Source organism: Dietzia sp. IBK-p2-15D, assembly GCF_057773105.1.
In genome coordinates this window covers 112044-169131 of the sequence record NZ_JBYMTK010000008.1, presented here as the reverse complement: position 1 = coordinate 169131, position 57088 = coordinate 112044, and the positions used below count along the sequence as shown (strand labels likewise).

Sequence of the window (57088 nt, the reverse complement as noted above, 5' to 3'; positions counted from 1 at the left end):
ACCTGCGCACTCGCCGGAACCTCCGGGGTCGCCGCGAACTCCCACCTGACCGCCGGAGAACTCGAGTACCTCTTCAGCGACGCCGGGGTGGACGTGGTCCTCTGCGACGCCGTTCACGCGCGAACCGCATACGCCGCCGCGGCAGCCGCCGGGGTGGGCACCGTCGTCGCATGGGGCGAGCGGGCGGCTGACGTTCCCGACGCCGTCGTCGACTGGTCCGACTGGTGCGCCCGGGCCGGCGACACCGAGCCCCGCACAGATCTGCCCCCACGGCGCACCCTCGTCTACACCTCGGGCACCACGGGTCGCCCCAAGGGCGTCGAGCTCCCGTTCACCTCGTGGGTGGGCGGCGAGGATATCGAGGAGCACCTGCGCCTGCTGCGGAACAATCGGCTCGCAGCCATGGGCCGCCACCTCGTCGTGGGTCCCATGTACCACTCGGGACCTCTGACCAGCACGCGGCTGTTCCTCGCCGGCGTCCCGGTGACGATCGTCGGGAAGTTCGACGCCGAGGCCGTCCTCCATGCGATCCACCGAGACCGTATCGGTTCCTCGATCATGGTGCCCACTCACTTCCAACGATTGCTCGAGCTGCCGGGCGAGGTACGCGAGCGGTATGACCACAGCTCGTTGGAATACGTCCTGCAGGTCGGGTCGAAGTGCCCGGAAGCCGTCAAGCGGGCGATGATCGACTGGTGGGGCCCAGTGCTGTGGGAGAGCTACGGCGCCAGTGAGGTCGGGACCACGTGCATGATCAGCTCCGAGGAGTGGCTGAAGCGCCCCGGGTCTGTGGGCAGGGCTGTACCCCCGTTCACCGCGTTCATCCTGGACCACGATGACGAGGTGGCCCCACCCGACACCGAGGGACCTCTGTGGTTCCGTGACGACACCGGTCACGGCATCACCTACCTGTCGGAAGACGATGACAGCACGCGCGGGGACGGCAGCTTCACGCTCGGCGAGATCGGCCGGATGGACGCCGACGGATACGTCTGGATCACGGACCGCGCTTCCGACATGGTCGTGTCGGGAGGCGTCAACATCTACCCCGCCGAGACGGAGCAGGTACTCATGCGCCACCCGTCCGTCCTCGACGTGGCCTGCTACGGGGTGTCCGACGACGCCATGGGCGAGAAGTTGGTCGCTCTGGTGATGCCTGGTCCGGATGTTCCGTACCCCACCGCTGACGAACTCGCCGCCCACTGCCGGTTGCACCTCGCCGGCTACAAGTGCCCCAGGGAATTCCGGTTCATCGACCAGATGCCGCGGACCGCCGTCGGCAAGCTCGACAAGCGGTCGATCCGGGCGCTTCACACCGACCGGATCTCGACCACGGATCTCCGGAAGCAGGAAACATCATGACCGGGACCCAGACCGCTCTCGTCACCGGCGCAGGACGAGGGATCGGGCGCGCGATCGCGCGGCGCCTGTGTTCCGAGGGTTACTCGATCATCGCCGTCGACATGGACGGGGACGCGGCCGCCAGCACTGCCGAGGCGGTCTCCGGGCGAGCGGTGACGTGCGATGTCACCGACGCCGCTGCCGTGCGTGAGTTGGCCGAGAGCGTCCCGTCGCTGGACGCACTGGTCAACAACGCCGGCATTTTCCCTCCGGCCCCGATCGCGGACGTGGAGATCGATCGGTTCCGCGCCGTGATGGAGGTGAACGTCCTGGGGCCCCTCAACTTCATCCAGGCGTTCCTCCCCCAGTTGACCGCTACCCGGGGATCGGTGGTCAATATCGTCTCGATGGCCGCCAAGCTCCCGGTTCCGGGCACGGCGGCGTATTCACCATCCAAGGCTGCGCTCCTGTCCCTGACGAAGCTGTGCGCGGTCGAACTGGGGTCGACGGGAGTGCGGTTCAACGCCGTCGGGCCGGGCGGCGTCGCGACCGAGGGAACCGCGCACCGCGCCGACGAGCACCGGGACGCCCGCTTCAACGACCTCGTGCCCCTGGGACGCCGGGCCACGCCGGAGGACATCGCGGACGTCGTCCAGTTCCTGGTGGGTCAGGACTCCCGCTACGTCACCGGGCAGGTCATCTACGTCGACGGCGGTCTCACCGAATCGACCGTTCCATTCCTCCAGGCCGCGCAGAACGGCTGAGCACACACCTACCGGAGCGAACAATGTCCCACTGCCCTGTTGCCCGCGACACCATCACACCGGACTCCCCGATGACCGCGCTCCTCAACCTCGAGGAGGAGAGCGTCCGTTGCCCGTTCCCCGCCTACTCCCACCTGCGCGACGAGCATCCGGTGGTGTGGAGCGACAAGCTCAACGCATGGCTGGTCAGCCGCTACGACGACATCCGGACAGTCCTCAAGGACCCTGTCCTCTTCTCGAGCCGCTTCGCCAGCGGCCGGACGTCCGTGACCGGTCTGGCGGAGAAGATCATCCGGGACGACACCTACCCGGAGGACACGCGACGCCAGGCGATGCGGCGCGTCGAAATCTCGAAATCGACCGTGCTCCTCAACGCCGATCCGCCGCTCCACAAGCGCCAGCGGGGCCTGGTGGCCATGGCGTTCACGCCTCGCCGGGTCAAGGAGATGGAGCCGGAGTTCCACGCGATCGTCGACACCCTCATCGACGGTTTCGCCGACGACGGACAGGTCGAGTTGATGAGCCAGTTCGCGATGCAGCTCCCGATGCGAGTGATCGCCCGGATCATGGGGGTCCCCCACGAGATGATGAGCACGTTCAAGCAGTGGACGGTCGCCTTCACCAAGGGTGTCGGAGCCCCCGACCTCTCCCGGGAGGAGCAAATCGACCTCTTCGCGAACGTCGACGCGTTCTACGACTACTTCACCGAGGAGCTGGCCAAGCGCCGGGAGAACCCGACCGACGACCTGCTGACCGACCTCCTCAACGCACGGATGGGCGGTGAGGACCCGCTCACCGAGGACGAGATCCTCCAGATGCTCGTGCAATTCCTCATCGCGGGCAACGAGACCACCACCAACCTTATCGGCAGCACGGTCAAGATGTTGATCGAGGATCCGGAGCTCATGCGTCAGGTCCGCGAGGACCTCGACCGGATCCCGGCCGTGGTCGAGGAGGCACTGCGCCTCGAGTCACCGGCACAGGGGCTCTTCCGCCACGCCACCGAGGCCACCACGGTGGGCGGAGCGGAGATCGCCGAAGGCGACATGCTCTACCTGATCTACGCCTCCGGAAACCGTGATGAGTCCGCCTTCCCCGATGCGGAGGACGTCGTCCTCGACGGGACGCGGGGACACCATCTCGCGTTCGGCCGCGGCGAGCATGTGTGCCTGGGCTCGAACCTGGCGCGACGCGAGGCCGCCATCGCGATCACGTCTCTCCTCGAGCGACTCGACGACCTCGCCTTCGCCGATCCCGAGGCGGTGACGCCGTACTTCCCGAGCTTCGCCCTGCGTGGGCCGCTCGAACTACCGTTGACCTTCGTCCGCAGCTGACCGCGGAGACGAGTAGTGGGTCGGCCCCGAATCGGGACCGACCCACTACTCGTGCCCGGATCAGGCGAGTTGTCCCGCGAGCGTCTCCCGGATCAGCTGCTCGGCGTCTTCGATGATCGAGTCGACGACGTCCCGGCAACTCAACACCTCGTGGATCAGCCCCTGGGCCTGACCGGCCCACCACATGCCGCCTTCGACATCGCCCTTCGCCAGCACCTCCGAGCGACCGCGGGCTCCTGACGCCAGATGGGCCACGTCCTCGAACGTCGTCCCCTCCTCCGCGGCGATCGCGAGAATCTCCTCGGAGACCGAGTTACGGGCGACCCTGGCGGTGTTACGGAACTTCCGGAAGACCAGCACGGTGTCGCGCTCGGTGTTGGCGACGATCTGGTCCTTGACCGCCTGATGGACCGGCGCCTCTGTGGTCGCCACGAACCGGGTCCCCATGTTGATGGCGTCGGCTCCCAGGGCCAGGGCGGCCACGAGACCGGCGCCGTCGGCGAAGCCGCCCGAGGCGATGATCGGTATGGTCAGTTGTCGCGCCGCCGCCGGGATAAGGACCAGACCCGGGACGTCGTCCTCACCGGGATGGCCCGCGCACTCGAATCCATCGATACTGACGGCGTCGACACCCAGTGACTGGGCCTTGACCGCGTGCCTCACCGCCACAGCCTTGTGGATCACCTTCACCCCGGCCGCTCTGAACGCAGGGAGGTGTGGAGCGGGATTCGCCCCGGCGGTCTCGACGATCTTCACACCGCCGGCGATGATCGCGTCGCGATACTCGTCGTACGGCACCGGGTCGATGGTCGGGAGGATGGTCAGGTTGACCCCGAACGGTTTGTCAGTCAACTCGCGGACCCGGGCGATCTCCTTGGTCAGTGCCTCGGGACTGGGCTGGGTCAGAGCGGTCAGAAATCCCAGCGCCCCGGCCTCTGCCACGGCTCCGATGAGCTCTGCCGTGCCGACCGCCGTCATTCCACCGCAGACAACGGGGTGCTCGATCCCGAAGGTCTCGGTAAAGCGGTTCTTGAACATGTCACTCCTCTGTGGACGGGTGCGGCTTCTGCCGCTCTGCAGGGTTGAATCGTGGTCCCGCCCAGTTGCTCGGCGAGTGCGGGCTCAGGTAGCCCTCCTGGCTCACGGTGGCGACGAGCAACCCGTCCTCGGTGGCGAACCGGCCTCCGCACAGGCCCCGACGGGGCGCTTCTCCGAGGACCTCGGCTTCGTAGAGAAGCCATTCCTCCATATCGGGGGTCCGATGGAACCACATCGCATGGTCCAGGGACGCGACTGAACCCGGGCCGAGAGTCGTACGACGGTGCGCGATCAAGACCGGTTCGAGCAGGGTGAGATCACTCGCGTACGCCAGGAGGCACCGCTGAAGCAACGCATTCCGGGGCACCCGCCCCGCGGCACGCAACCACATCTGGCTGCTGCCCGGGAGCGCGCCAGCGGGTTCGTCGAGCGCCGCCCTCGGGGGTGGCCCCACCGGGCGGACGTCGAAGGGTCTCTCGCGGACCCACCACCCGTCCATCTCATCGGCATAGCCAGCGAGTCGCTCCTGCACCGTGGGAAGTTCGTTCGGTCCCGGTGCCCGGATCTCCACCCGCGACTCCGGTGGAGGTCCGAAGTTTGTGATGAAGGACGCCGTCATCTCGAAGATGGTCTCGTCGCCCTGCGTCGCCGATACCCGCCGGACCGAGAGGCTTCCTCCGTCCCTGATTCGGCCGACCCGGAAGAAGGTCGGGAGGGTGGTGCGTCCACCCCGGATGAAGTAGCAGTGCAGACTGTGCGGAAGCCGATCAGAGGAGACCGTTGCGCCGGCAGCCATGAGCGCCTGTGCCATTACTTGTCCACCGAAGGCGCGGGGCGGCCTGGCCTGCGGATGTCGGCCGACGAACAGGTCTCGTTCCACTTCATCGAGGTCGAGCAAGCCGACCACTTCCGCGATGTCGGTCACGCTACCGTGCCTGTTTCCGAATCACCCGTGTTACCTGGCTGCGGAGCGACACGGCGGCGGAGGTGCATGGCGCCGATACTACCCACTTACTCCATCATTCGATAGTTTATTGCTAGATTAGTAGTCTAGCGATAGCCGGCGGCAACGGTACGGCGACCATCTAAGCCTCTGCTGTCCATTGCTAGACTAAAAGTGTTCGCATCTCGAACACCGACACAGGATCGAAAAGAGGCAGACATGGCAGCCGAGACCACGAGTCCACCAGTTGTTCCCGACATCACCGACCCGGTCGACTGGGCTGCCCACTACTGGGCCGCTCAGAAACTCGAAGGCAAGCCCGACCAGTTCCTCGCCCTCACGTCGTTGTTGAGGTTCGAGCGAATCGTCGCAGATCAGGTCGAGACCGAACTGAAGAAGCACGGCCTCAACATGACCGACTACCTGATGCTGATGACGTTGCAGCTCTCCGAGTCGGGAACGCGACTCATCTCGAGCCTCGCGCGCAACCTTCTCGTCCACGCGACCACCGCCACCCTGGCCACCGACCGACTGGAGAAGCGAGAGTTACTCGCGCGCACCCCGCACCCGACCGACCGTCGGGCTACTTGCGTGACGATTACCGACGCCGGCCGGGAGAAGGTGAAGAACGCAACCGCGAGCCTTTCAGAGTGCGGATTCGGCATCCCTCAGGCCACCCCTGAGATGACCGCAGACCTCCTCGATGTCCTTACCGCCATGCGCGATGCCGCCGGTGACACCCAGCCCAAGGCCAAGTAACCGAGGCGTCAGACCGCCCGGCACGACTCCCCTGCCATCACAGCGCCCCCCGCCGCCCACGACCGCAGGATCGCCGCGAGCTGCGTCTCGAAGTACTGCTCGGCGCTGGGCGAGGACCGCCACACACTCAGCTCCAGCGACACGACCCCGTGCAGCGACGCCCAGATCGTGGTGGCGGTCTCGTGCACGTCGGCCGACCGGAACACGCCCTCGTCGACGGCCGCGTCGACCACCTCGAGCAGCGGTTCCCGCCACAGCGAGTCGGCGGCACTGTCCCCACCCCTGCCGTCTCCACCCCTGCCGTCCCCGCCCCCGGCGATCCCGGCTCGCGGCGACCGGACGGGCTCGCCCACGACCAGCCCGTACAGGCCCTGGTTCTCCAGCGCCCACCGCCGGTACGCGCGGCACAGCGACCGCATGTCGCCCTCGACGCTGTCGTGACGCAGCGACTCGCGCAGGGCGACCGCGAGTTGCCGGTCGGCCTCGTGCGCGACGGCCGCGAGCAGCCCGGACTTGCCGCCGAACATCGTGTAGATCGCCGTGGTGGAGGTGCCCTGGGAGGCGGCGAGCGGCCGCAGTCCCAGCGTCTCCGGCGCCGCGTCCCGGAGCCGTCGCGTGGCCTCGTCGAGGATCCCCCGGCGCAGCGCCTCGTCGTACTGGGCGTGGTGTGGGGCGCGGGTCGCGGCCTGGGTCGAGGCGCGGGTGGCCGCGCGCGGCGAGGAAGGGGTCACCCCGGCAGGGTACGACGACGACGACGACATCGGCGTCATAGCGGCGTGGCGTGTCGCCGCAGACGCCGTGACAACAGTGTCCCACCTGCCGTGACGGCGTTCCTGGAGAGCTGCGCCCGCCCGCCTCGCGGAAGTGCGACGAGAAAGGCCCGCAGCCCCTCGCGGGGACTGCGGGCCCTACCTTCGTGCGCGATTCCGGTTCGCCGCCTCGTCGGGTGTCGACAGGGTTAGTCGGCGTCCGTGTTCAGTTCGTACCGCCCGGTATCCGTATCAGTTGGCCGCCGCGTAGGCGTCCATGATGTCGGACGGAATTCGACCGCGGTTGGAAACCTCGTATCCGTTGTTCCGCGCCCATTCGCGAACCGCCTTGGTATCACCCGAGGGCGACGAGGACTTGGTGGCCGCCCGGCGTGCGGGCTTTGCCTTGCCGCTCGACGAGACGCGATGTCCGTTCTCCACGTACGGCGCCATGGCCTCGCGGAACTTCTCAGCATTCTCATCACTGAGATCGATCGTGTATTCCTTACCGTCGAACGCGAACGAAATCGTATTGGCTTCGCTGCCGAGATCCGTTCCGTCGAGGTCGTCGATGTACTGCACCTGGAACTGCTGTGCCATGCTTTCTTCCCCCTGGGCCGGTCCTGTTCTTTCTATATGGGGACATTATGCACAGAGAAGTCGCAATACGCACAAGTATGTTTTGGATAACGCTTCTCGACTATGTTCTCAGTACTGAACTTTCCGGGGATATCCGTCAGCTGCTCAGTGGCCGATTGTCGCGGAATTCTCCCGATATCTCCGGACAATCAGATCAATGATCTCCGGGTGTGCGCCGAGTGGCGGAGAGACGATATCCCCGCCTGCCGCGGCCATTCGATCGGCGAAGAAACCGGGGGCGAGAAGGTGGGTCGCGACCGCCACCCGTCGTCGCCCCCCGGTGCGGAACTGCTCGACCGCCTCGGCGACGGTCGGGACCGCCGCGGAAGCGAAACCCGAGGTCACCGGCACGCCCATAAGGTCGGAGAGCCTGTCGGCGAGCGCCCTCGTCTCCGCGATCGACGACGCGTTCTTACTCCCCGCCGCGCCCAGGACCACGGCGTCCGCGCCGAACGCGCCCACCGCGCCGGCCTCGGCGAGCCGCTGCATCAGCGCCCGCACGACCTCCGGTTCCGCACCGAGGTGCGGCGTCTGGACGACCGGGCCGGGGGCGTCGCGGCAGGCCTGCCCGACGTCGTGGGTGACGTGGTAACCGCGGGCAAGGAAGGCCGGGACCACGACCGTCGGTGCGCCGTCGGTGAGGATCCGGCCCGGGCCGGGTGACTGGACGTCCACCCAGGAGAGTCGGCAGTCCACGCCGGCCAGCTGCTTACGCGCTTCCAGCAGGACCCGACCCAGCACGCGGCGGCCGGCCGCCGCCCGGGTGCCGTGGGCGACCAGCAGGAGGCGGGGGCTCATGACGTCATCCCGGGAGCGTTCACCCTTCGAGCATGCCGCAATCCGGGTGCGGGGCGGCAGCTGCTCGGCGACACTGGGGGGATGAACGCAGGCAGCAGGCGGGGTGCGCGGCCAGAGGTGACCGTGGCCAACTGGGAGGCCGTGTACGACTTCTACGGCCCCGGTCGGCGGCGCGACGGCTTCACCCACCCGCTGCTGGCCCTCGTCGGGGCCGTTTATGCCCCCGAGCTGCGGATCGCGCCGGAGACCGTGTCCGAGCTGGACCGTCTCCACGACGCCGGGGTGGGGATCGTCGTCGCCGCCAACCACCCGTCCAAGCACGACCCGTTCGTCCTGGCCTCGGGCGTGTTCGACAAGCGGGTCCGGTTCCTGTCGAGCGGCACCGGCCTGACCAAGGACCCGCTCTTCCGGGGCCCGCTGCGCCCGGTCTTCGAGTACACGGGGACGGTCCCGGTGTTCCGGGCCAAGAACTACCAGGGCACGGCTCGCGAGGTGCACGACGCGGCGGCGGCCCGGCTCATCGGTCTCTGCGTGGATCGTCTCACCTCGGGCGGCGTGGTCCTGACATTCGTCGAGGGGACCAACTCCTCGGCCGACGACCTGCACACGCTCCGTCTCGACTCGGTCAAGAAGGGGGTGGGCCAGATGGTCCGCGGGGTCCGCGTGGAGGGCGGCCGGGTGGCGGTCCTACCGGTCGGGATCGTCTACCACGGGCGGGAGCACGCCAGGACACCTCCGCGACGCCCGGTGCTGGCCGCGGGCCGGCCCATCGTGTGGGAGGACCCGGGGGCCCCGCCGGCGATCGACGAGGTGCGAAGCGCGGTGCGCGACGGGATCGACGACGCCCTCACCGCCGCCTGGGAGTAGGCGGCCGCCCTGCCCGGACTGCCCTGCTCAGACCACGCCGGGGACGACCTCGAACTCCACCCCGACGGCGTCGAGTTCGCGGGCCCGCGCGGCCAGGGTGGCCGCCGCCGCGATCCGCACGACCCCGTGTCCCGCGGCGAACCGCGTCGCCACCAGTTCGGCGACGCGGGCGGCGGGCAGGTCGGGTCCGGTCTCGAGCACCTCGACGTCGTCGTCGAGCTCCGTCAGTAGCGCGGCGTCGGCCGCGCCGTCGGTGACCAGGACATCCGCGGCGTGGACGAGGCGCCGGGCGCGCACGGTGAGCAGGTCACCGTCGCCGGAGCCACCCACGAGCGCGACCCACCCGGTGGCCGGGCGGCGACGCGCGCGCAGTCCGGCCGGCGCGGTGGCCAGCGAGCGCGCCACGTGGCGTCCCACGCGCACCGACCGCCGGGGGTCGCCGGAGTCGACCGCGATGCGCACGAGGCCGGCGGGCGTCGCGACGGCCGTCCGCGCGGGCACCCGCGCCGAGCCGAGCCCGGCGTCCCCCGCGGTGACACACCAGATGCGGCGCTGCTCGCACAGGGCGGCGATCTCCGCGTCGACCAGGGGGTCGCCGGTGGCGACGTGCACCATCCAGGGACTATCCAGGTCGGATGGGGTGAACGCCCTGGTGACGACGACGAGGTGGTCGGACGCCCGCTCCGCGAGGTCGGCCATGGCCGGGTCGACGCGCGGGGCCACCACGCGCAGGACCGCGCCGGCCTCGAGGAAGGTCTCCGCCCGGCGGGCCGAGACGGGCCCGGCCCCGACGAGCAGCACCTCGCGACCGGCGAGGCCGACGGTGAGCGGGAGCCCGTCCAGCGCCGGCGTCGGTGCCGGGCCGGCGGGCGGCGCCGAGAGCGCGCTGGTCACAGGTGGATGCCGCACTCGGTCTTGGACGACCCCGCCCAGCGGCCCGAGCGGGGATCCGCTCCGGCCTCGACGCGGCGCGTGCACGGCTCGCAGCCGATCGACGGGTAGCCGTCGTCGAGCAGCGGGTTGAGCAGGCAGCCGTGCTCGGCCGCGTAGTCGTGGACGCGCTCGAGGGTCCACGCGACCAGCGGGTTGATCTTGACCATGGAGTGCTTCTCGTCCCACTCCACCATCGCCGCGCCGGCCCGGTGGTCGGTGTCCACGCGGCGCAGGCCGGTGATCCAGGCCTCGTAGCCGGACAGGGCGGCGTCCAGCGGCTCCACCTTGCGCAGGCGGCAGCACAGCTCGGGGTCGGTCTCGAAGGGGCGCGGGCCGAGGGCGGCCTCGTGCTCCTCGCGGGTCGCCGGGCTGCGCACGTCCACCACGTTGAGGCCGGGCGTCGCCGCGAGCGCGTCGCGGACGCCGACGGTCTCGGAGAAGTGGTAGCTCGTGTCGAGGAACAGCACGTCCACGCCGGGGGCGTGGGGTGCGGTCATCTCCGGCACGACCGTGTTGGCCATGGAGCAGGCCACCGCGAGCGCGTCACCGAAGGTCTCGCCCGCCCAGGCCAGGACCTCGGCGGGGTCGATCTCGGAGTGGTTGCCGTAGAGGCCGCGGTCGTCGAAGCGACGGCCGGCCTCCTCGGCGATCGCCTTGAGCTCGGAGGTGGTGCGCTTCCGGCCGGGGCCGGGGGTGAGGACCGTGCTGCGGGGCAGCAGGTCCAGAGCTACAGCCGTCATACGAGGGCCTCCTCGTCCACCCGGTGCGCCCACTCGGCGAAGGTCTCGCCGCCGGCACCGGTGTCCATGTACTTGCGGATCACGCGCTCGACGTAGTTGGGCAGCTCCGCCGACGGCACGCGGAGGCCGCGGACGGTGCGCCCGAGCCCACCCGACTCCTGGTCCTGGGAGGCCAGCCCGCCACCCAGGTGGACCTGGAATCCGGGGGTGTCACCGTCGAGCAGCTGTCCCTTGAGCCCGATGTCGGCGGTCTGGATCCGGGCGCAGCTGTTGGGGCAGCCGTTGAGGTGGATCGACAGCGGCGTGCGCAGGGGCGCGTCGTCGGCGAAGCGCCGCTCCAGCTCGTCGACCAGCGCGGTCGCCGTGTCCTTGGTGTCGACGAAGGCGAGCTTGCAGAACTCGATGCCGGTGCACGCCATGGTGGCGCGGCGGAACGAGCTCGGGCGGGCGTACATGCCGATCTCGGCCAGTCCGTCGACCAGCTGGTCGACCTTGTCCGGCTCGACGTCCAGCACGAGCAGCTTCTGGTGCGGGGTGAAGCGGACGCGCTTGGATCCCGCGGCCTCGGCGAGGTCGGCGACCTGCGCCAGCTTCTCGCCGCCCACGCGGCCGACGGTCGGGGCGGCGCCCACGTAGTAGCGGCCGTCCTTCTGCTCGAAGACGCCCACGTGGTCACCCGAGCCGACACCGCGGCGGGGTGCCGGGCCGTCCGGCAGCTCGCGGCCCAGGTACTCGTCCTGCATGACCTGGCGGAACTTCTCGGCGCCCCAGTCCTTGATGAGGAACTTGAGCCGGGCGCGCGTGCGCATGCGGCGGTAGCCGTAGTCGCGGAAGATGCCCACGACGGCGGCCCAAACCTCGGCGGCCTCCTCCTGGCGGACGAACACGCCGATGCGGGTCGCGAGCTGCGGGTTCGTGGACAGGCCGCCGCCCACCCACAGGTCGTAACCGGGACCGAGCTCGGGATGCTCGACGCCCACCAGCGAGATGTCGTTGATCTCGTGGACCACGTCGAGGCTGGGGTGGCCGGTGATGGCGGACTTGAACTTGCGCGGCAGGTTCGAGAACTCGGGGGTCCCGATGTACTTGGCCTTGATCTCGGCGATCACCGGGGTGGGGTCGAGGATCTCGTTCTCGGCCACGCCCGCCACCGGGCTGCCGAGGATGACGCGCGGGCAGTCGCCGCAGGCCTCGACGGTGTCGATCCCCACGTCCTCGAGCCGCTGCCAGACGGCGGGGACGTCCTCGATCGCGATCCAGTGGTACTGGATGTTCTGCCGGTCGGAGATGTCGGCGGTGCCGCGCGCGAAGTCGGTCGAGATCCCCGCGAGCACGCGCAGCTGGTCGGTGGTGACCGCGCCGCCGTCGGTACGGACGCGCATCATGAAGTACTCGTCCTGCAGCTCGTCGGCCTCCAGCTTGGAGGTGCGGGAGCCGTCGAGGCCCTGCCTACGCTGGGTGTACAGGCCCCACCAGCGCATACGGCCGGAGAGGTCGTCCGACGGGATCGAGGCGAAGCCCTCCTTGGAGTACGTGTCCAGGATCCGCTGGCGCACGTTGAGCGCGTCGTCGGTGAGCTTGAACTCCTCGTTGTGGTTCAGCGTCAGCTTGCCGTCGATCTTCCACTGCCCCTGCGGCTTGGGCGCCCGCGCGGGACGAGCAGGGCGGGGGACGGCTGCAGTATCGGTCATGCCCGCGACAATAGTCAGAACAGACTGGTCTGTCTATCCAGGGTGACCTAACCGACCCCCGCCCGCGCGGATCGACACGACGGCTCCGTCCGCCTGCCCGGGAGAGAGGCGGCCGGCACGCTGTCGGCAAGCGGCTACATCGACGGAACGGCCGATCCAAGGTCCCCGGCGATGCCGAGGAGCGTGTACCAAAAGATCTCAACAATGTGGACCGGCAGGAACGTCGCCGAATCCACGAGCGTGGATCCGGTGTTCTGCTCCAGGCTGCCAGCCGCATTGATCGTCGACCCGGCGAAATCGAACAGGCTGCCCCACATGACAGACTCCTTTCGGAGCTGATCTGACGACCCATCCCTGTGGTGGATCCGCACCCCAGACGCCCCGCCGTCAGCCTAGGCATTTCCTCATAAAGTGGGAACCGCGCAGCATAACAGTTAGGCATTCACTTAAGACGCGGCGGGGTCACGATTCAGCGGTGGCGTGGGCCCCGCTGCCGGCCGTACCGTGTGAGACATGGCCCACATACCGTGGCGCCGCTCTCGAAAGGACACACCATGTTCTCTGACTTCTGGTACGGCCTCGCTTCCGGTTCCGCTGATCTCGCGCCCAGCGTCGGCTCCGCCGCGCTCGACGGGCTGTTCGGGCTTCCCGCATACATCCTCAAGACCCTCGGCGGCGGTGCCGCGCTGTTCGGCTCCTGATCTGACTCGACACGCCCCGGTGGTTCGCCACCGGGGCGTGTCGCGATTTCGGACGTTTTACATCCCGCAGAAGTCGAGCCAGGTGTCGACCTCGCGCCTCGCCTGCTCCCGCCCGAGCACGTACGCCTCGGCGAGGCGGTCCACGCGCCGCTCATAGCTGCGGATCATCACCCGGTGCGGCCGGAAGACCAGTGCTTCGCCCGACTCCTCCAACGCCTCGATCTCGTCGAGGGTCTCGTTGTAGAGGGCCCAGCGGTGCATCAGCGCCTCCCCCACCGCCGGGAACCGGCGGAAGTAGGAGCGGTAGAACGGCGTCAGCCGCCGTGGCGGGATCTTCCGATACCCGTGCGGCTGGGTGAGCACCACCAGGAACTTGTCGTACCCCGCGTCGCGAGCCGCCGACAGCGGGATCCCGCCGTCGTGACCCAGCGCCCCGTCGACGTAGTACTCGCCGTCGATGAGCACGGGCGGCATCCACACCGGCATCGTCGACGACGACCGGACCATCCTCATGAGGTCGCTCATCGACGTGATGTCGTCCTCGCCCCAGAAGACGGTCTCTCCGTCGGAGCAGCGGAACGTCCCGATCCGCGCCTCGGTACCGCTGGCGTCGAACGTCTCGAAGTCGTACGGGAGCACCTCGTCCGGCAGTCCGGCCTGCTCGTAGATGTACTCGGCGTTGAACAGACCCTTGCCGCGGGCGAAGCTTCGCCAGTCGCCGAAGTTCGGGTCCGCCGCCATCTCCACGAAACTCTTGCGGGCCCGGACCGCGTCGCGCGACACGTAGTTCGCCAGATGGGAGGCACCCGCCGAGATCCCCGCGACCAACCCGGTGTGGATGCCCGCCTCGATCAACGTCTCCACGACTCCGGCGGTGTGCACCGCCCGCATACCGCCGCCCTCGAAGAGCAGGGCGACGTCCGGGGCGGTCGGTGCGAAGTCGGTCACGACTCCCAGGGTAGGTCGGATCGCCTCCGCGGCCGTGATCCGATACCGTCACCGTGTGAGCGCTGTCACCGACTTCATCGTGTCCATCAACGACGTCTACTGGTACGCGGTGATCGCGCTACTCGTCGTCGCCGGTCTCTACTTCTCCGTCACCACCCTCATCGTCCAGATCCGGATGTTCCCGGAGATGATCAGGGCGATCTTCGAGAAGCCGTCGGACATCGAGGAGGACAAGAAGGGCATCTCCGCCTTCCGGGCCTTCACCATCTCCGCCGCCTCCCGCGTGGGTACCGGGAACGTCGCCGGCGTCGCGATCGCGATCACGGTCGGCGGGCCGGGCGCGGTGTTCTGGATGTGGCTCCTCGCCATCGTCGGCGGCGCCACCGCGTTCGTCGAGTCCACCCTGGCGCAGCTGTACAAGGTCAAGGGCAAGGACTCCTACGTGGGCGGGCCCGCCTATTACATCCGCGACGGGCTGGGCTGGAAGCCGCTGGCCATCGCCTTCGCCGTGATCATCACCGTCACCTACGGGTTCGTGTTCAACGCCGTCCAGGCCAACTCGATCGCGCAGTCCGTCCGCAACCAGTTCTCCCTCGAGGGCTTCACCCCGGGCCTGATCATCGGCATCGCCCTCGCCCTCCTCGTGGGCGCCGTAATCTTCGGTGGCGTCCGCCGGTTGTCCGCGGTCACCGAGATCCTGGTCCCCGTGATGGCCGTGGCGTACATCGTCGTCGCCCTCGTCGTCGTCGCCCTCAACATCACCGAGGTCCCGGGGATGATCTCCCTCATCGTCGGCCACGCGCTCGGGCTCCGCGAGGTCGCCGGCGCCGCGGTCGGCGCGGCCATCATGCAGGGCATGCGCCGCGGACTGTTCTCCAACGAGGCCGGCATGGGCTCGGTGCCCAACGCCGCCGCCACCGCATCGGTCTCCCACCCCGTCAAGCAGGGCCTCGTCCAGGCGCTCGGCGTCTACTTCGACACCATCATCGTGTGTTCGGCCACCGCCTTCATCATCCTGCTGGCCAACCCGGAGTTCGGCGGTGACCGCGAGGGCATCACGCTCACCCAGGACTCGCTGGCCGCCTCGGTCGGCGACTGGGGCGTCCCCTTCCTCATGGTGGTCATCTTCTTCCTCGCGTTCTCCTCCATCCTGGGCAACTCGTACTACGGCGAGGCCAACATCACCTTCCTGCGCGGCAACCCCGCCGCACTGCGGACCTTCCGCATCCTCGTGGTGCTCGCCGTCCTCGGTGGCAGCCTGGGCTCGGTCGACCTCATCTGGAACCTCGCCGACCTGTTCATGGGCGTCATGGCCACCATCAACCTCATCGCGATCATCCCGCTCGGCGGTCTCGCGGTGGCGCTCCTGCAGCACTACCTGCAGCAGCGGGCCAAGGGCCACAACCCGGTGTTCCACCGCGACGACCTGCCCAAGGCGCGGAACGTCTCCTCGTGGGACGGCACCGACCCCATGACCCACCAGCACGTCGCCGACGAGGCCCGCGAGGTCAAGGCCGAGGAATGACCCCCGGCACGAGCGCCCGCGACCGCTTCACCGCGCTGCCCAAGGCGCACCTGCACGTGCACCTCGAGGCGGCGATGCGCGAGGCCACCCTGAGGCAGTGGTGCGCGGAGGACGGCATCGAGGCGCCGCCGCTCGTGGAGTATGCGGACTTCACCGCGTTCCTCGGCGCGTACGGCCTGCTCATCGACCTGCTGCACACCCCGGAGCGGCTCGGGCGGCTACTGGACGAGGTGGTCGCCGACGCCGCCGCGCAGGGTGTGGTGGCGCTGGAGTTCGCGTCGATCCCCGAGAAGGCGGTCGCGTTCGGCTCAGCGGAGGAGGCGCTCGAGTTCATCCTCCCGGCCGCGGCCGACGCCGGGCGCCGTCACGGCGTGTGGACCGGGTCCATCGTGAGCATCGACCGCGGCGCCGGGCCCGAGCACGCGCTGGAGGCCGCCCGGCTCGCCGCGCGGTTCGCCGACCGCGGCGTGGTCGCGGTGGGTCTGGTCGCGGACGAGCGCGGCAACCCTGTGGCCGACGCGGCCGGGGCGTTCGCGATCGCCCGCGACGCCGGGCTCGGGGTGGTGCCCCATGCCGGCGAACTCGCCGGCCCGGACGAGGTGCGCACCGCGATCGAGCTGGGCGTGGACCGGATCCAGCACGGCGTCCGCGCGGTGGAGGACCCCCGGGTGCTGGAGCTGCTGGCCGAGCGCGGGACCTGCCTCGACGTGTGCCCCACCTCGAACGTCGTGCTGGACGTGTACCCCTCGCTGGAGGAGCACCCGCTGCCGCGGCTGCTCGAGGCCGGGGTGCGCTGCTCTCTGGGCGCCGACGACCCGCTGCTGTTCGGTGTGGATGTCGTGGACGAATACGTGGCCGCCCACGAGCGGATGAACGTGTCGGTGGCGCGGCTGGTCGGGGTGGCGCGGGCGTCGATCGAGGCGTCGTTCGCGCCGGACGACGTCAAGCGGGACGTGCTCGCCCGGATCGAGGCCTGGCGCCTCGACTGAGCGCGGGGCGGACCCCGGGCGGGGTCAGGCGCCCGGGTGGGGTCAGGCGCCCGGGTGGGGTCAGGCGCCCGGGTGGGGTCAGGCGCCGCGGCGGATGCTGTCGGCGGCGAGGATCATCGGCACCTGGAGCGGGAGCCGGCCCCACGCGATCACCTGATACGGCCACACGGGCTTGCGACGCCAGGCGCGGACCATCTGCAGGTTTCCCGGGAAGACGCCGATGAACAGTGCGGTCGCGACCGCGCCGCCCAGCTTCCGGGTGGCGGGCGCGGCCAGCAGCCCGGCGACCGCCACCTCCACGACGCCCGAGCCGTAGGTCCACGCGCGCCGACTGCCCGGCAGCTCCGGCGGGATGAGTCCGTCGAACGGCCGGGGCGCCACGAAGTGCAGCGCCCCCATCGTGCCGAGGGCGGCGGGCATGGCCCAGTAGCGGACGGTGCCGCGGGTGGTCGCGTTGCTCATTCGCCCGAGACTACGGGTGCGGCGGGCCGCTCACCGGACCTCGGGCAGGACCCGCTCGCCGAGCAGGTGGAGCGACTCCCAGCCCGCCTCGATCGGGATCCCCCCGCACAGCGGGTGGGTGGTGATGAGCCCCAGGTCGCCGTCACGCACGAGTCGTACCAGCTGGTCGGGGGTCGCCACCACGTAGACGCCCTCGTCGCGCAGTTCGTCGACCGTGCGGGCGTCGGAGTGCACGAAGGAGTTGCGGGTGCCGCCGGCGTCGCCGGCGCCGGTCTGCCAGGCGCGGTACCCGAGGGCGTCGGCGAGGAGGTGGTGGCCGTACCGCGCCCAGAACCGGTCGGGATCCTCGGCGCAGAACACCGTCGCGGGGCCGGGAACGGGTTCGACGACGAGGCCGGGCCGATGCCCGTGGGCGAGGCATTCCGCCCGGTACAGCGCGGTGAGCTCGGGATCGTCGACCTGCGGCTGGAAGTGCATGCCGAGTCGCCCGGCCCGCCGGGCGGCCGCCCCGCCACCGCCGAGGAAGATGAGGGGGTGGGGGTCGGAGAACGGCCTCGGGGTGGGCGAGGACCGCGGGGAACCGTCCGCCGGGTCGTCGCCGACCGGTTCGCCCCGCCAGGCGGCCAGGATGGTCTCCAGCTGGGCGTCGAGACGGGCGCCCCGTGTTCCCCACTCGCGTGAGTGCAGCGCGTACTCGACCGGGCGGTAGCCCAGTCCGAAGGTGAAGCTGACCCGGCCCGAGGCGAGGTGGTCGAGGACCGAGATGTCCTCGGCGAGACGGACCGGGTCGTACAGCGGCGCGATGAGCGCCCACACCGTGATGGGGACGCGGCTGGTCACGGCCGCGACCGCCGACGCCGCGATGAGCGGGGACGGCAGATAGCCGTCCTCCGAGGCGTGGTGCTCGGAGAGGTTGACGGCGTCGTGGCCGGTCTCCTCGGCGTAGCGGGCCATGTCGAGGGCCGCGCGGTAGCGGTCCCGGCGCTCCTCCGGCCCGGCGCCCGGCGCGCGGAAGTCGAACCGCGTGACGACGTAGACCACTACACCCGCGCCCCGGCCAGCTCGGTGTACGCGGTGCCCCGCTCGTCGCGCTCCCACCAGGTGTCCGCCGGCGCCCCGCCTGCCCCGGTATCGCCTGTCCCTGTGCTGCCTGCCCTCGAGCCGCCCGCGCCGGCGGCCCCCACGCCCTGCCTGATGAGCTCCCGCTTGAGGATCTTGTTGGTCGCCGTGGTGGGCAGGTCCACGGAGATCCGGACCCAGCGCGGCCACGCCTTGGGCGACAGGTCCGGCTGCGAGGCGAGGAACTGCTCGAACGCGGCCGGCTCCAGCTCCGAGTCGTGGCGGGGGACGATCGCCGCGGCGAGCTGGTCACCCACCCCGCGTGGATCGGGCAGACCGTAGACGGCGACCCGCGAGACCGCCGGGTTGCGCAGCAGGATCTCCTCGACGATGCCGGTGGCCATGTTCTCGCCGTCGACGCGCAGCCAGTCCCCGCTGCGCCCGGCCAGGTAGACGAAGCCGTCCGCGTCGCGGTAGGCCAGATCGCCCGACCAGTACATCCCGTCCCTCATGCGGTCGGAGGTCGACGTGTCGTCGTTGTAATAGCCCGCGAAGAACCCCGCCCCCTCGGTGTTGACGAGTTCGCCCACACACTCGTCGAGGTTGGTCACGGCGCCGTCGTCGTCGAACATCGCGCGGGGACACTCCCGACCGGTCGCGGGGTCATACACGGCGACCCCCGGGAACGGTTCCCCGATCGACGCCAGCGGCGAGTTCTCGGTCCGCACGATGATCACCGCGAGTTCGGTGGAGCCGTAGGCGTCGCGGACCTCGCACCCGAACCGCTGCGCGAAGGCGGGGATGTCCTTGGCCGCGGCCTCGTTGCCGAACGCGGCGCGGAGCGTGGTCTGGGCGTCGTCGGGGCGGGGCGGGGTGTCGAGGATGTAGGCCAGCGGCTTGCCCACGTAGTTCATGTACGTCACGCCGTAGCGACGGATGTCGTCCCCGAACCGGGTCGCACTGAACCGGCGGGCCAACGCCATGGTGGCGCCCGCCGCGATCGCCGGGGAGAAGCCGCTCATGATGGCGTTCGAGTGGAACAACGGCATGGACAGGTACAGCACGTCCTCGGAGGTCAGACCGAACGACGGCGCGAGGTTCTCCCCTGACATCGTCACCGTGAAGTTGCCGACCTGCACCGCCTTCGGATCACCCGACGTGCCCGAGGTGAAGATGAGCATGAACGGGTCCATGGCCTCCACCGACGGCGGGTCCTGGGGGGCGGACGACGACGCCACCAGCGCCGCCCACTCGTCGGAGTCGGTGTCGATCACGCTGACCTCGCCCAGGTCGAGGCCATCGAGCAGCGGCTTGAGCTCGGAGTCGGTGAGGATGACCTGGCTCTCGGACTTGCGGATGTCACGGGCTAGCCCCTCCCCGCGGCGGGTCGCGTTGAGCCCGACGGTGACGTACCCGCCCGCCGCGCCGGCCGCCAACGCGTAGAGCATCTCCGGGGTGTTCTCCAGGAGCGTGGCCACGTGGAGCGGCCGCGCGGGATCCAGCATCCCCGTGACGGCGCCGGCCCGGGCGTCGGCGCCCGCGAGGTAGTCACGCCAGGTGATCGAGGTGTCGTCGTAGCGGATCGCGACGGATTCGGAGTCGGCGTGGCGGCGGAGTTGTTCGCGGACGGTGTCGGCCATGTGGGAATTCCTTCACGGGAGGCGGTGTGATCTGGATCATAGCCACATGGTTGACGGTCGTCAGGAACTCCCAGCGATTGCCTCCGATTCCTCCGCGTAGCGCGGCGCCAGCGCTTCCATCTGCTGCATGACCAGCTGAATTGCTTCGGGCTGCTTGTCCGGTGGGTACTTGTACTTGCGCAGCGTCCGCTTGACCGATGCGCGGAGCTTGGCCTTGACGTCCTCGCGGACCGTCCAGTCGGTGCGGATGTCGCGACGCATGGTGGCGACGATCGAGCGGGCGATCTCGGCCAGCACGTCGTCGCCGAGGACGTCGACCGCAGACTCGTTCAACGCAACCACGTCGTAGAACGCGAGTTCATAGCTCTCCAGCGGCGGCTCGAAGCGCTGCCCGCGATCGGCCTCCGCGCTGACCTCCTTGGCGAGCTCCACCAGCTCGGCGATCACCTCGGCGGCGGTGAGCTGCTGGTTGGTGTACCTGACCATGAGCTCGTTGACGCGTTCGGAGAACAGCCTGCGCCGTACCTCGTTGCCGTGAGTGACCGTCGCGGCCTCCTCCAGCAACGTCGCCTTGAGCGCCTCGATCGCCAGGTGTGCCTTGGAGGGCTTCTGCGCCTCTTCAACCCACTGCGGGGTGAGCGTGTCCAACCGCGGAAGCGGCAGTCCGGCCTCGCGATAGATGTCGACGACGCCCGTGCTCGCGGCGGAGTCGACGATCAGCTCGCCGAGAATGCGCTTGATCTCGTCCGGGACCAGTTCTCCGGCGCCGATCTTCTGTTGCGCGTCGAGCTTGAGCATCCAGACGCGGACCTCTTCGACGAACCGCACCTCGGGTCGGACCGTTTCGAGGGAGTCGTTCCCCGCTGCCAGCGCCCATGCCCGCGCGAGTTTGGATGACAGGTCGCGGAAGCGGTCGGCGAGAGGGCGCGCGTCCGGGTCGTCGTCGTCGCGGTTTCCCGGTGTGCCCGGCGACCGCAGGCGGGTGACCACGGTGAGGAGCGCATCACGCCAGCCGGTCTTGGCGTTGGCGTGCCACTGCGCCTTCCACTCGTCACCGATGAGCTCACGCACGCCTGCGAGCAGGTCGAGCACGATCTGCGCGGCCTCCTCGGAGGTGCGGCCGACGAGCCGGTCGCCGCCCTCCGGGGCCTCGCGGGTGAACTCCTCCAATGCCTTGGAGAGGTTGTCGGTGAGCGGCGCGTAGCCCACGAGCAGCCCGTCCTGCTTCCCGCGGAAGGTGCGGTTGACGCGGGCGAGGGTCTGCATGAGCAGCGCCCCCTTGAGCGGTCGGTCCACGTACAGCGTGTGCAGCGCCGGGGCGTCGAAGCCGGTGAGCATCATGTCCTTGACGATGATCAACTCGAGCTCGTCGTCGGCGTTCTTCACCCGCTGCTTCACCGCGGCGATCGCACTCGGACGCCGGAGATGCCTGGTGACGTGCTCCTCGTCGCCCGGGTCGGCGGTGTAGACCACCTTGACCTTGCCGGTGTCGTCGGCGTCGGAGTGCCAGTCCGGACGGAGGGCGACGATCTCCTGGTACAGGTTCGCGGCGATGGATCGGGTGGCGCAGACGATCATCGCCTTGCCCGGGACACCGAGGAAGGGCCGCATGGCGTCGCGGCGGGTTTCCCAGTGGGTCACCAGGTCGGCGGCCAGGGTGCGGATGCGCTCGGGGGCGCCGTAGACGGTGTCGAGCTTGGCCACCGCGCGCTGGAGGCGTTCGGCGTCCGCGGCGTCGAGGCCGCTCAGTGCTTCCTCCGCAGCATCGTCGAGCGACTCGTCGTCCACACCCGGCAGACGCGCCAGGCTGATCAGCCGCGGTTCGTAGACCACGGGGACTGTGGCGCCGTCCTCCACCGCCCGGTGCAGGTCGTAGACGTCGATGTCGGCGCCGAACACGCGGCGGGTGTCGCGCTCCCCCTCGGTGATGGGGGTCCCGGTGAAGGCGATGAGGGTCGCGTGCGGCAACGCACTCTTGAGGTGCGCGGCGTAGCCGTCCAGGTTGTCGTAGTGACTGCGATGGGCCTCATCGGCGATGACGACGATGTTGCGCCGGTCCGAGAGCAGCGGGTGTGTTGCTCCGGAGTCGCGTTCGGACTTGCTCAGGCCGAACTTCTGCAGGGTGGTGAAGTAGATGCCGCCCGAGCGGCGGTCCGCCAGTTGCGTCCGGAGCTCGTCGCGGGTGCGGACCTGCACCGGCTGCTCGGGGAGCAGGTCGGAGATCTGGAACCCGTCGAACAGTTGGGAGTCGAGCTCGGTGCGGTCGGTGATGACGATGACCGTGGGGTTGGCCAGTCGCGGGTGCCGCATGATCTTGGCGGTGTAGAGCTCCATCTCCATGGACTTGCCGGAGCCCTGGGTGTGCCACACGACGCCGGCCCGGCCGTCGGAGTCCACGGCGCGGACGGTGGCACCGACGGCTTTGGTGACGGCGAAGTACTGGTGGGGCTTGGCGATGCGTTTGACCAGGCCGGACTCGGTGGCGTCGAAGGCGGTGAAGTCGCGGTGGAGTTGGCCGAATCGTTCGACGTTGAACACGCCGTCGACGAGGAGGTCGAGTTCGGTGATGGGTTCCGCGGAGTCTTCGAGGGTGGTGAAGGGGGCCATGGGGCGGCCGTCGTCGTCGACGTTCCAGGGCGCGAAGTGGTTCCACGGGGTGAACGGCGTGCCGTAGCGGGCGGAGAGGTCGTCGGTGGCGACGACGACGACGGCGAAGCGGAACGCCATGGGGAATTCGTGGAGATAGGTGCGCAGCTGGTTGTACGCGAGCTCAGCGGTGGCGTTCTTGGCGCCCGGCTTCTTGAGTTCGAAAATCGCGAGCGGCAGTCCGTTGACGTAGGCCACCACGTCGAATCGCCGTTCGTGTTCGCGGCTGCGGACGGTCACCTGGTCCACGGCGTGGTACCGGTTGCGCGAGGCGTCGGCGGACAGGAAGCGAATGACCGGGGCGACCTCACGGCCGTCGTCGTCGATGTAAGTAAGGCCCTTGTAGCCGTCAAGCAGGACATGGTGAATTCGGTGGTTCTCGGTGACGGCGTCCTGCGACTTGGGGGTGATCACCTCGGCCATGGCCTGCTGCAGGTACTCCTCAGGCACGTCCGGGTTGAGGTTGATCAGCGACTGCAGGAGGGTGCCCCGCAGGACGATGTCGTGCCACGAGTCGCGCTCCCCCGAGCCGGGCGCGAGCGATGGCCCGGGGCGGTGCTCCCATTCGCGCTCGGCGAGGGCGTCGAGGATCCCCTGCTCGGCTTGGGCTTCGGACCAGCCGTAAGTCATGGAGTCATCCTTCCGGGGTGATGCGGCGGCCGCAGGCGGAGTCACTGAGGCTTTCACTGTTGCTCACTGTAGTTCACTGTTCCTCACTGTTCTGCAGTGATCTACACTGTTCTGCAGTGAGTAACAGTGAAGGGAAACACTGTGGATCAGTCCGACTTCGATGCAGTGATCGCACGCCTGCGCGCTCAGGGCACAGACGACGCGATCACCGAGGTCAAAGAGACCAAGAACGCACTCGGAGCGTCCGTATGGAAGTCGGTCAGCGCCTTTGCCAACACTGCAGGCGGGCTCATAGTTCTCGGCGTCAGTGAGGACTGCGGATTCACCGCGGTCGAAGACTTCGAGATCGACCGCGTGTGCAATCAGTTCATCGACAGGATGGGGGATGGCAATTCCGGAGGTGCGCTTCTTGCCCTGCCCCCGGAGTACACAGTCCGGCGGTTCACTTTGGATGGTGGCCAGGCCCTCGCGATCGAGATCGCGGAGAATTCCATCGACGCCAAGCCGTGTTACATCAGGAGCAAGGGCGTCGCAACCGGAAGCTTCAAGCGGAAAGACGATCAGGATATTCGGCTGAGCCGAACCGAGATCTTCGAGTTGCAAACCGCATGCACTCCGTCGGAGGCGGACCGCGCCGTGGTGGCCGAGTGCAGCGTGAGAGATCTTGACGACAAACTGGTAAGCACGCTGCTTTCGGCCCGCGAGGGTTCCAAGGCACTGCAGGGCGTCGATTCGACCGTTGGGAAGCTGAACAGGCTCAATGTCACCGACAGCAGCGGCAATGTCCGGCTGGCCGGGTTGCTCACCGTCGGACAATATCCGCAGCAGTACTTCCCGCAGCTCTTCGTGGACGTCAGTGTGCACCCGACCGTGGAGAAGTCGTCTGCTTCCACACAACTGCGGTTCGCCGACCGTGTCGAATGCTCCGGGCCGCTGTCTGAGGTCGTCCACGAGGCAGTGCAGGCGGTGCGGAAGAACCTGCGCACCTATTCGGTCATCGAGGACACCGGGCGGAGGGACGAGCTCGAGGTTCCTGAGAGAGTTCTTCGCGAAGCCATCGGCAATGCCGTCCTCCATCGGGAGTACCACCCCATGTTTCTCGGACAGGCCGTGGCGGTAGACGTCTACCCTGACCGGATTACCGTCACCAGCCCGGGCGGGCTGTGGCAAAAGACAAAGGACACGATCGGCGACGGGGTGTCCCGGTGCCGGAATCAGGCCTTGGTCCAACTCCTCAAGAAGGTTCCCTCGCTGGGCGCCGGCGGAACCGTAGCGGAGGGTGGCGGCGGCGGCATCCCCCTCATGTTCGACGAGATGCGGGCGCGTTCCCTGGAGGAACCGCGTTTCACAATCACTCCCGACAGCGTGACGGTCGAGCTCCGCCGGCACGGAGCCGACACGGAGGCACACCGCCGATGGGCGCGAGACACAGTCGGTCGCGATCTCGCTCGGGGCGAGGACGCACTCCTTGCCATCGCGCGCCGAGACAAGCATGTCAGCGTCGGAATGGCCCGGGACATGGTGGGCATGGACTCGGATGAAGCTCGTCGAACACTTCGATCCCTTGTGACTGAAGGCGTTCTCGAACCGATCGGTCCAGAGGACTTCGGGCTCAAGGGCGCGACCGATCTGCCGACCGGTGCCGAGCTCGCAGTGCTCAACGCTCTTTCTCCAATAGCGCCGATGTCGATTGCCGAGCTCTCCGTGACCCTGGGGCGCACCAAGAACGCTCTTCGACCGGTCCTCCGGCATCTCGTCGAGGACGGAAGGGTGATTCCCACCGCCGGGCCTCGGAGCAGACACCGTCGGTATCTGCTGCCGGAGCCGAATACCGGAGCCCGCGAGACGCGACCTGGGGATTGTTAGATTAGGTACTCCCCTAATCTGACACTGATCCTCAACTTCCGCGGATCGTGACAGATTACGGCGGCGCCCCGCTGCCACTCAGAGCACTCCCTCGACGGCGCGCTCGGCGTCCTTGGCTGTGATCTGGCCGTTCATGAGTAGGGGCAGCAACTCGTCGCGGGTTCGGGCGAGAGAGTCGTTCGCTTCGACCAATTGGCTCCTTAGGCGACATAGGGACACGAGCAGCTTTCGGTGCGCCTGGTCGAGGTGGCGTGTGTCTGGAACCACTGCATCCAGAACGTCCTGTGGACGCACACGCTGATGACTGCTAGAAGTGCCGCCCACAATCGACTGCAACTGGCCGAATACATCCCCATGGAGAATCGCGGCCCATAACTCACCGACCGCTAGTTCCGATGATTCAAGAACGACAAACTCTGTCGACGCAAGTCGACGAACGCCTGAAGACGCGGTATCAATGGGCCACAATCGAGGTATCCTCGGATTGAGTTTCGAGACCAGCACAGCAGGATTCTCGATCTCGTTTTTTGCGCTTTTAATATCTTCGGCAGACTCCAGCGTCGCTTTTCCCTCATCGAACGCAGGCAAACTGTAATGCAGAACCGCCTCCATGCCGAGTTTCATCGGCGACACCGAAGACCTGCGTTGCTGTGCAACCTCACCCAGCCTCACGAGCTGGTGGCACTTGCTCGCCAAAGCAACTGCTAGTTCTTCTGCACGGTTGCTCGCGTCGCGATTCGCAGCGATCTTGTCGTCCAGCGCGCCGAGGACCTCTCCGATAGCTCGCTGCTGATCCAGCGGCAATGCCGGGATAGTCAGCTCTTTAAGGATGCCCAAGTTGATGTGGGGGACGCCCCCAGTGATCGCGCGGTCCGCGATCTGCCTCTTAAAATGGTCAGATCTACAGGCAGCCAGAACAAAGCGCGTGTCAAACCTAGTTGCATCCGCCCTCAACCTCATTTGGCTCTGGGAAACAACTAACGGGCCGTCAAAACCTTTCGGAACTATTGCGACCTGTCCAAGGGTGCCACGCTGAGTGAAGATCAGATCACCCGTCATGGCAGAGTTTGACTTTAGATCCCGCAGGAACTTGTCTTTCGTCACAAAAGCAAACTCGCCTCCAACAACAGCAGACGGGAGCATATTGCTTCCGCGGATTACTGGAACTCCGCTATCTGCGTAGTCCTTCGAGACAAGATTTGATCCGAACGGTCCCGATGCGAAACCCCGGTGCTCTGCGACCTCTGACAGTGGAATGTACTTGGTCACTGGCCCAGCCTCCCCATCTGCTCGCGAACAACGGCATCCAACCGCGCCGACTCATCCAACGCAGCGGTCAGCTCGCCGGTGAGCCGCGCGATCTTCTCGTTGATCGGTTCGTCGTCCTCTTCCGCCTCGGGCACGCCCACGTAGCGGCCCGGGGTGAGCGCGTAGCCGGCGGCCTTGATCTCCTCGAGCGTGGCCGACTTACAGAAGCCAGCCACGTCCGCGTACTCGCCCGCCGCAGAGGGGCGGCCCCGCCAGGAGCGGAACGTCTCGGCGATGCGCTGCAGGTCCTCCTCGCTCAGCGTGCGCTCCACGCGGTCGATCATGTGGCCGAGCTCGCGGGCGTCGATGAACAGCACCTGCCCTCGACGATCCACCGAACCGCCCTTGCCAGCGGCCTTGTTCTTCGCGAAGAACCACACGCACACCGGGATCCCCGTCGCCCGGAACAACTGCCCCGGCAGGGCCACGATGCACTGCACCACGTCACCCTCGACCATCGCCTTGCGGATGTCGCCCTCGCCGCTGGTCGAGGTGGTCATGGTCCCGTTGGCCATCACCACGCCGGCCTCGCCGTTAGGCGCCAGCTTGGACAGGATGTGCTGCATCCACGCGTAGTTGGCGTTGCGCTTGGGCGGCACTCCGTAAACCCAGCGCGGATCGTCCTCGCGTCGCGCCCAGTCCTTGATGTTGAACGGCGGGTTGGCCATCACATAGTCGGCCTGCATGTCCGGATGGATGTCCCGGGCAAAGGTGTCGCCCCAGCGCGAGCCCAGGCCCTGCGAGTCGATCCCGTGGATCGCCAGGTTCATCTTGGCCATCCGCCACGTACGCTCGTTGAGCTCCTGCCCGTACACGGCGACGTTGGTCGGATCCTCCTTGTGCCCCTCGAGGAACTTCTCCGTCTGCACGAACATGCCCCCCGACCCACAGCACGGGTCGTACACGCGCCCCGAATGCGGTTCGAGAATTTCCACCAGCGTCCGCACCACCACGGGCGGGGTGTAGAACTCGCCGCCGCGCTTGCCCTCTGCCTTGGCGAACTTGTCCAGGAAGTACTCGTAGACCTCCCCGAGCAGATCCCGTGCCTTGGAGGCGCCGCCGCCGGTAAATCGCGCCGCGTTGAACAGGTCGACCAGCTCACCCAGTCGGCGCTGCTCGACATTGTCGCGACCGAACAACACCGGCAGCGTGCCCACCAGCGACTCGTTGGCCTGCATCAACGCGCGCATCGCGGCGTCGATCAGCTCACCGATCGACTGCGCGTCGTTGGTCGACGACGCCGGGATTCCCTTGGCGTGCCGCGAGAGGTATTCCCAGCGGGCCTCGGCGGGCACCCAGAACACGCCCGAGCCCAGGTACTCGTCGGCGTCCTCGAGCGTCTCCGCGAGGTAGGCCTCGTCCTCACCGGCCAACTCCTCGCGGATCGCGTCGCGCCGCTCGGAGAACGCGTCCGAGACATACTTGAGAAACACCAACCCCAGCACGACGTCCTTGTACTGCGACGCATCCATGGACCCACGGAGCTTGTCCGCCGCCTTCCACAGCGTGTCCTTGAGTTCCTTGGGGGTCGATGCCTCCAGCGGCACCGGAACCAACACTTTCGCCATCAGGCGTTCTCCTCGTAGTTCTGATCTGAGTAGTTGTGGGCTATGCGCAGCGTGCCCGCCGCGAGTCCGTCGGAAAGTTCAGTGGTGAGCGCGTCGAGCGCACTCAATTCGGCCAGGAGCCGTGCCCGGTGCTCGGCGGCCCGTGCCGCCACCGTGCGCCAGGGGCTACAGGCGTCGACGACGACGGTGCGCAGCCGCCAGGAACGGCAATCCGATCCCCGCGCAGCCGAAATATCTCGAACCGCGAGCTCGGGAAGAATACGTCGCGATCCCTCGACCGGTTCCAGACACCGCAGGATCCGGGCCGGCGCCTGAACGGCATTGCCGCCGACTGCGTCGATGATCGCGGCCGGCCCCCTCGTCGTCGTAAACACCACGTCGCCCGGCTCCGTGAGCCGGAACCGAGGTGCGCGCCGGACCAACTCCACCAGATCGACCGACCTCGACCCGATCGCGCACTGGCCACGCACCTCATCCGGGCCGATCACCCCGATGCCGCCCGGACCCGCCGCGAAGACCTCCGCGGGGATGCGCACGCCCGTGATCACCCGGGCCGGCCGGTGCTTGCCCGTGGTCGCCGCTCTCCACGGCAGGGAGTGGTCAGCCGCAGATCCGGCCGCCACCACTTCGACCCCGTCGAGCACCCCGGACGCCGACGCGTCGCGCTTCTCCCACAGGCGGGCCAGCGCATCACCGCCGTCCTCCGCGACGTCGGTGGTGACCGGCAGCGCGAGTGCAGGCCTGGCCACCACCGCCTCGGTGAGCCGGTGCTCGCTGCGCAGGAACGCGTGACTACGCCGTGCGGCGCCTCCGCGGAGAGCCGCCACCACGTCAGAGGCGAGAGCACGGTTCTCCCGCATATCGAGCGCATGGGCCGAATGCTCCCCGAATGTCGTGAAACTCCGCGCACCGGCAGTGTCGCCTGACTCCCCCAGCACCCACAGCGCCATCCGACGACGGCCACCGAACCGGCACAATCCCCGCGGCAGGCGAGCGACGTAGCGCAGGGGCGCCACATAGTCGCCGCCTGTCCCGCTCAGGATCCGCCGCCGATGGTCCGTCCCCGGCAACTCGTCGACCAGCAGCGGGGCGGGAGCGAACACCACCGCAACGCTGCCCGGCTCCAGGCCCAGCACCACGTTGTCGATCGTGTCGAAGAAGCTCTCAGTCCGGTCCCGGGGAATTGCCGCCCACTGCCCGACGAGAAGGGTGGCCGAACCGGCCGTCGCCGATTCCAGGCGAGTGCCGAGTGCGGCGAGGTACCGCCAGAGCAGTCGATCCACCGGCCCGGCCGGGTCATCCGGCGCAACGACGCGCGGCCGATCCGACTCCGAAGACCTGGCCACCACGCTCGCGAGCAGACGCAGCCCGCCCGGACCCCACGGCACGAGTGCCCTCTCGGAGTCGTCGGCCAGCGCCGCGACCACCTCACACGCCAGCGCGTCGCCCGTGCTGGTGAGCGATTCCGAGGCGAGCGGCGCGTCCTTGGCCTCCTGACGCTGCGCCAACCGTTCGAGAACCCGTGTCGCAGTGATGCCGGCTTCGGCAAGGCGATCGACGCACGCGACCAGGTCGCTGTCACGCAGTGCCCTATCCGCCTGCGCCACGGACAGAACCGACTCGACTGCGTGCCCCACCGGAAGCGTCGCAAGGTCGTCGCGGCTCTGGTCAGCCAGTGGCGCACCGGACAGCGCGTGGAGCAGGAGTAGCGCCGAGGCGTCGTCGAGTTGCGAGGCCGCCCGGTCCATCAGCGACGAGAACAGCGCCGCATCCTCGTGCGCGTCCGGATTGTTCCCCCGGCCGGTGACGCGCAGCCAGCGGCCGACCTCGTTCGCGGAGAACACCAGCCGCGCCGGGTCCACCGGGGCAGGGAAGGGATGCTCCGATCCGGCTGACCGGGAGCGCCACACCGAGACGACCGGGCGTTTCACACCGGCGAGGTCGGCGATCTGCTGCATGGTCAGCGTCTCCACGGGGTCACCTCCGTTCGGTCCGTCAGGTCTGCGATGTAGACGACGCTACAGCCGATATCGACCGGACCATACCCTCTTGCCGATAAGTCCCCTTTTCCTCTTAGCCGTTATCACCCACGCGCTATGTCGAGGAAAGGTCTCCGGGGAAGCCAACCGCACTCGATCCCTCGGAGGTCACTCGTGAACAACGCCCTCACGGTCGACCACCTCACGGATTGGAGCCTCCTCGAATGGTGGCTTCACTACCTCGGGGCGATCGCCATACCCGTCCTGACAGTCTTCCTTGTACTGGCCGCACTTGAAGCGTGTAGGGCGCTCGTCCGCATGAGTTTGCCGAACCCGGTCGAGGCAGCAGTCGGTGTGGGCCTGATCTCCGGCGCCTTCGCGGTCGTGTTCCTCGGCCTGAGCTGGCACATCGACTTGCTGTACGGATCGCTACGGCATATCTCCAGCGCGACCGGGGCTGTCGTGGCCGGTCTCGGCACCGCGCTCTTGGTCGCCGCAGCCTCCGTGGTCCTGGCACTCAAGCTGGGACTAACCAGACGGCGCCGGCTCGCCGTGGTCGCCCTCGCCGCCGCAATACCTGCAGTCTTCAGTCTCGTCCATGACGGCCTCTACCGGGAAGCGACCTCGTCCGTGGTCGACACGGCGAGTGTCGGTATGCACTCACCCACACGAAGCGCCGCAGGGGGCCAGCCGAGCCGGCCCGGCGACGCCCCAACGGACGTTCTGCCGCGCTCCCCTCCGGCAGACCAGCACGCACTCACACCCGAAGGCCTCAGGGCCGCATCGGCTCCCGACTACTCACTTCACCAAGGAGACTTCCCATGTCCTCGACCTCCCTCCGTACGTACGGCACCGCTGCCGTGACTGCCGCCCTCCTGGGCGCCGGCTCGTTCCTCGCGCCGGCCATCGCCCAGGCGCAGTTGGTCGACCCCGTCGACCCCACTGACATCATCAAGATCGACTCACCTGACCTCGCCGTGAACGTCAACGGCACCACGGCGAACTTCACGGTCACCGCCCCCGAGAACATGGCCTGCGTCGGGCCTCTGGTGGTCGAGGGTGCGATCAGCGAGAAGGACATCGACCCCGAGACCTGGAACGAGACCTTCTTCGAGGACCTGTTCAGGAATCCGGTCTGGCCCACGAAGGAATCCGACCTGCGCGTCGTGGTCAACGAGTCCAGTGACCTACTGGACGAGGAGGGGGCCTACGTGAGTCCTCACAAGGTCAGCGTGCCGGGCCTGGACGACGGGGACTACGTCGCCACGTCGATCTGCGTCACCGAAGACAGCATCGCGCCCCTCGCTGCAACCGATGAGATCTCGACTCTCGCGGACGTCCAGTACCCGGTCGAGATTCACTTCCGGAACTTCTCGGTGACCACTACCGGGAGCGTCAATCTGGGCAGCGTCGACGTGTTCGGCAGCCTCGGGAGCTGACCACCTGGACCGGGGGCCCGGCTCGTCGCTCAACTGACGTAGCCGGGTATCCCGGCCCGCTGCTAATCGACGCATTGCCCTTCTGACATGGCGGTACGCATCCTTCGGGAGTCGTGCCCGGCCTGATCGGGAGGGCGTTGTCGTATTCCTTCGCCGTCGCGGCCGCAGATGTCGTGGCGGCGGCGGATGCCGAACTTTCTCTACTGTGGCGTGCACACCTGACTCGACCCGAGGGAGACCACACATGGACGTCGCCGCCGTCGCCGCCACCGCACCGGACGCACCCCTGGAGAAGACCACGATCCGACGTCGGGACACCGGCCCGGACGACGTGCTCATCGAGATCGAGTACGCCGGCATCTGTCACTCCGACATCCATCACGTGCGCGGCGAGTGGGGGCAGACCACCTATCCCGTGGCGCCCGGGCACGAGATCATCGGCATCGTCCGCGAGGTCGGTTCCGAGGTCACCCGGCACGCGGTGGGCGACCGCGTGGGCGTCGGGTGCCTGGTCGGCGCCTGCCACGAGTGCGCCTCCTGCCAGGCCGGCCAGGAACAGGAGTGTGAGCGCGGGTCGGTCGCGACCTACGGCTCCCCGCTGCCCGAGGGCGACCCCGAGGGCCCGGTGACGAACGGCGGCTACTCGACCCACATCGTGGTCGAGGAGCCGATGGTGGTGTCCGTACCGGAGGGGCTCGACCCGGCCGCGGCGGCGCCGCTGCTGTGCGCGGGGATCACGATGTTCTCGCCGCTGAAGCAGTGGAACGTCGGCCCGGGCACCAAGGTCGCGGTGATCGGCATGGGCGGACTCGGCCACGTCGGCGTGAAGCTCGCGGTGGCGATGGGCGCCGCGGTGACGGTCCTGTCGCAGACCACCTCCAAGCGGGACGACTCTCTGAAGTACGGCGCCGTGGAGCACTACGCGACCGCCGGCGACGAGGGCAAGGCCACGCTCCGCGAGCTCCGCGGCACCTTCGACGTCATTCTCAACACCGTCTCCGCGAGCCTGCCGATGGACCGGTTCCTCGCCACGCTCAAGCCGCGCGGAGCGCTGGTCAACATCGGCATCCCGACCGAGCCGATGTCGGTGCGGGCCGGGTCCGTCGCCGCCGGGCGCAGGATCCTCACCGGGTCCATGATCGGGGGGATCCCCGAGACCCAGGAGATGCTCGACTTCTGCGCCGAGCACGGGATCACGGCCGACATCGAGCTCATCTCGGCGGACAAGATCAACGAGGCGTACGACCGCGTCGTGAGCTCGGACGTCCGGTACCGGTTCGTGATCGACGCCAAGACGTTCTAAGGAACGGAGTCAGCGCCAGCCCAGGAACGTCATCCCGAAAGCCATCACCGCCCAGACGATGGCGCAGAGGATGACGGTCTCCTTGGTGTACCCGTCGTTCCACGAGCGGGCGAACAGTCGCTTGAACTCGAGCCATCGACCCGCCCAATAGCCGGTCTCGGGTTCGAGGGCCGGGTGTTCGTACGGACCCTCCCGGTTCCCGAGTGGTTCACGTTGTCCGTCATCGTCCCGCGTCGCCATGTCACTCGTCCGAACGTTCATCGAATAGCCCTTCGTGCACTACGTCTCCAGCTTTCTGACCCAGGTAGGTCCCCACGGCAGCGCCGATCCCCGCACCGATGAACGTGCCCACCGGCCCGAACATCGACCCTGCGACCGCGCCGGCCGCGGCACCACCGAGCATTCCGCCACCCAGTGCACCAGTGGTCTCCCATACTGCTTCGCCAACCGAGGTCTCTCCCTCGGCGTGGGCCTTCACGCCGTCGTACACCGTAAGCCCGCCACCGACCGGACCGGCGACCCTACCGAGTCCCCGCAACCCCGTTGCCGCGGCTCTGCCGAAGTCGTCCGGGGCCGGGTTGAGCATGTGCTTCCCCCGCGTCAGTGGATCGAGTTCATCGGCGACGTCCGGATAGCCCCGAGACGCGGCCCCCGTCATCGCGTCCACACCGCGACCCGGCCACGGGTCGTCCGGGCCCGGGATCGGCGACCGGTCGACCTCGGGTGGGATCGCGGCGTGCAGCCGGGCGGCGATCTGGTCGATCTCGCGCCCGTAGTGCTCATCGAGGGAGCGCGCGGTGTCGACCGCGGAGCTGATCGCCTCCGCATGCTCATCGACCGTCGATTGATCGATGTCGTCGCGACCAGACAACGGACGCACCGACGATTCACCCACCTGCAGTCCGGCTGCCTCGGCATCGGCGATCCGATCTCGAACCGCCTGAACTGCCGGCCCCAGCGCAGCGTGCGAGCTCCGGAGAGCATCAGCCAGATCCTCGAGTCCGTCAGCCAGCCCGCTGACGTGCGACTTCTCACGTTCCACGGTGTCGAGAACGGCGTCAGCGGCCTCCCCGTCCCAGCCATCATCCAGCTCCACCGCACCGTCGACCAGGTTCCTCCGGATGCCCTCCGCCACGGAGCCCTGCCGCCCGACCTCGCCGCCGGCGCCCGCCAATGCGGACACGTCCCAACGACGAATGTCGCCGACTGTCCAGCTCACCGCCGGGCCACCGCTGCGAGGAGAGCCGCGAAGTCCTCATCCTCGGCCTCGAGGAACCGGTGCGCCTCGGCAGCGAAGTCGGCCAGGCCCCCGAGCCGACCCGCGATTCTCGAGGCGCACACCGCGGCAGCACCGCACGCCCGGTCCACCGCCTGCTCGATCGCCGACCCGCCCGGAAGACCGCCGCCCAGACGTGCCGTGACCTCGGAAAACGTCACCTCCGCGGCCGCCTCCCCGCAGTCGCGGAACACCGAGACCGCGCTCGCGATCTTCCCGGCATCCGCCCTGATCGTCCCGTCGGGCACGAGCCCTCCTCGTCGTCGTTCCGGTCTACTACCGGGACGCCCCCGTGGCGTCCTCACCATGTACGACGCGCGCCCCACGCCGATCGGTTCCCCCGTGTCGTACCCGTGGTGTGTACTCGGGAGTGTGGGAGGGACACCGGTCACCGCCGGTTCCACCCACGACCCGGCGGCGTCGCCCGGCGTCGGGACCTCTCCCTCGAGGAGTGCACCATGTCGCTCACCTGGACCCCCACCCTCGACCGCGCGCTCGCGGTCGCCGCTCGTTGCCACGCCGGCCAGACCCGCAAGGACGACCCGACGCCCTACATCGCCCACCCGGTCGCGGTGGCGCTGATCGTCTCCGACTTCACCGCCGACGAGGACGTGGCGGTCGCAGCGCTGCTGCACGACGTCCTGGAGGACGTGCCGCCATCGGTGTACTCGGCCGACGACATGACCGCCGAGTTCGGCGAGCGGGTCACGGAACTCGTCCGCGGCGTGTCGGAGGAGAAGACCGCCGGTGAGGAGACCCCGCCGTGGCGGGTGCGCAAGGAGGGCTACCTCGCGCGACTGGCCGAGGACTCCCACGAGTGCCTGCTCATCTCGGCCGCCGACAAGATCCACAACCTGCGCTCGATGGTCACCGCGCACGAGCGGCTGGGCGGTGACATGTGGGGCCTGTTCAACGCCGGGCCGGAGGAGAAACTGTGGTTCTACCGCGCGATCGCCGACGCCGTCGCCGAACGGCTCGGTGACTGCACCGCCTCGCGAGAACTCCGCCGGGCGGTCGACGACGTGGCCGCCCTCGCCCCGGTGGGATGACGCCATGCGCGACCAGCTCTCCGGCCCGGGCAGCGCGCCGCTGCGTCCGGCGGAGGACCCCTGGGACGGTTTCGAGTCAACCCTGGCCGGCCATCTCCGCAGGCCGGGGGCGGTCGGCGCGATGGAGTTCACCGCCCCGTCCGAGGCGTCCGGAACGCGGGGGCGGTGCGTCGTCCACCTCGCGCCCGGCGGCGAGCGCACCTGGGTGACCGTGCGCCTCGCCGGTCACCCCCTCGTGGAGGAGATGATCGCCCACACCTCCCCCACCGCGCCCGGCACCATCGCCCGCGCGGTCGTCGATGCCTGCCGCGACCGGCTCGGGGTACCGCACCCCCAACTGCTGACCCTGCGCTGCCAGGGCACGGTCGGGCGGCACACCGGACCGCTGCGTCTGCTCCGCACCGACTCGATCCCCATCGGCAACGACCCCGCCGACCACCCGAACCCCATCGACATGGCGGTGGAGGTGGCCGACCACGAGGACGCCCGGGAACGGTTCGAGGCGATCGTCGAGAGAGTCACGGGACGGGCCTGCGTGGTCGACGACCACGGGGCCATCGTCTTCGACCACGTCGGCCACCGGATGCACATCTCATTCGCCGAGGACGAGCCGTACGCACGCATCTGGGCGTGGGTCGTGCGGGGAGTGCGCTCCAGGTCCGACGCGGCGCTCGAGCTGGCTCGACTCAATCTCGACGACGAACGCACGTCGTGGATCCTCGACGGCCGGCACGTCCTGCAGCGGACCACCGTGCCGGTCGCCCCGCTGCTCCCCCGCCACGCCCAGGTAGCGCTCGAACACTTCCTGTTCACGTTCTCCTCGACGCGGGACGCGATCGCCGCGAGGCTGGGGCCCCGGTAGCCGCACAGACGAAAGCCGGTGCGTTCGGCGTGGACCGAATGCATCGGCTCTCTGCGGCGACCCTGACGGGACTCGAACCCGCGACCTCCGCCGTGACAGGGCGGCGCGCTAACCAACTGCGCCACAGGGCCGTGCTCGTGGCACGGGGTAGGACATTAGCGGAACTCACGGACTCGCCCTCCACCGCCCCGCCCCCAAGGGGGAAGCGTCCGTGGCCAGGTGCCTGACGCCGCTGCTCATTCGGACCAGAAGGCGACCATCGGTTGGCTGGAGATCAGCTCCCCTCCCTGGTAGATCTGCATTCCCGACGAGTCGATCGAGTACAGGACGTCGTTGCTGGCGACCATGGCCGAACCACCGGAGATCCCCGGATCGTCGATCTCCACCCCAGCCCCGCCGGACGAGCCGCGATAGTAGTACCGGCCGTTGTCCGGATTGATGCAGATCGAGAACGAGGCCTGGGTGGTGCGGCCGATCATCTCCGCCGGATCGCCGGCGTTGCACCGTGACTGGGAGTTGTCGATCCAGCCGGAGGAGTCCGCGCCGGCGGGATACCCGGCGGTCCGCGGCGACCGGGCTGCAGGTACCTCGCGGGTGACCGTGACGGTCTCGCGCTCCGGCGCGGTTGTGTAGGCGGTCTCCGTCACCGGCGGCGGCGAGGACGCGGTGGATGTGGACGACGACGAGGAGCCCGCCACCACCTGCCCCGCCCCGTCGCCGGACACGCCCCCCGGACGCAGAACGAGATAGCCGATCGCTCCGAGCAGGGCCAGCGCCAGAATCGACAGGACCGCAATGAGGGCGACCACCGCGCCCGAGCTCCCCCGCTGTCCGCCGGCCTGATACCCGACTCCCTGCCATCCCTGCGATGGCCGCGGCCCTTCCGACCCGTTGTCCCATCCGTACGACATCGGCGGTGCCCCCTCGCCTTCCGCTGCCCCGGGTGGGCCGGCCTGACCGGACGGTAGCAGCAGGGTCCGACGCCGTCAGCGGTGATGAGAGACCGTCCACCCCGGGGTTGTCGGACCCGTGGGGCACCATGGCGGTGTGACCGGATCCCAGGCTCATCCCACCGCCCTCGCCGCCGAGGTGCACCGCCTCCGCGGTACCGACCCCCTCGGCCGCATCACCGTCCTCGTGCCCTCGTTCGGTGCGGTCCGGGACCTCGTCCGGGCGTTGGCGCTCAGTGGTGGCTCGGTCAACGTGGCGGTGCGGACCGCCTCCCAGGTGATCAGCGAGCTCTCGGCTCCCGCACTGGCACCGAGGGCCGCACTCCCGTTCCCGCTCCTAGCCGCCGCCGTCGAGAAGGCGTTGGACGCCGACCCGGGGTACCTCGAGTCGGTCGCCGCCGAGCCCGTCACGGGGCAGGCTGTGGCCCAGGCCTGCCTGCGGCTCGGGACCGTCGAGCCGGGGTCGGTCGGCGCGCAGACCCGCTTGCACTCGGAGGTCCTCCGGCTGGCCGACGAGGTCCACGCGATGACAGGTGCCGCGTACTACACGCAGTTCGAGGCCGTGGGCATCGCGCTGAAGCGTCTGGACGAGCTGGGCCGGATCGTGCTCGCCGCACCGTTGCGCGGGACTCAGGCCGAGCGCAGGCTGCGGGCCGCGCTGGATCAGCGCGGTATCTCCCCTCTTCCCGGCACCGGATCGGACCATCTCGCCTCCGCCGCCGAGCCCGGCACCGGGAAGGCGGTCACCGGCACCCACGTGCTCCACGCGTCGGATTCCGATGACGAGGTGCGCGCAGTGGTCCGATTCGTCCGCTCGCGTCTCGCAGACGGGGTCCCCGGCTACCAAATCGGTGTCTACTACCCCTCACCGGACCCCTACTTGCGGCTTCTCCACCGAGCCTTCGCGGAAGCCGGGATCACCGTCTACGGCCCCTCCGACGCGGCACTCGGCCGCTCCCCCGCCGGCCGTACGATCGTGCGGCTGCTGGGCCTGGATGCCGACCGGATGCCCCGCGCCGATCTCCTCTCGATCATCGCCGAAGGTGCGATCGCCCCGTTCGACGACGACGGCGCCGCCGTCTCGTCCCGGCGGCTCGAGATCCTCACCCGGACGCGCTTCCCCGTCATCGGTGCCGGCGACTGGGAGCGACTGGCCGAGTATCTGCAGGCCGAGCCTGAGGCCCTCGCCGAGTCCGAACGGGCCGCCGCTGCCGCGCTGCTGCGCCTGATCCGAAACATCCGTTCCGGACTCGCTGCCGTCGACGCCGCGCGTACCTGGACGGAGGCCACACGGGCTGTGACAGGTCTCGTCGCCTCACTGTTCCGTCAGGCCCCCGACCGGGCCGCCGTGCTCGCGGTGCTCGGTTCCCTAGGCGATCTGGATACGATCGCGCCGGCGATCACCCGGGATCGCGTCGTGGGTGCGGTCGCCACGCGACTGGACGCGATCGGTGACCGTGTCGGCGAGGAGGGCGCCGGGGTCGCCCTGGGGCCGATCGACGACGCCGTGGGTCGCGATCTGGACACCGTCTGCGTCGTGGGAATGGCGGAGGGATTGCTCCCGGTCCTGCACAAGCCCGACCCGCTCGTCCCCGAGGGCGCGGTCGAGCCCCCCTCCTCCGAACGACTCGACGAGCGGTACCGGGTTCTCCAGCTGGCGCTGACCGCCGGCTCCGAGCACCGCATGTGTTCGTTCCCCCGTGGGTCGATGCGAGGCGGCGGCGACCGGATCCCGTCCCGCTGGCTGCTGCCCACCCTGTCCCGACTCGCCCGGAAGTCCGTTCGCGCCACCAAGTGGCAGCAGGACGTCGACGGATGCCCGGCCGTCACCGCAGTGCCCTCGTTCGTCGACGGCGTGCTCACCCCGCCGACCGCCCTCGGTTCGGACCCGGCCACCCTCGCCGAACTGCGGATCCGGGACCTCTCCGCCCACGGGTGGCTGGCTCGGGCGGATGCCCCTGATCTGCTGGTCCGCGCCCACGAGATGCGTCAGGACCGTCGGCGTGGCCGGTTCACGCGGTTCACCGGCGACGTCTCGTCGGCTGCCGACCTGCTCACCTTCCTCGACCATCCGCTCTCGCCCACGAGGCTGGAGGATTGGGCACAGAGTCCCTACCTGTTCTTCCTCTCCACGGTGTTGCGGGTCCGAACGCTCGACGACCCGGCTGCAGATATCGAAATGGACCTGCGCGACTACGGCGACCTGGTCCATTCGATCCTCCAGCGCTACATCTCCGATCGGCTGGAGACCGGGTCCGGCCCGGACCGCGACCTGCTCATGAGAGCGCTTCGCAGCGAATGCGAGGCCGCCATCGCGACCTCGCCGGGCCTCGTGGCCTCGTTGTGGCGCCGAAGGGAGATCCTGCTCGGAGCCGAGCTGGACCGGTGGTTCTCGGAGGATGAGGTGGACTTCGAGGCGGGGTGGGCCCCAGCCGCTACCGAGCTCGGGTTCGGCCGACAGGCCCCCGACGGCTCGGTGGTCCAGATCCCGTTCGAGGTGACCACCTCCCGCGGCGCGACATCGGTCCTCCTCGCCGGGTCCATCGACCGGCTCGATGAGCGCGGAGACGCCCAGCGGGTCACCGACTACAAGACCGGGAAGCCACCGGAGTCAGAAGACCGGCCGACCGAGGATGATCCCACCATCTCCGGCACGCGATTCCAGTTGCCGCTCTACGCCGCGGCCGCCGAGGCATCCCACGACCTCCCGGTTCGCGAGGTGCGGTACTGGTACTGCACCGAGCGCGGGGAGTTCGAGCAGATCTCCCTCGACATCACCGTCGACGTCATGGCCAAGGTCCGTGAGGACGTGGGCAATCTGGTGGACGCCCTCCAGCGGGGCTGGTTCCCTCTCAAGGGCGGGCGAGGGTCGTCCCGTGACCTGGCCAAGCTCATCGGGGGCACGGAGCTCGACCGCGCCTGGGAGCAGCTGTCCCAGCAGGTACCGATCGCGTCCCATCCCGCATTCGCCGGCCTCGTCGCCGCCGACCCGACCGAGAACGAATCGGAGACGACCACATGAGCCACCTCCCCGACCGGGCCGCCCGTCTCCGCGTGGAAACAGACACCTCCGCCACGCTCTTCGTGGAGGCCGGCGCCGGGACCGGAAAGACCCATGCCCTGGTCAGCCGGCTCAGCACGCTCCTGTTGGACGACGCCGTGCCCGTCGACCGAATCGCAGCGATCACCTTCACCGAGAAGGCGGCCGCCGAGCTACGCGACCGGCTCCGCGTGACACTGGTCGACCTGCGCGCCAAGGGCGACCACCGGGCTGATGCCGCACTGGCGGGCCTCGACACCGCCGCGATCGGCACGCTGCATTCCTTCGCCCTGCGGCTGCTCTCGGAGAATCCCCTCGAGGCGGGGATCCCGCCGAGGGTCACCGTCCAACAGGACACCGCAGAGGCCACCGCCGTCGAAGCCCTGTGGCAGGAGTCCGCCACCCTCCTGTTCGGCAGCGGCCCGACCGCCACTCGATCAGGCAATCTGGCGCAGGCAGTCGACGACATGCTCGACGCCGGCGTGAATGCCCACGCGTTCCGCGAGGTGGTCGAGGCACTGCACCGTGACTGGGACCGCCTGCCCACCGATCCCCTGTACCCGGACGTCGCGGACCTGCCCGTGTCGCCGGATCTGGCCGAGGTGGTCGCTGCCGTCGGATCGATCGTCGGGTGGCGGGACTCCTGCCAGGACGAGACGGACAAGCTCTACGCCGTCCTCGACGACCACGAGACCTGGCTGGCGAACCTGCAGGACGCCGCCACGGACCCGACCGCGTCACCCTCCTGGATGGAACTCCTGGGAGATCCGGTCAAGGCAGGTCGCGGCGGCAAGGGCGCGAGCTGGGGCGGGACCGACGTGGTCAAGGAGATCAAAGAGGAGATCAAGCAACTCTCCTCCGTATGCGAGGCGATCCTCGTCGAGCACTGGCGTCCACGCATCGCGGTGGTGCTCGACGCCCTCATCCCCGTGGTCCGACGACACGCCGCCGACCGCCGCCGCCACGGCACCCTGCAGTTCCACGATCAGCTCGTCCTCGCGCGCGAACTACTGCAGAACCCGACGGTCCGCGAGCGGGTCCGGGCACGCTACCAACGGATCCTCATCGACGAGTTCCAGGACACCGACCCCATACAGCTGGACATCGCCGAACTGCTGACCACCGCAACCGACGGCTCCGGACCCGAACCCGGCCGGCTCTTCACCGTCGGCGACCCCAAGCAGTCCATCTACCGGTTCCGGCGTGCCGACATCGCCACCTATCTCCGCGCCCGGGGTGGCGCCGACAACGTGGGCGGGGTCGAGATCGAGCGACTCAGCACGAACTTCCGTTGTTCACGTCCGGTCCTCAACTGGGTCAACGAGGTGTTCTCAGAGGTACTCACCGCCTCCGACGGCATCCAACCCGAGTACCGGGATCTCGAACCCGCACCGAGCCGGCCCGAGCACGACCCCGCCCACGGGCCGCGACCGTTCATCTTCCGCACGGAGGACGTTCCCGAGCACTGCCCACCCGACTCGAAGGAAGCCACCGAACGCCACTGGACCGAGGCCTCCGATGTGGCGAGGGTGATCGCCACCGCCATCCGGGAAAGCTGGACCCACGAGTCCAAAGAAGGTGGGCAGACCCCGCTGCGACTGGCCGACATCGCGATCCTCCTGCCGTCACGCGGGTCCCTGCCCATGCTCGAGACCTGCCTCGACCACGCCGGGATCGACTACCGCACCGAGGCCTCGTCGATCGTCTACGGGACACCTGAGATCCGCGACCTTCTCCTGGCCGTTCGCGCCGTGGCCAACACCGCCGACGAGGCCTCCCTCGTGGGCGCGCTGAGGTCACCGCTGTTCGGCTGCGGTGACGACGACCTCCTGCGTTGGCGCGCCGCCGGTGGCACCTGGGCTCCCGGCGCACCGGCACCCACGGACCTCGAGGCGTCGCCCGTCGCCGAGGCGATGGGCTACCTCTCGGCCCTGTCCCGCGACACCCGGCGCCCCGGCGAGCTGTTGGAGAGGCTCGTTCACGACCGCATGGTCTTCGAGTCCGTCGCCGAATCTCCGCGCCGGCGCGACCTGTGGCGGCGGATCCGGTTCGTGATCGAGCACGCATGGCAATGGGAGGAGTCCGCCACCGACCCCGCGCGTGCCGACCTGCGGGATTACGCCGACTGGGCATTGACGCTGACCGCGGAGGACGCCCGCGTCCCCGAAGCCGCCATCCCCGAGATCGGGGTGGACGCCGTACGCATCAACACCATCCACGCCTCAAAAGGCCTGGAGTACCCGATGGTCATCGTGGCCGGGATGAGTCGGGGCTGGCCGAACGGTCAGGGCCGGCTCCTGTGGACCGACGACGAGACTCCCCGGCCGGCCGTGTCGTTCTCCGCTGCCGTCCGCGATCCCGGGTACACACCAGCCGCCGATCTGGAGAAACAGCACGCCCGCGCCGAACGGATCCGGCTTCTCTACGTAGCCACGACCCGCGCGCAGAGCCGCCTCGCGGTCTCCGGCCATGGCTACGCCCTCAACACCGACGGAAGACCCAAGGCCGGCCTGTGGGGGACACTCCTCGGCTCCGTCATCGAAGACGCCGATGCGCCCGATCTGGTCGAGTACGGCGAGAACCTGCTCGAGGTTGCCGCCGCGCCCGCCGTGGACGTGCCCGACGAAGCGGAATGGGTGGAACGCAGCCGGCGGATCTCTGCCAGGTCCGCCGAGCGCGCGGGCTGGTCGGCGACCCGGATCGTGCACCCGGAAGCCGAGAGTGCCTCCGACGGCACCGGCGACGACGCACGCGACGACGAGGCCCGAGAACCGCGCCCACTTCCCGAACGGCTGGCTGCCGCGTTGCGCGACCGGTTCAGCCCGGCCCCGACGCGACCGGACGAGTTGCCGCCCGCACCGCGGGGCACCCCGCTCGCCTCCGGGCCGGACGTCGGTACCGCCGTGCACTACCTGGCCGAGTACACGGACCTGAGCCGCCTGCTCGGGCCGACCGCCGACCGCGACTCCTCGATCGCGGACTGGGAGCGATGGGCGGCGGACCAACTAGTCGCCCTCGGGTTGGGGGGCGCCCTGCGCGGGAGCCGGAACCCGGAGGCCGTCGCGGAGATGGTTTCCGTCGCGCGAACCGCACTGACCTCCGAGCCCGTCCGGCGGGCGGCGACTCGCACCCACTGGGCCGAGCTACCCGTGGCGGGGCCGCTGAGCACCGCGGATGGGACGACGGTCGCGGTGGACGGGGTCGTCGATCTCGTGATGGAGGAAGCCGACGGCTCGTTGACGATCGTCGACTACAAGACCGACGTCGCCGTCACGGTGGACACCGTTGACGAGTACCTGCTCCAGTTGTGCGCCTACGCCGAGCTGCTCGGTGGCACCACCGGAAAGACGGTGGGGAGGATCGAGCTGGTCTTCTGCCGCGGGGCCCGCCCGACGGTGGTGGCCCGCGACCTGGGCTGACGACACGGCCCTGCGGGGCGGGGCCCCGCGGGGGCGGAGCCCAGACAAGGTCAGCCCAGGTTGCTCCACACCACGCGGCCGTCCGCGACCGCGGCGAGTGCCGAGTCGCACGGGGCGCCCACCGTGAAGGCCTGGTAGAGCTCGACCAGCAGATCCACGACCGAATCCCACATCCGGTGAAGGGGCTGGCCCCCGCCGTACGCCCACACCGAGCCGGCGTCGCGACCGGCGCGGTACGACACCGCGTAGCCGAACCCGCTGCGCTCGGCGAACGGCCACAACCGACCCGCCCACGTCGCGTCACCACCCGGCTCAGACCCGAGGGTGCCGGCCCCCATCGCCTGCTCGAACCTCGCCGCCTGCACGTCGAACCCCTGCGCCGCCGTGAGTGGCTCCGCGAACGGGAACAGCCCCTCTACCGCATCGAGGCCCGTCCTGCGCAGGTGCCACAACATGGTGCGGATCCCGGTGGCGTCGTCGACGCCGCACCTGTCCAGTAGAGCGCCCGACGAACTCGCGGACCACCGGGGATCGTCTGTACACGGTGCGCCGTCGCTGGCGACGACCGGGGCCACCCGAAGGAGCTCCGCGAGGGCGTCGGCCAGTTCGCCGATCTGCTCGTCGAGCACCGCCGAGGCGTCGTCCTGCCCCACCATCGACCGGCGACCACCAGCCGACCGGCCGCCGGTACCCGACGCCGGCGGGTCCGGGTGAGGCTCGGAATCGGGGGCGGTCCGGGACTCCCCCATTGCGGAACTGATGCGCGCGAGAGCGCCGTCGAACTCCTCGCTCCACCCGCCACCGGCGACCCAGTCCTCCTCGGCGGCCGGAGGCACGGTCCGCAGCGGGGCCGGTGGGGGCGGGGACGGCTCGTCGGGGATGGCGGGCAGAAAGCCGGTGACGTCGGCCAACAGGTCCATCCGAGCGCGTCGGCCCTCGTCCATCCGCCTGCGTTCCGAGCGGGTGAACGCCATGACCGGCAGGGTGAGGAGCAGCGCGGCCTGCCGACCGGTGAAACCGAAGCCGAACTTGAGCGCCCGGCGCGCCTCGACCGGCGACTCGGCGTCGCGGATGGCCGCCATCACCCCGTCGAGGTCCTCGCAGGCCCGGAGGATCGCCTCCGCCTCGTCCCAGGACCGCCCGATGTCGTCACCGGGTTCGAACCATCCTCCGACGGCACGCGCAGCGCCCACGACAACCCCCCTTCTCGTCGACGAACCAGACATTCGCCCCCTCAGATCCGCGGGAATCCTACGCCCGCCCGCGCTCCCATGGCGGTTCCAGGACCAGCACTATGCGGAGACCGCCGGAAGCGCCTGCGGCAGGCCGCATGTGACCCATCTCTCCGCGCGCGGGCGGCGCTCTGACCAGTGCCGATGGCGGGACAATCGAACCCTCAGGATTGACCGAGGTCCACGACGGGATCAGTGCGTAGGGTCCGAGGCATGCGCAAAACCCTGATGCTCGAGGAACGTCAGCCGGACGACACCGGCACGGCGCACTCGGACGTCGACACCATGCCTGGCGTCACCCACGCCACCGTCCTCCCGGCGCCACTGACGACGATCATCGCCGTCCTGGCGGGCGGACTGCTCGGCGTCGCCGCGGTCTACGGGGTGGCGTCCAGGCTGGCCGGCTCGCTCACCGCGGTCGCGGCCATCGTCATGGTCTTCGCGGTCACGCTGGCCGGCCCCCGGGTCCACGCGGCGGCCCGCACCGAACTCGGGCGGACGATCGCGGTCACGCTCCAGGCGATCGGGTTCGGCGGCGTCGTCGGCGCGCTGGTCATCGCCGCCTGAACCATCGCCGACTGAGCCATCCCTATCCTGGTCAGCCCCGCCTGAACCGCGCGGACAACTCGTCGACAGCCGCCTCCTCCACCCCCGCGCCCTCCACGAGGTATCGCCGCGCGTCACCGAACTCGCGGGCCAACGCATCCAGGGAGCGGCGGAGGTTGGCCTCCTCGACGCCGATGAGCACCTCTATCGCCTCGAGCTTGTCGGGCATCTCCGCCTGCACGTAGGTACGGATGGAGGAGACGAAGTCCGCGGACATCTCCCGCGTGAGCAGGTAATCCGCGATCACATCCTCCTCCCGGACACCGGCGACCAACTGCACCAGCGCCGAGACCCACCCGGTGCGGTCCTTGCCCGCCGTGCAGTGCACGATCGCCGGGCCGGACGACACGGCCAGGGCGTGGACGGCCCGACCGAACGCCCGCCGCTCGTGATCACCCACCACGAACCGCTCGTATGTCGCGGCCATCTCGCGCCGCGCCTCCTCGGCCCCGGCCAGGCCGGACGCACTGAGGGTCGCCGCCGAGGTGTGCCCGCCCAGCACGTCGATCGGCAGGTACTCGGCCCCGGCGGGGACGACGTCGGGCTGCTTGTCGATCTCGGCGCCGGTGCGCAGGTCGACGACGGTCGAGACGCCGAGTTTCTCGAGCACCGCGAGGTCGTCGTCGCCCACCGCGAGGGTCGTGGACCGGTAGACGAGACCGCGGGCCATCGACCCGGACGGACGGAGTGCGTAGCCCGGGCCGGCCACGTCCCGGAAATTGTGGACGCTGGTGAGTCGGACATCGCTGACGACGAATCCGTCCCGGTCGAGGCCGACCTCGTCGTCGTCGGATCCCCGGACGACACCCTCGTCCACGTCGACGTTCCCGCCGTGTTCGCCGACCATCCCACGCCCCTGTTCGATCCCCGCGCGCCCACGTGGCGCGCCGTCGCCTCGTTCCTACCCGATGCCGGCCGGACACGCCCACCGAGTGGGCCGGTGACCACCGAGGCTGACACCTGTCAATGTTGCTGGCCGTTTCGCCTGTGCGACGGGGCCCGGTCGCCTAGTGTCCGATCTCATGACCACAGCAGCGTTCAATCCCGGGCACGACATGCAGCACGCCACGTTCGGCGAAATCCTCATCGAGCGTTCCACCGACGACCACCCGGGACTGCTGTTCGAGGACTCCGCGTGGACCTGGCGCGAGTTCGTGGCCGAGGCCGCCGTCCGCGCGGAGATCCTGCGCGGCTGGGCGGAGGAGCACCCCGACTCGTACGCGGACCGACCCGACCCCTACAAGCACCTCCACGTGGGCATCCTCCTGGAGAACGTGCCCGAGTACCTGTTCACCCTGTGCGGGGCGGCGCTCGCGGGCGTGACCATCGTCGGCATCAACCCCACCCGGCGCGGCGCCGAACTCGCCTCCGACATCCGGGGCGTGGACTGCGACGTGATCGTCACCGACGCCGACGGCACCGCCCTGCTCGAGGGCCTCGACACCGGCGTCGCCGCGCAGTTCGACATCGACTCCGACAAGTGGCGCGGCCTGCTCGCCGATCACGCCGGCGCCGAGCCCCGACTGCACCCGGAGAGCGCCCGCGACCCCCACACCCTGCTGGCCCTGCTGTTCACCTCCGGCTCGACCGGCGCCCCCAAGGCCGTCATGTGCTCGACCGGCCGCATGGCCATGATGGGCACCATCAACTACCGGGGCCTCGTCCGCGACGACGTGGCCTACAGCGCGATGCCCCTGTTCCACGGCAACGCCCTCTTCGCCGCGTTCGCCCCGTCCGCGTACGTCGGCTGCACCTTCGCGATGCGCCGCAAGTTCTCCGCCTCGGGGTTCCTGCCCGACGTGCTGCGGTTTAACGCCAGCTACTTCAACTACGTCGGCCGGTCACTGTCGTACATCCTCGCCCAGCCCGAGGTGCCCGAGGAGAAGCAGACGCGCCTGCGGGTCGTCTTCGGCACCGAGGCCTCCGTCCACGACCGGACCGAGTTCGAGCGCCGCTTCGGTGTGACCCCGCTCGAGTCGTACGGCAGCAGCGAGGGCGGCGTGGTGATCAGCCACACCGAGGACACCCCGCCCGGCGCGCTCGGCGTGGCCGGCGCCTACATGGACGTCGCGATCCTCGACGCGGATGAGAACGAATGCCCCAGGGCCGAGTTCGATGCCAACGGCGGCCTGGTCAACGCCGGCGAGGCGATCGGCGAGATCTGCAACGTCACCGGCGCAAAGCTGTTCGAGGGTTACTACCGCAACCCCGAGGCCACCGCCGAACGCAACGTCGGCGAGGTCTTCCACACCGGTGACCTGGGCTACCGCGACGCGGACGGGTACTTCTACTTCGCCGGCCGCTCCGGTGACAGGATCCGCGTGGACAGCGAGAACTTCTCCGCCGGGCCCGTCGAGCGCATCCTCGACCGGTTCCCCGGCGTGCTCGTCGTGGCCGTCTACCCGGTCCCGGACCCGCGCACCGGCGACCAGGTCATGGCCGCCATCCAGCTCGAACCCGGCGTGGAGTTCGACGCCGACGCGTTCTCCGAGTTCTGCCGCACCCAGCCCGACATGGGCACCAAGTGGGCGCCGCGGTTCGTGCGCGTCATGACCGAGATGCCGGTCACCGCCACGCGGAAGATCTCCAAGCCCAGCCTGCGACGCGAGTCCTGGATCGAGCCCGGCGAGGTCTACCTGCGTGGCGGCGCGGCGGGCGACGACGACGTCTACCGGCCGCTCACCGACGCCGACCGCGAGGCCCTGCTCACCGAGTACGAGCTCCACGGGCGCCGGCCCGTGGGGGTGTGACGGCGGGTGGCGTGAGGGCTCGGCCGCTGGCCGGGGAGCGCGCTCAGCGCAGGACGCGCAGCTGGAACGGGTAGTTGATCGTCCGCCCCTGGGTCGCACGAACGGTGCCGATGACGTGGCCGATGATCTGCGCGAGGAAGGACACCGCGAGCAGGATGAGGCCGATGGGCAGGCCGATCACCGTGAGGATGAAGATCCAGCCCACGATGCTCATGATCCACAGGCCGAGGTTGAAGTTGAACGACCCGGCGGCGGCCTGGCGGACGAACGGGCTGCGGTCCTTGTAGATCAGCCACATCACGAGCGGGCCGACGAACGACAGCCACCCGGCCGAGAGCGCCATCGCGATGAGGCTGGACGCGTGCGCCAGTGCCGCGGGGGTGCGGTCGTCCGGGCCGACGGCCGGGGGCTGGTTCCCGTACCGGGGGTCGCCGTACCCGCTCTGTCCGAACTGGTGGTCGCCGTACTGGTGGTAGCCGGGCTGCTGGGTCATGCCTCCAGTGTCCTCGCCGGAAGGGATCCGCGCATCGGGGATGTCCCGGGTCTTCGGTCACGCGGATGTCACACGGCGCGCCTACTGTGGCAGCCATGGCCGATCCCATCAGATCCGACGTGCCCGCCACCGCCTCGGGCGTGACCGAGCCGGACGATTCCGAGCGGCTCGACGACGCCGTGCGGCCCCTGCGCGACGACGTGCGTTTCCTCGGAGCCGTGCTCGGCGACACGGTGCGCGACCAGGCGGGCGGGAAGATCTTCGACCTGGTGGAGACCGCCCGGCGCACCGCGTTCGCCGTCCGCCGCTCGGAGGCCGACCGCGACGAGGTGGCGGCCCTGTTCACCGATGTGCCCGCCACCGAGATGATCCCCGTCATCCGGGCGTTCTCCCTGTTCGCGCTGCTGGCCAACGTCGCCGAGGACCTCCACCAGGAGCGCCGTCGCCGCATCCACACCGCTGCGGGCGAGCCGCCGCCGGACGGGGATCTTGAGGCGTCCTGGGCGCGACTGGCCGAGAACGAACCAGAGCCCGCGAGGCTGGAGGCGGTGCGCGCGACGGCCCGGGTGGCGCCCGTACTCACGGCGCACCCCACCGAGACCCGCCGGCGCTCGGTCTTCGAGATCACCCGACGGGTGCTGGACCTCATGCGCCGCCGCGACGCCCTGCGCACGGGGTCGGACGAGGCGGGGCACCGGGACCGCGTCACCGATGCCGAGCTCGAGCAGGTGGAGCAGGACATCCGCCGGCAGGTGCTCACGCTGTGGCAGACGGCGATCATCCGCAGCCAGCGCCCCCGGATCGAAGACGAGGTCCTGGGCGGCCTGCAGTACCACGAGGCCACGCTCATCGACGTGATCCCGCCGCTCAACGCGGAGATCGCCGACCGTCTCGGCTCCGGCGACCGCCCCGTCGTCCGCCCCGGCTCGTGGATCGGCGGGGACCGCGACGGCAACCCGTACGTCACCGGCGACGTGGTGCGCTTCGCCACCGAGCAGGCCGCCGCGCTACTGCACCGCCACTACACGGAGGAGCTGCGGCTGCTCGAGCGGGAGCTGCCCCTCTCGCGGCGGGTCGTGGACGTGCCCACCGGGCTCAGCGACCTCGCGGACTCGCTGGTGGAGACGGACGGGGAGCTCGCCGCCGCGCGCGAGGACGTGCCGTTCCGCCGCGCCGTGCGGGTGGTCCGCCGTCGGCTCGCCGCGCGGGTGAGGTCCTCGTCGTCGTCACCCGGATCGTCGCCGGACGCGATCGGTCACGACGACGACGAGGCCTACACCTCCCCGGCGGAGATGCTGACCGATCTGGATGTCATCGACGCCGCGCTCGGGTCCTGCGGTGGCGAGCTGGCGCGGTCGCCGCGTCTGCGGGACCTGCGGTGGGCGGTACGGACGTTCGGGTTCCACCTGCAGGCGCTCGACATGCGGCAGAACTCGGAGTCGCACGAGGAGGTGCTCACCGAGCTGTTCGCCCTGGCCGGGGTGAGCGAGGACTACTCGGCGCTGGACGAGAACGCCCGTGTGGAGCTGCTGCTGCGCGAGCTCTCGCACGACCGGCCGCTGCTCGGTCCGCGCGCGGAACTGTCGGAGCTGGCGGCCAAGGAACTCGGGGTGATGCGGGCGGCCGCCGCGGCCGTGGACCTGCTCGGCCCGGAGGTGGTGCCGCACTACATCGTGTCCATGTGCGGGACGGTCTCCGACCTGCTCGAGCCGGCGGTGCTGCTGCGCGAGGTCGGATTGTTCTCGGGTGACCCGGCCGAGCCGCGCTCGAGCGTGCGGCTGATCCCGCTGCTGGAGACGATCGACGACCTGGCGGCGGGGCCGGACATCCTCGACGCTGCGCTCGCGATCCCGCAGTTCCGGGCGCTGGTCCGGGCGCAGGGCGACGTGCTGGAGGTGATGCTCGGGTACTCGGACTCCAACAAGGACGGCGGCTATCTGGCCGCCAACTGGGCGCTCTACCAGGCTGAACGCGACCTCGCCGAGGCGGCGACCCGGGCGGGCGTGCACCTGCGCTACTTCCACGGCCGCGGTGGCGCCGTCGGACGGGGCGGCGGTAACTCCTACGAGGCGATCCTGGCCCAGCCTCCGGGCGCGGTGCAGGGCGCGCTGCGGATCACCGAGCAGGGCGAGGTCATCTCGGCCAAGTACTCCGAGCCGCGGCGGGCCCGCCGCAACCTCGAGGCGCTGGTGGCGGCGACCCTGGAGGCCTCGTTGCTCGACGTCGAGGGGCTGGGCGACCGGGCCGGCGAGGCGTACGGGGTGATGGCCGAGCTCGCGCGGCTCGGGCGGGCGGCGTACGCGTCGCTCGTGCACGACGACCCGGGGTTCATCGAGTACTTCACCACCTCCACCCCGGTCGCGGAGATCGGGGAACTCAACATCGGGTCCAGGCCGTCCTCCCGCAAGCAGACGTCGAGCGTCGAGGATCTGCGGGCGATCCCGTGGGTGCTGTCGTGGTCGCAGTCGAGGGTGATGTTGCCGGGCTGGTTCGGCGTGGGCACCGCACTGCGGCAGTGGGTCGACGCCGAGGGCGAGGCGGCGGCCGGGGAGAGACTGGCCACGCTCCGACGGCTGAACGACGACTGGCCGTTCCTGCGCACGACCCTGTCCAACATGGCGCAGGTGATGGCCAAGGCGGACATGGGCCTGGCCGGCCGCTACGCCGAACTCGTCCCGGACGCCGAGGTGGGTCGGCGGATCCACGGGGTGCTCACCGACGAGTTCGACCTGACCCGCGAGATGCTGCTGGAGATCACGGGGCAGGAAACGCTGTTGGACGACAACCCGGCGCTGGCCCGCTCGGTGCGCAACCGCTTCCCCTACCTCGAACCGCTCAACGTGCTGCAGGTCGAGCTGCTGCGCCGCTACCGCGCCGGGGACTCCGACCCGGCGGTGCGAACCGGCATCCAGCTGACCATGAACGGCCTGGCCACGGCCCTGCGCAACTCGGGGTGACCCTCGACGTGCCGGCTAGCGCAGCTGGCGTTGGGTGAGCGGGATGAGCAGCGCGCACACCACCGCCAGCCCGGCGATCCACGGCACCGGACCGCCGGCGCGCGAGAGCTCGGCGAGCACGTACGGCGTGGCCATCCCGAGGTAGGCCAGGACGTAGAACACGGCCACGAGCCCGGCGTGGTCCCGCGGTCCGGACTGCAGCTCGACCTCGACCAGCCCCGCCACCAGCAGCGTGGCGTATCCCACGCCGAGCAGGACCGCGACGGGCAGCAGCCACAGGGCCCGGCCGGGGAGTGCGGGCGATGCGGCCAGCAGCGCCCCGGCGGCCATCCCGAGCGAGGCGGCGGCGAGTCCCATGACCGGCGGCCGGGATGGTGGTGACGCGGCCGCGATCCTGCGGACGGCGGGTTGGACCAGCACCCCGGCGCCGAGCGTGACGCCCACCATGACGCCGGCGTACAGGGTGGGCCGGCCGAAGGCGTCCCCGCCCAGCAGGTCGGCGAGCACCGCGAACGACATGCTGGCGCAGCCGAACACCAGCGGGGCCCACGGCGCGACCCCGAGGAGGAACCGGCGGGTGCCGGCCGTGGCGGGGATGAGCGGGGCGACCTCGGGCCCGTCGTGTGGCTCGTACGGGTCCGCGGCGCCCCACGCCGCGACCAGCGCGATCGTGCCGAGGATCAGATGCGGAAGGTACGCCGAGAACAGCGGGGCGGGGGCGAACTCCCCGACCATGCCCGCCGCCAGGCCGCTGAGTCCGAACCCGCCGGTCAGCGCGATGGCCGCGCGCCGCGCACCGGTGCCGGGTGGCCCACCGGCGGAGAGCTCGCGGACCCAGGCGCTGCCGGCCCCGAACGCTGCCCCGGATGCCAGCCCGGCGAGGAACCGACCCAGGTACAGCCACAGAGAATCCTGCGGCCCCAGCAGCATGAACAGCGTCGCCAGCAACGAGAGGACCAGGACGGGCCGCATGAGCACACGGCGGCCGTTGCGGTCGGACCACCGGCCGGCCACCAGCAGGGTGGGCAGGAGGCCGACGATGTAGACGCTGAAGATCGCGGTGACGCTGGACTGCGACAGTCCCAGCTCGGCGCGGTACAGATGCAGCAGCGGGGCGAACTGGTTGGCGCCCCAGCCCACCGCGAACACCGCGAGGGCCACGCGCACCCAGCTGCGACGGTCCACCTGAGAATCCATGGAGCAGAACCTAGCCCGCGTGCGCCCTACGCGAGCGCGGTGACCACGAACGCCACCCCCACCACCACGAACAGTGTGCTGGCCACGACATCGACCCACGGCAGCAGCCGTCCGACCCGCTCGTTGACCACTCGGTGCGAGGCCACCAGCGCGAGACCGGCGAACCAGGCGAGCGCGACCCCAATCATCCCGGCGACCAGGGCCACCGACCACGCCGGCGAGACCTCCTCGCGCAGGAACGGGGTGAGCACCGCGCCGAAGAACACCAGGGCCTTGGGGTTGGCGAGGTTGGTGACCAAGCCGCGGGTGAAGTCCGCCCGCGGCACCAGATCCGCTACGCCGATTTGGGATCCGCTATCCGAATCCGGGTAGCGGATCCCGATTCCGAGTAGCGGATCCGAGGGCGGGGCGGTGGTGGCGGGTGCGGCGGTGGTGGGCTCGGCGGTGGCCGAGGGCGGGGTGGCCCCGCGCGAGCGCCACCAGCCGCGCAGGCCGAGCACGCCCAGGGTCGCCAGTAGCAGTCCGCCGGCGACCTGGAGACCCGTCATGACCTGCGGGTACACGCGCACGAGGGTCGCGACTCCGGCGAACGCGGCCGCGAGCCACACCGTCAGGCCGGTGACGATCCCCAGCGCGGTGGCGAGACCCTGACGCCGTCCGGCGAGGGCACGTTGGAGGACGACGACGACGTCGGGCCCCGGCGAGACCACCGCGATCGCCCAGACACCGAACAGGCCGAGGAGCTGCGCCGCGGTCACGCCGCCGATTCCATCTCGAGGAGCCGCTGCTTGGCCGCGAGCCCGCCCCGGTAGCCGCCGAGCCCGCCGTCCGAGCGCAGGATCCGGTGACACGGCCACACCAGCGGCAGCGGATTGGTCGCGCAGGCCGTGCCCACCGCGCGGACGGCGCCGGGCCGGTCGAGGTCGGCGGCGATCTCGCGGTAGGTCGCGGTCCGCCCGTAGCCGACCCTGGCCAGATGCTGTTGGACCTCACCACGGAACCCGCGGGCGAGGCGGGTGTCGAGGGGCAGGTCGAACTCGCGGCGGCGGCCGTCGAGGTACTGGTCGATCTGGGCCGCGGCCGCGTCGAGCACCGGCGACCCCGAAGGCGCGCCGAGGATCCGGGGTCCGACGCGGTCGGCCAACATCTCGAGGACCACCCCGGAATCCTCCACCTCGAACGCCACGTACACCAACCCGGCCGGGGACGCGGCCAACAGCAGCCCACCGATCGGCGAGTCGACGGTGCGGTACGCCACGTCGACGAGGCCCTCGCACTCGGCGTCGCGGGCCAGGCGCTCCCGCAGTCGGGTCGTGTCCGCGGGGGCGGACCGCAGGATCGACGCCACGTCGACCTCCGTGATCTCCGGATCGGGCGCTGCCGGGTCGTCCGCTGCCGGATCGTGCATCGGGTCGGTCATGACATCTCCTCCGTGGGACGGTGCGGTTCGAGAGCACGGCGCGGTTCGAGGGGACGGTGCGGGTCGAGGTGACTGTGCGGTCCGAGCGTCGTGCGCAGGCGGGCGATCCCGTCCGCGGCCGCGCGCCGGGCCGCCGCCTCGGTGCCGCCGGCGAGTCCGGCGATCTCGGCATAGCGGAGCCCGCCCAGATACCGGTAGGCCACACAGATGCGCTGCCGGGTGGGCAGGGCGGCGACCGCATCCCAGACCCGCGGATCGCCGGCCTCGTCGTCGTCGACCCCCGTCGCTCCCCGCGCGCCCCCGGGACGTGGTGTGCGGGCGTCGAGAACGGCGACGTCGTCGGCGGCCCCGCTCGGTGCGGCCTCCCGGACCGAACGCCGCACCACGTCCACCGCCCGGCGGTGCGCGACCCGGACGAGCCAGGCCTCGACGTCGGTGTCGTCGGGCAGCCCGGGCCACGCCCTCAGTGCCGAGAGGAACGTCTCGGACCAGGCGTCGTCGGCGTCGGGGCCCGGGCCGAGCACCGCGCGGCACACCCGCAGCACGGTGGGACCGTGGCGGTCCACCGCGGCGTCGAACGCTGCCCTCATGTGTGTCGATCCTGCCCTCGTCGAAGCTGCCGGGTGCGGGCGCCCCGGAGACGGTGCGCGCGATGGTCACCGGGTAGTCGCGCGGCGCGCCGGTTTCGTGAGGCGCAGCGGTTCCCCTCGCTGAGTCCGGGACGCATACTGGTCTGACCGTCACGCCCCGGGGGGTCTGAAATGCTCGGTTCCCGCACGCCCTCACGCCCGGCCGGCCGCCGCCCGGCGCGCCGCACGCGCCGCGCGAGACTGGCCGGCGCGCTCGCCGCGCTCGTGCTGGCGATCCCCGTCGCCACCGGGGCGGGCCCGGTGCCGGACCGGGTCGCGGACCGGGTCACGCCGGCGGCCCGGGCGCAGGTCCAGCTCGGCCCGCTCGGCGACTACCTGCGCGACCTCGACCCCACCGGCGAGCTGGGGCCGTACGTCACCGAGGCCCTGAACGGGATCAACGGGCCGATCGGCGATCCCGGTCCGCCCGCCGCCGCGGCCGCGCCCGTGACCTGCCGACCCACCGTGGCGCATCCGCGGCCGGTGATCCTCGTCCACGGGACCTTCGACAACGGGGCCGACACGATGCCGCGCCTCGGCGACCCGCTACGCCGGCAGGGCTTCTGCGTGATCGCCCCGACCCTCGGCGCCTACGCGGGCAACCCGGCGCGCGGCGGGCTCGACTCGATCGTCGCCGCATCGGGACCGCAACTGGCCGGGGTGATCGACCACGTGCGCGCGGTGACCGGGGCCGAGCAGGTGGACCTGGTCGGTTACTCGCAGGGCGCCGCGATCGCCGGGTACACCACCAAGGTGCTCCGGCCGGGCGCGGTGAACCGCGTGGTCTCCGTGGGCGGGTACTGGGGCGCCGACAACAGCGGCCTCATCCCGCACCAGCTGCCGCGCGAGGTCGCGGCCCTGGGCCTGTGGGCCGCGAACCTGCGGGGACTGGCCGAACTGTCCCCGGGCAGCCCGCTGATCGCCGCCTGGTACGGGCTCGACCGCACCCCGTTCCTGCCCGGCGTCGGCTACACGCTCATCGCCACGCGCGGCGACCACCTGCTCCCGCCCGAGCGCAGCTTCGTCCCCGGTCCGGGCGTGCGGTGGGTCGTGCCCGAGGACGCGTGCGGGGGCCGACCGAACTCGCACGGGGGGATGGCCGTCGACGCGCGCACGCACGCGATCGTCGCCGGGGCCCTCGGCGGCGCCGGGGGGTGCTGAGCGGCCGGGCCCAGCGGCGTCAGCGCAGCTCGCGGGAGTGGTGCTGGTAGAGCTCGTAGGCGTCACGCAGCCCGAGGCCGGGGTGGGCGACCCGCAGGCGGCGCACCGCGTCGATCTCCCCGGAGGAACCGCGCATCGCCGCGGCGATCTGCTCGGGGCGGATCGACGCCGCGATCCGGCGGGAGCGTTCCTCGTTGCGCCCGCCGAGCCACCAGCGGTGCGCCGCGGCGCCGAACAGCATGACCGCCAGCGCGAGCCACAACAGCACGTCCAACATCGCGGCCCGGCCGGAGAGCACCTGCGTCGCCACCACCACGAGCGCACCGAGCCCGCCGAGCACGGTGGCCGCGACGTACGCCACCGCCGCCCGGCTGCGTGACCGCGCCACGTGGTCGATGGCCGACTCCGCCCGGTCCGCGATCCAGTTCGACGGGTGGGGAGAGGTCACGCGCGGCCCCCCTCGTCGTCAGACTCCCGGCCGTCCGCGAGGAGTCGCTCCACCCGCTCCACCTTGCCGCGCAGCTCCCCCGACCGGCCGGGCCGCAGGTCCGCCTTGAGCACCAGGCTCACGCGCGGTGCCACGGCCAGCACGGCGTCCGTGGCGGCGCGGATGACGGGCACGACCTCGTCCCACTCGCCCTCGATGGTGGTGAACATCGAGGTGGTCTCGTACGGCAGGCCGGAGTCGCGGACCACGCGGACCGCTTCCGCGACCGCGCGACTCATGGATGCCGAGTCGTCCGCGGTGGACGTGGGGGCGACGGAGAACGCGAACAGCATGGCATCACCGTAATCCCGCCGGGCCCCGTCGTGCAGATCGGCGGGCCCCGGCGATACCTGGGTCACAGACCCACGTCACACGCCACCGTCACACCCTCGAGACCGTCTGCGGCACACCCGCGGTGTACCCGGCCTCGGCGAGCAACTCCCGCACGCGCGGGATGACCTTGCGGCCGTAGAGGTCGATGGAGGTCATGAGGTCGTCGTGCGGGGTCGGGCCGCTGGCGTACTTGAGGTCGAAGCGGTCCAGGCCCAGCGTGCGGACGGTGGTGGCGATCTTCTGCGCGACCGTCTCGGGGGACCCGACGTACATGGCGCCCGATCGGACCTCGCGGTGGAAGTCGGCTTCGGTCGCGTCGCCCCAGCCGCGCTCGCGGCCGATCTGGTTGCGGTTGACCAGCCAGTGGCGCGCGGACAGCTCGGCGGCCCGGGCGTCGGTCTCGGCGACGAACCCGGGCGAGTGCACGGCGATCGGCAGGCGCGGCGCGGCCGCTCCCCCACCGGCCGTTCCCCCACCGGCCGACCCGGCGCCCGCGAACTGGGCATTGGCCTCGCGATACAGGTCGGCGAAGGGCGCGAACCGGCCGGCGGGGCCGCCGATGATCGCG

51 protein-coding genes and 1 tRNA gene (2 of these 52 only partly in view) are annotated in these 57088 nt (G+C 69.9%); 20 read left to right on the top strand and 32 right to left on the bottom strand.

Features of this window, described 5'->3' with window-relative positions:
• The 3 genes from AC3DEV_RS12290 to AC3DEV_RS12280 form a co-directional block, all read left to right on the top strand.
• Positions 1-1362: the 3' portion of an AMP-binding protein gene (locus AC3DEV_RS12290; RefSeq protein WP_488372296.1), read on the top strand. 198 nt of this gene lie to the left of the window's left edge; the window shows 1362 of its 1560 coding nt (coding positions 199-1560); the start codon falls outside the window, past its left edge; it ends in the stop codon at positions 1360-1362.
• Positions 1359-2105: an SDR family NAD(P)-dependent oxidoreductase gene (locus tag AC3DEV_RS12285; RefSeq protein ID WP_488372295.1), complete on the top strand. Its 747-nt coding sequence runs from the start codon at positions 1359-1361 to the stop codon at positions 2103-2105. The genes AC3DEV_RS12290 and AC3DEV_RS12285 overlap by 4 nt, the downstream gene beginning before the upstream one ends.
• 71 nt (positions 2106-2176) lie before the next feature.
• Positions 2177-3439, top strand: a complete 1263-nt coding sequence (locus tag AC3DEV_RS12280; RefSeq protein WP_488372294.1) for a cytochrome P450 — start codon at positions 2177-2179, stop codon at positions 3437-3439.
• 60 nt (positions 3440-3499) lie between these two features.
• Here the strand turns inward: AC3DEV_RS12280 and AC3DEV_RS12275 are convergent, their stop codons facing one another.
• Together AC3DEV_RS12275 and AC3DEV_RS12270 are read right to left on the bottom strand one after the other, a co-directional pair.
• A complete protein-coding gene (locus AC3DEV_RS12275; RefSeq protein WP_488372293.1) occupies positions 3500-4477 on the bottom strand; it encodes an NAD(P)H-dependent flavin oxidoreductase in 978 nt (325 codons plus the stop codon).
• A 1-nt stretch (position 4478) separates the two neighbouring features.
• Positions 4479-5402, bottom strand: coding sequence for an acyl-CoA thioesterase (locus AC3DEV_RS12270; RefSeq protein ID WP_488372292.1), 924 nt, complete (start codon positions 5400-5402; stop codon positions 4479-4481).
• Between the two features lie 237 nt (positions 5403-5639).
• On the opposite strand from AC3DEV_RS12270, the gene AC3DEV_RS12265 reads away from it, so the two are divergent.
• On the top strand, positions 5640-6179 hold the full coding sequence (locus tag AC3DEV_RS12265) for a MarR family transcriptional regulator (protein WP_488372291.1): 540 nt from the start codon (positions 5640-5642) through the stop codon (positions 6177-6179).
• 8 nt (positions 6180-6187) lie between these two features.
• Here AC3DEV_RS12265 and AC3DEV_RS12260 read toward each other — a convergent pair whose 3' ends face one another.
• The 3 genes from AC3DEV_RS12260 to AC3DEV_RS12250 form a co-directional block, all read right to left on the bottom strand.
• Positions 6188-6910, bottom strand: coding sequence for a TetR/AcrR family transcriptional regulator (locus tag AC3DEV_RS12260; RefSeq protein ID WP_488372290.1), 723 nt, complete (start codon positions 6908-6910; stop codon positions 6188-6190).
• Between the two features lie 270 nt (positions 6911-7180).
• Positions 7181-7528, bottom strand: a complete 348-nt coding sequence (locus tag AC3DEV_RS12255; RefSeq protein WP_488372289.1) for a histone-like nucleoid-structuring protein Lsr2 — start codon at positions 7526-7528, stop codon at positions 7181-7183.
• Between the two features lie 144 nt (positions 7529-7672).
• Positions 7673-8365 carry a sirohydrochlorin chelatase gene (locus tag AC3DEV_RS12250; protein ID WP_488372288.1) on the bottom strand — a complete coding sequence of 231 codons (693 nt, stop codon included), beginning with the start codon at positions 8363-8365 and terminating at the stop codon, positions 7673-7675.
• An 81-nt stretch (positions 8366-8446) separates the two neighbouring features.
• Here AC3DEV_RS12250 and AC3DEV_RS12245 point away from each other — a divergent pair, with 81 nt between their 5' ends.
• Entirely contained in the window at positions 8447-9232 is a 786-nt protein-coding gene (locus tag AC3DEV_RS12245) for a lysophospholipid acyltransferase family protein (protein WP_488372287.1), read from the top strand.
• Positions 9233-9259: 27 nt separating this feature from the next.
• Here AC3DEV_RS12245 and AC3DEV_RS12240 read toward each other — a convergent pair whose 3' ends face one another.
• The 4 genes from AC3DEV_RS12240 to AC3DEV_RS12225 form a co-directional block, all read right to left on the bottom strand.
• The gene (locus AC3DEV_RS12240) at positions 9260-10126 is read right to left on the bottom strand and encodes an NAD(P)-dependent oxidoreductase (RefSeq protein WP_488372286.1); all 867 of its coding nucleotides are present in this window, start codon (positions 10124-10126) and stop codon (positions 9260-9262) included.
• Positions 10123-10905 carry a phosphoadenylyl-sulfate reductase gene (locus AC3DEV_RS12235; protein WP_067715394.1) on the bottom strand — a complete coding sequence of 261 codons (783 nt, stop codon included), beginning with the start codon at positions 10903-10905 and terminating at the stop codon, positions 10123-10125. Before AC3DEV_RS12235 ends, AC3DEV_RS12240 begins: the two co-directional genes overlap by 4 nt.
• On the bottom strand, positions 10902-12596 hold the full coding sequence (locus AC3DEV_RS12230; RefSeq protein WP_396468318.1) for a nitrite/sulfite reductase: 1695 nt from the start codon (positions 12594-12596) through the stop codon (positions 10902-10904). Before AC3DEV_RS12230 ends, AC3DEV_RS12235 begins: the two co-directional genes overlap by 4 nt.
• A 134-nt stretch (positions 12597-12730) precedes the next feature.
• Positions 12731-12913 (bottom strand): hypothetical protein, encoded by a 183-nt coding sequence (locus AC3DEV_RS12225; RefSeq protein WP_488372285.1) that lies wholly within the window; start codon positions 12911-12913, stop codon positions 12731-12733.
• A gap of 237 nt (positions 12914-13150) precedes the next feature.
• Here AC3DEV_RS12225 and AC3DEV_RS12220 point away from each other — a divergent pair, with 237 nt between their 5' ends.
• Positions 13151-13297, top strand: coding sequence for a hypothetical protein (locus AC3DEV_RS12220; protein ID WP_488372284.1), 147 nt, complete (start codon positions 13151-13153; stop codon positions 13295-13297).
• 57 nt (positions 13298-13354) lie between these two features.
• On the opposite strand, the gene AC3DEV_RS12215 is transcribed toward AC3DEV_RS12220, so the two are convergent.
• A complete protein-coding gene (locus AC3DEV_RS12215) occupies positions 13355-14245 on the bottom strand; it encodes a patatin-like phospholipase family protein (RefSeq protein ID WP_227022125.1) in 891 nt (296 codons plus the stop codon).
• 55 nt (positions 14246-14300) lie between these two features.
• Here AC3DEV_RS12215 and AC3DEV_RS12210 point away from each other — a divergent pair, with 55 nt between their 5' ends.
• Both AC3DEV_RS12210 and add read left to right on the top strand, forming a co-directional pair.
• Positions 14301-15770 carry an alanine/glycine:cation symporter family protein gene (locus tag AC3DEV_RS12210; protein WP_488372283.1) on the top strand — a complete coding sequence of 490 codons (1470 nt, stop codon included), beginning with the start codon at positions 14301-14303 and terminating at the stop codon, positions 15768-15770.
• Positions 15767-16759, top strand: a complete 993-nt coding sequence (add, locus tag AC3DEV_RS12205; RefSeq protein ID WP_488372282.1) for an adenosine deaminase — start codon at positions 15767-15769, stop codon at positions 16757-16759. Before AC3DEV_RS12210 ends, add begins: the two co-directional genes overlap by 4 nt.
• 78 nt (positions 16760-16837) lie before the next feature.
• On the opposite strand, the gene AC3DEV_RS12200 is transcribed toward add, so the two are convergent.
• The 4 genes from AC3DEV_RS12200 to AC3DEV_RS12185 are packed head-to-tail and all read right to left on the bottom strand — an operon-like array spanning position 16838 to position 23196.
• Positions 16838-17221, bottom strand: a complete 384-nt coding sequence (locus AC3DEV_RS12200) for a DoxX family protein (protein WP_205475688.1) — start codon at positions 17219-17221, stop codon at positions 16838-16840.
• Between the two features lie 30 nt (positions 17222-17251).
• Complete coding sequence (locus tag AC3DEV_RS12195) at positions 17252-18262, bottom strand: LLM class flavin-dependent oxidoreductase (RefSeq protein WP_488372281.1); 1011 nt, start codon at positions 18260-18262, stop codon at positions 17252-17254.
• Positions 18262-19920: an AMP-binding protein gene (locus AC3DEV_RS12190; RefSeq protein WP_488372280.1), complete on the bottom strand. Its 1659-nt coding sequence runs from the start codon at positions 19918-19920 to the stop codon at positions 18262-18264. The genes AC3DEV_RS12195 and AC3DEV_RS12190 overlap by 1 nt, the downstream gene beginning before the upstream one ends.
• Positions 19921-19980: 60 nt before the next feature.
• The gene (locus tag AC3DEV_RS12185) at positions 19981-23196 is read right to left on the bottom strand and encodes a type I restriction endonuclease subunit R (RefSeq protein WP_488372279.1); all 3216 of its coding nucleotides are present in this window, start codon (positions 23194-23196) and stop codon (positions 19981-19983) included.
• A 141-nt stretch (positions 23197-23337) separates the two neighbouring features.
• Here AC3DEV_RS12185 and AC3DEV_RS12180 point away from each other — a divergent pair, with 141 nt between their 5' ends.
• Positions 23338-25062 (top strand): RNA/DNA-binding domain-containing protein, encoded by a 1725-nt coding sequence (locus tag AC3DEV_RS12180; protein ID WP_488372278.1) that lies wholly within the window; start codon positions 23338-23340, stop codon positions 25060-25062.
• A 78-nt stretch (positions 25063-25140) separates the two neighbouring features.
• Here AC3DEV_RS12180 and AC3DEV_RS12175 read toward each other — a convergent pair whose 3' ends face one another.
• The 3 genes from AC3DEV_RS12175 to AC3DEV_RS12165 are packed head-to-tail and all read right to left on the bottom strand — an operon-like array spanning position 25141 to position 29911.
• Positions 25141-26331 carry a restriction endonuclease subunit S gene (locus AC3DEV_RS12175; RefSeq protein ID WP_488372277.1) on the bottom strand — a complete coding sequence of 397 codons (1191 nt, stop codon included), beginning with the start codon at positions 26329-26331 and terminating at the stop codon, positions 25141-25143.
• A complete protein-coding gene (locus tag AC3DEV_RS12170) occupies positions 26328-27938 on the bottom strand; it encodes a class I SAM-dependent DNA methyltransferase (RefSeq protein WP_488372276.1) in 1611 nt (536 codons plus the stop codon). Before AC3DEV_RS12170 ends, AC3DEV_RS12175 begins: the two co-directional genes overlap by 4 nt.
• Positions 27938-29911, bottom strand: a complete 1974-nt coding sequence (locus AC3DEV_RS12165; protein ID WP_488372275.1) for a DNA-binding protein — start codon at positions 29909-29911, stop codon at positions 27938-27940. The genes AC3DEV_RS12170 and AC3DEV_RS12165 overlap by 1 nt, the downstream gene beginning before the upstream one ends.
• 180 nt (positions 29912-30091) lie before the next feature.
• On the opposite strand from AC3DEV_RS12165, the gene AC3DEV_RS12160 reads away from it, so the two are divergent.
• From AC3DEV_RS12160 to AC3DEV_RS12150, 3 genes are all read left to right on the top strand, one after another.
• Entirely contained in the window at positions 30092-30781 is a 690-nt protein-coding gene (locus AC3DEV_RS12160) for a hypothetical protein (RefSeq protein ID WP_143337721.1), read from the top strand.
• Positions 30739-31356: a hypothetical protein gene (locus tag AC3DEV_RS12155; protein WP_096906302.1), complete on the top strand. Its 618-nt coding sequence runs from the start codon at positions 30739-30741 to the stop codon at positions 31354-31356. Before AC3DEV_RS12160 ends, AC3DEV_RS12155 begins: the two co-directional genes overlap by 43 nt.
• Before the next feature lie 244 nt (positions 31357-31600).
• Complete coding sequence (locus tag AC3DEV_RS12150) at positions 31601-32659, top strand: NAD(P)-dependent alcohol dehydrogenase (RefSeq protein WP_488372274.1); 1059 nt, start codon at positions 31601-31603, stop codon at positions 32657-32659.
• 9 nt (positions 32660-32668) lie between these two features.
• On the opposite strand, the gene AC3DEV_RS12145 is transcribed toward AC3DEV_RS12150, so the two are convergent.
• From AC3DEV_RS12145 to AC3DEV_RS12135, 3 genes are read right to left on the bottom strand one after another with little or no spacing between them, the layout of a single operon-like run.
• A complete protein-coding gene (locus tag AC3DEV_RS12145) occupies positions 32669-32899 on the bottom strand; it encodes a hypothetical protein (RefSeq protein ID WP_396468314.1) in 231 nt (76 codons plus the stop codon).
• Between the two features lies 1 nt (position 32900).
• Positions 32901-33878, bottom strand: coding sequence for a WXG100 family type VII secretion target (locus AC3DEV_RS12140; RefSeq protein ID WP_488372273.1), 978 nt, complete (start codon positions 33876-33878; stop codon positions 32901-32903).
• Positions 33875-34183 carry a hypothetical protein gene (locus AC3DEV_RS12135; protein ID WP_488372272.1) on the bottom strand — a complete coding sequence of 103 codons (309 nt, stop codon included), beginning with the start codon at positions 34181-34183 and terminating at the stop codon, positions 33875-33877. Before AC3DEV_RS12135 ends, AC3DEV_RS12140 begins: the two co-directional genes overlap by 4 nt.
• Positions 34184-34393: 210 nt before the next feature.
• On the opposite strand from AC3DEV_RS12135, the gene AC3DEV_RS12130 reads away from it, so the two are divergent.
• Both AC3DEV_RS12130 and AC3DEV_RS12125 read left to right on the top strand, forming a co-directional pair.
• A complete protein-coding gene (locus AC3DEV_RS12130) occupies positions 34394-34984 on the top strand; it encodes an HD domain-containing protein (RefSeq protein WP_096906307.1) in 591 nt (196 codons plus the stop codon).
• 4 nt (positions 34985-34988) lie between these two features.
• Entirely contained in the window at positions 34989-35846 is an 858-nt protein-coding gene (locus tag AC3DEV_RS12125; protein ID WP_488372271.1) for a T3SS (YopN, CesT) and YbjN peptide-binding chaperone 1, read from the top strand.
• A 57-nt stretch (positions 35847-35903) separates the two neighbouring features.
• Here AC3DEV_RS12125 and AC3DEV_RS12120 read toward each other — a convergent pair.
• Positions 35904-35977, bottom strand: a tRNA-Asp gene (locus tag AC3DEV_RS12120).
• Between the two features lie 105 nt (positions 35978-36082).
• Entirely contained in the window at positions 36083-36655 is a 573-nt protein-coding gene (locus AC3DEV_RS12115) for a hypothetical protein (protein ID WP_488372270.1), read from the bottom strand.
• 238 nt (positions 36656-36893) lie between these two features.
• Here AC3DEV_RS12115 and AC3DEV_RS12110 point away from each other — a divergent pair, with 238 nt between their 5' ends.
• Together AC3DEV_RS12110 and AC3DEV_RS12105 are read left to right on the top strand one after the other, a co-directional pair.
• Positions 36894-39818, top strand: a complete 2925-nt coding sequence (locus AC3DEV_RS12110) for a PD-(D/E)XK nuclease family protein (RefSeq protein WP_240341204.1) — start codon at positions 36894-36896, stop codon at positions 39816-39818.
• Positions 39815-43255, top strand: a complete 3441-nt coding sequence (locus AC3DEV_RS12105; RefSeq protein WP_488372269.1) for a UvrD-helicase domain-containing protein — start codon at positions 39815-39817, stop codon at positions 43253-43255. The genes AC3DEV_RS12110 and AC3DEV_RS12105 overlap by 4 nt, the downstream gene beginning before the upstream one ends.
• A 50-nt stretch (positions 43256-43305) precedes the next feature.
• Here AC3DEV_RS12105 and AC3DEV_RS12100 read toward each other — a convergent pair whose 3' ends face one another.
• Positions 43306-44448 carry a DNA gyrase subunit A gene (locus AC3DEV_RS12100; protein WP_488372268.1) on the bottom strand — a complete coding sequence of 381 codons (1143 nt, stop codon included), beginning with the start codon at positions 44446-44448 and terminating at the stop codon, positions 43306-43308.
• Positions 44449-44700: 252 nt separating this feature from the next.
• On the opposite strand from AC3DEV_RS12100, the gene AC3DEV_RS12095 reads away from it, so the two are divergent.
• Positions 44701-45054 (top strand): hypothetical protein, encoded by a 354-nt coding sequence (locus tag AC3DEV_RS12095; RefSeq protein WP_488372267.1) that lies wholly within the window; start codon positions 44701-44703, stop codon positions 45052-45054.
• 31 nt (positions 45055-45085) lie between these two features.
• On the opposite strand, the gene AC3DEV_RS12090 is transcribed toward AC3DEV_RS12095, so the two are convergent.
• Positions 45086-45940 carry a tyrosine-protein phosphatase gene (locus AC3DEV_RS12090; RefSeq protein WP_163375208.1) on the bottom strand — a complete coding sequence of 285 codons (855 nt, stop codon included), beginning with the start codon at positions 45938-45940 and terminating at the stop codon, positions 45086-45088.
• 175 nt (positions 45941-46115) lie between these two features.
• Between AC3DEV_RS12090 and AC3DEV_RS12085 the strand changes: the two genes are divergently transcribed.
• A complete protein-coding gene (locus tag AC3DEV_RS12085) occupies positions 46116-47843 on the top strand; it encodes an AMP-binding protein (RefSeq protein WP_488372266.1) in 1728 nt (575 codons plus the stop codon).
• A 43-nt stretch (positions 47844-47886) separates the two neighbouring features.
• Here the strand turns inward: AC3DEV_RS12085 and AC3DEV_RS12080 are convergent, their stop codons facing one another.
• The gene (locus AC3DEV_RS12080) at positions 47887-48336 is read right to left on the bottom strand and encodes a DUF4870 domain-containing protein (RefSeq protein WP_132062302.1); all 450 of its coding nucleotides are present in this window, start codon (positions 48334-48336) and stop codon (positions 47887-47889) included.
• A gap of 95 nt (positions 48337-48431) precedes the next feature.
• Here AC3DEV_RS12080 and ppc point away from each other — a divergent pair, with 95 nt between their 5' ends.
• On the top strand, positions 48432-51293 hold the full coding sequence (ppc, locus tag AC3DEV_RS12075; protein WP_488372265.1) for a phosphoenolpyruvate carboxylase: 2862 nt from the start codon (positions 48432-48434) through the stop codon (positions 51291-51293).
• 15 nt (positions 51294-51308) lie between these two features.
• Here the strand turns inward: ppc and AC3DEV_RS12070 are convergent, their stop codons facing one another.
• The 4 genes from AC3DEV_RS12070 to AC3DEV_RS12055 are packed head-to-tail and all read right to left on the bottom strand — an operon-like array spanning position 51309 to position 54500.
• Positions 51309-52490, bottom strand: a complete 1182-nt coding sequence (locus tag AC3DEV_RS12070) for an MFS transporter (RefSeq protein ID WP_313314311.1) — start codon at positions 52488-52490, stop codon at positions 51309-51311.
• Positions 52491-52516: 26 nt separating this feature from the next.
• Complete coding sequence (locus AC3DEV_RS12065) at positions 52517-53248, bottom strand: LysE family translocator (protein WP_488372264.1); 732 nt, start codon at positions 53246-53248, stop codon at positions 52517-52519.
• Positions 53245-53910 (bottom strand): methylated-DNA--[protein]-cysteine S-methyltransferase, encoded by a 666-nt coding sequence (locus AC3DEV_RS12060; protein ID WP_488372263.1) that lies wholly within the window; start codon positions 53908-53910, stop codon positions 53245-53247. Before AC3DEV_RS12060 ends, AC3DEV_RS12065 begins: the two co-directional genes overlap by 4 nt.
• A complete protein-coding gene (locus AC3DEV_RS12055; protein ID WP_488372262.1) occupies positions 53907-54500 on the bottom strand; it encodes an RNA polymerase sigma factor in 594 nt (197 codons plus the stop codon). The genes AC3DEV_RS12060 and AC3DEV_RS12055 overlap by 4 nt, the downstream gene beginning before the upstream one ends.
• 171 nt (positions 54501-54671) lie before the next feature.
• Between AC3DEV_RS12055 and AC3DEV_RS12050 the strand changes: the two genes are divergently transcribed.
• The gene (locus AC3DEV_RS12050) at positions 54672-55700 is read left to right on the top strand and encodes an esterase/lipase family protein (RefSeq protein WP_488372261.1); all 1029 of its coding nucleotides are present in this window, start codon (positions 54672-54674) and stop codon (positions 55698-55700) included.
• A 19-nt stretch (positions 55701-55719) separates the two neighbouring features.
• Here the strand turns inward: AC3DEV_RS12050 and AC3DEV_RS12045 are convergent, their stop codons facing one another.
• From AC3DEV_RS12045 to AC3DEV_RS12035, 3 genes are all read right to left on the bottom strand, one after another.
• A complete protein-coding gene (locus tag AC3DEV_RS12045) occupies positions 55720-56148 on the bottom strand; it encodes a hypothetical protein (protein ID WP_488372260.1) in 429 nt (142 codons plus the stop codon).
• On the bottom strand, positions 56145-56480 hold the full coding sequence (locus tag AC3DEV_RS12040) for a thiamine-binding protein (RefSeq protein ID WP_488372259.1): 336 nt from the start codon (positions 56478-56480) through the stop codon (positions 56145-56147). Before AC3DEV_RS12040 ends, AC3DEV_RS12045 begins: the two co-directional genes overlap by 4 nt.
• 88 nt (positions 56481-56568) lie before the next feature.
• A protein-coding gene (locus tag AC3DEV_RS12035) for an LLM class flavin-dependent oxidoreductase (protein WP_488372258.1) crosses the window boundary here: on the bottom strand, positions 56569-57088 show its end. It continues 686 nt past the right edge of the window; 520 of the gene's 1206 nt are visible here — the last part of the coding sequence; its start codon lies off the right edge, out of view; it ends in the stop codon at positions 56569-56571.

What these genes read in the sequence shown, in the direction of transcription:
- AC3DEV_RS12150 (WP_488372274.1), top strand. Translation starts at nt 31,601, where the DNA reads ATGGACGTCGCCGCCGTCGCCGCCACCGCACCGGACGCACCCCTGGAG.
- AC3DEV_RS12060 (WP_488372263.1), bottom strand. Translation starts at nt 53,910, where the DNA reads ATGACCGACCCGATGCACGATCCGGCAGCGGACGACCCGGCAGCGCCC.
- AC3DEV_RS12050 (WP_488372261.1), top strand. Translation starts at nt 54,672, where the DNA reads ATGCTCGGTTCCCGCACGCCCTCACGCCCGGCCGGCCGCCGCCCGGCG.
- AC3DEV_RS12070 (WP_313314311.1), bottom strand. Translation starts at nt 52,490, where the DNA reads ATGGATTCTCAGGTGGACCGTCGCAGCTGGGTGCGCGTGGCCCTCGCG.
- AC3DEV_RS12055 (WP_488372262.1), bottom strand. Translation starts at nt 54,500, where the DNA reads ATGAGGGCAGCGTTCGACGCCGCGGTGGACCGCCACGGTCCCACCGTG.
- AC3DEV_RS12265 (WP_488372291.1), top strand. Translation starts at nt 5,640, where the DNA reads ATGGCAGCCGAGACCACGAGTCCACCAGTTGTTCCCGACATCACCGAC.
- AC3DEV_RS12145 (WP_396468314.1), bottom strand. Translation starts at nt 32,899, where the DNA reads ATGGCGACGCGGGACGATGACGGACAACGTGAACCACTCGGGAACCGG.
- AC3DEV_RS12040 (WP_488372259.1), bottom strand. Translation starts at nt 56,480, where the DNA reads ATGCTGTTCGCGTTCTCCGTCGCCCCCACGTCCACCGCGGACGACTCG.
- AC3DEV_RS12080 (WP_132062302.1), bottom strand. Translation starts at nt 48,336, where the DNA reads ATGACCCAGCAGCCCGGCTACCACCAGTACGGCGACCACCAGTTCGGA.
- AC3DEV_RS12095 (WP_488372267.1), top strand. Translation starts at nt 44,701, where the DNA reads ATGCGCAAAACCCTGATGCTCGAGGAACGTCAGCCGGACGACACCGGC.
- AC3DEV_RS12190 (WP_488372280.1), bottom strand. Translation starts at nt 19,920, where the DNA reads ATGGCCGACACCGTCCGCGAACAACTCCGCCGCCACGCCGACTCCGAA.
- AC3DEV_RS12130 (WP_096906307.1), top strand. Translation starts at nt 34,394, where the DNA reads ATGTCGCTCACCTGGACCCCCACCCTCGACCGCGCGCTCGCGGTCGCC.
- ppc (WP_488372265.1), top strand. Translation starts at nt 48,432, where the DNA reads ATGGCCGATCCCATCAGATCCGACGTGCCCGCCACCGCCTCGGGCGTG.
- AC3DEV_RS12105 (WP_488372269.1), top strand. Translation starts at nt 39,815, where the DNA reads ATGAGCCACCTCCCCGACCGGGCCGCCCGTCTCCGCGTGGAAACAGAC.
- AC3DEV_RS12275 (WP_488372293.1), bottom strand. Translation starts at nt 4,477, where the DNA reads ATGTTCAAGAACCGCTTTACCGAGACCTTCGGGATCGAGCACCCCGTT.
- AC3DEV_RS12220 (WP_488372284.1), top strand. Translation starts at nt 13,151, where the DNA reads ATGTTCTCTGACTTCTGGTACGGCCTCGCTTCCGGTTCCGCTGATCTC.
- AC3DEV_RS12155 (WP_096906302.1), top strand. Translation starts at nt 30,739, where the DNA reads ATGTCCTCGACCTCCCTCCGTACGTACGGCACCGCTGCCGTGACTGCC.
- AC3DEV_RS12170 (WP_488372276.1), bottom strand. Translation starts at nt 27,938, where the DNA reads ATGGCGAAAGTGTTGGTTCCGGTGCCGCTGGAGGCATCGACCCCCAAG.
- AC3DEV_RS12200 (WP_205475688.1), bottom strand. Translation starts at nt 17,221, where the DNA reads ATGAGCAACGCGACCACCCGCGGCACCGTCCGCTACTGGGCCATGCCC.
- AC3DEV_RS12285 (WP_488372295.1), top strand. Translation starts at nt 1,359, where the DNA reads ATGACCGGGACCCAGACCGCTCTCGTCACCGGCGCAGGACGAGGGATC.
- AC3DEV_RS12230 (WP_396468318.1), bottom strand. Translation starts at nt 12,596, where the DNA reads ATGACCGATACTGCAGCCGTCCCCCGCCCTGCTCGTCCCGCGCGGGCG.
- AC3DEV_RS12250 (WP_488372288.1), bottom strand. Translation starts at nt 8,365, where the DNA reads ATGAGCCCCCGCCTCCTGCTGGTCGCCCACGGCACCCGGGCGGCGGCC.
- AC3DEV_RS12125 (WP_488372271.1), top strand. Translation starts at nt 34,989, where the DNA reads ATGCGCGACCAGCTCTCCGGCCCGGGCAGCGCGCCGCTGCGTCCGGCG.
- add (WP_488372282.1), top strand. Translation starts at nt 15,767, where the DNA reads ATGACCCCCGGCACGAGCGCCCGCGACCGCTTCACCGCGCTGCCCAAG.
- AC3DEV_RS12090 (WP_163375208.1), bottom strand. Translation starts at nt 45,940, where the DNA reads ATGGTCGGCGAACACGGCGGGAACGTCGACGTGGACGAGGGTGTCGTC.
- AC3DEV_RS12280 (WP_488372294.1), top strand. Translation starts at nt 2,177, where the DNA reads ATGACCGCGCTCCTCAACCTCGAGGAGGAGAGCGTCCGTTGCCCGTTC.
- AC3DEV_RS12245 (WP_488372287.1), top strand. Translation starts at nt 8,447, where the DNA reads ATGAACGCAGGCAGCAGGCGGGGTGCGCGGCCAGAGGTGACCGTGGCC.
- AC3DEV_RS12225 (WP_488372285.1), bottom strand. Translation starts at nt 12,913, where the DNA reads ATGTGGGGCAGCCTGTTCGATTTCGCCGGGTCGACGATCAATGCGGCT.
- AC3DEV_RS12085 (WP_488372266.1), top strand. Translation starts at nt 46,116, where the DNA reads ATGACCACAGCAGCGTTCAATCCCGGGCACGACATGCAGCACGCCACG.
- AC3DEV_RS12185 (WP_488372279.1), bottom strand. Translation starts at nt 23,196, where the DNA reads ATGACTTACGGCTGGTCCGAAGCCCAAGCCGAGCAGGGGATCCTCGAC.
- AC3DEV_RS12235 (WP_067715394.1), bottom strand. Translation starts at nt 10,905, where the DNA reads ATGACGGCTGTAGCTCTGGACCTGCTGCCCCGCAGCACGGTCCTCACC.
- AC3DEV_RS12255 (WP_488372289.1), bottom strand. Translation starts at nt 7,528, where the DNA reads ATGGCACAGCAGTTCCAGGTGCAGTACATCGACGACCTCGACGGAACG.